The sequence below is a fragment of the Ignavibacteriota bacterium genome, from assembly GCA_016713565.1.
Taxonomy (GTDB): domain Bacteria; phylum Bacteroidota; class Ignavibacteria; order Ignavibacteriales; family Melioribacteraceae.
In genome coordinates this window covers 115,343-173,013 of record JADJOX010000008.1, presented here as the reverse complement: position 1 = coordinate 173,013, position 57,671 = coordinate 115,343, and the positions used below count along the sequence as shown (strand labels likewise).

The window sequence follows — 57,671 nt, the reverse complement described above, 5'->3', positions numbered from 1 at the left end:
ATTCCAAGAAAATTAATTCCGTTTGATTACAGATTTCAATACAATTTCGCTAACTTCTATTTATTGGCGGGAAGAAAAGATGAATTTGCAAAACAAGCAAAGGAAATTGAAGCAAAAGCCTTAGCAGATCTTGAGCAAAACGGATATATCCCAACAGGAGAATATAATCCTTACGTTATTTTAAAATCAATTTATGATAATTTAGGCGAGTATAATAAATTTTTAGATTTATTATATAAACTTAAAAACGCCATTCCAAATGATCCGTCTATCGATAGATTAATTGATCAATACAAGAAGTTGGCAAATCAAAACGAATCTAGTTTGGCGATTCCGCCGCAGAATAAATAATTTGATTAATTTTTAATGCCAATCCAAGATTCTTATTAAATAAGAATCTTGGATATTTTAATTATTTGGAATTAAAACTTTTTGAAATGATCTTCTCTGATCTTCTGTTAATCGGTGAGGTTTTTTTGTAGTAAGATTTATAAAAAGTCCCAATTGATTTCCAATTGCTGCTAATTCATTCTTACCATTAAAAAAATTAAAACTAATAACAGCCGAAGCGTTTTTTAATTCAGATACCCAAACTTCAATTTTAATTTTATCAGCTAAGTAAAGCGATTTTTTGTATTTAATTTCTGTTTCAGATAAAACCGGCGCAATATTTTCAGTTTCCATTTTTTCAAATGTCAAACCAATATATTCAAGTAATTTGGTTCTGCCGATTTCCATCCATTCGATATAAACAATATTGCTTAAATGCCCTACGTAATCTATTTGATAAGTATATATTTCCTGCTCAAACACAATTTTATTCATAATAAACTCTAATTTTTATTCAAATGAAAAATAATAAATTCAACTGCCTCTTCAACCGAATTGTAATGTTTAACTATTCCCGGTAATTTATTTTCGTAAACCAATCTTTCGTCAATTACGTCAATTATTTTTTTCCACATTTCTCCCAAACACACGACTGGTCTTTGCTCAATTATTTTTTTATTTACTAATTCCCAAACGACTGAAAGCTCCAGCAATGTTCCGGTTCCTCCAGGAAGAATTATAAATCCGTCTCCGTAATTAATAAGATTATCAATTCTTTCAAACAGCGTATCGCACTTTATTTCTGTCGTTAAATGTTCAGACGTAACAGAATTAAATAAATCTACTGTAACTCCAATTGCGTATTTACCTTCTTCCTTTGCGCCTTTAGATACCGCGTCCATTATACCCTGCGAGCCGCCAGTACAAACATTCAAACCATTTTTAGCTAAAAGTTTTCCGATGTTATAAGCGATTTCATATTCATTACTTCCGGGGAGAGGAATTGCGCTGCCGAAGACTGTAATAGTTTTTTCCATAAAAAGAAATTATTTCCCCATAATTTGAGTAATCACCTTTCTTGATCTGCTTCTATTATCAAAATCTATTAAAACTATTTGCTGCCAAACACCTAACAATAATTTTCCGTCAATAAAAGGAATTAAAAATGAAGCTCCCTGCAAAGAAGCTCTAACGTGTGAATGACCGTTTCCATCATGCCAAGCTTCATCATGATAATAATTTTTAACCGAAGGAATTATTCTTTCCATAAATTCGGGATAATCTTTAAGCAATCCTGGTTCAAATTCCATAGTTGTAATTCCGGCTGTAGCTCCGGCAACAAATACTAAAACATTGCCTTCCGAAAGCTTGCTTTCGGTCAAAATTTCTTGAACATTGGCGGTTATATCTAAAATTTGATTAAAACCCTTGGTTGAAATCAAAAAGGACTTTGTTAATATTTCCATAAATAAATTGATTTGTTACACTAAATATAATAGTGTAAAAATAATAAATGAATATGAAAATGAATATTTTCAATAAATTCTCGCATAAATTTAATATTTTTAAAAACTCATTTTAAACTTTGGAGATCTTTTTATGTTTTCTAATGATTTTATGGAGCTTGAAGATAAATTTGGCGCACATAATTATCATCCGCTTCCTGTAGTTTTGGCTAAAGGAGAAGGCGTATTTTTATGGGATGTAGAAGGAAAAAAATATTTCGACTTTTTATCTGCATATTCTGCCGTTAATCAAGGTCACTGTCACCCCAAAATTATTAATACTCTAATTGAACAGGCAAAAACGCTGACTTTAACTTCAAGGGCATTTTACAACAATGCGCTTGGACCATACGAAAAATATATAACCGAATATTTTGGATTTGATAAAGTTCTTCCCATGAATTCCGGCGCGGAAGCTGATGAAACGGCGCTAAAAATTTGCCGAAGATGGGCGTATGATAAAAAAGGAATACCTGAAAATGAAGCTAAAATTATTGTATGCGAAGGAAATTTTCATGGAAGAACGATTACTGTAATTTCAATGTCAACCGATCCTGATTCATACAAAGGATTTGGACCTTATACACCCGGATTTATTAAAATACCATATAATGATTTATCCGCATTGGAAAAAGCATTAGATGATAAAAATGTCGCCGGATTTTTAGTTGAACCAATTCAAGGCGAAGCCGGAGTTTTTGTTCCCGACGAAGGTTATTTGACGAAAGCTTACGAAATGTGTAAATCAAAAAATGTACTTTTTATTGCCGATGAAGTACAGACAGGAATTGCAAGAACCGGAAAACTTTTAGCTTGTGATCATGAAAACGTTAAACCGGATATTTTAATTTTAGGAAAAGCTCTATCAGGCGGAGTAATGCCGGTTTCCGCGGTTTTGGCAAATGATGAAATTATGCTGGTTATAAAACCGGGAGAACACGGGTCAACATTTGGCGGAAATCCGCTAGCTTGTAAAGTTGCCGTTACTGCTTTGGAAGTTGTAAAAGATGAAAAATTGGCGGAAAGAGCTGAAAAGCTGGGCAAAATTTTCCGTGAAGAAATATTGAAAGTAAAATCGGATATGATTGAATTGGTACGCGGAAAAGGTTTGTTAAATGCGATAATTATTAAACCTAAAAATGGCAAAGAAGCTTGGGATGTATGTGTTAAAATGAAAGAAAACGGTCTTCTTGCCAAACCGACACATCAGCATATAATTAGATTTGCTCCTCCTTTGGTAATAACAGAAGAACAAATTTTAGAATCAGTTGAAATTATTAAAAAGTCTTTAGAAGAAATTTAATTTTATTTGAATATAATTTAACATGCTGAGTTTATTTCAGCATGTATTTTTATTAAAAATTTTATTATAAGATAATACAAATCGAATTATTTAGAAAAGTCTAAACTTTATTTTTATTTTACAGCAGATTTATTAAGCCATTGGTCAATTGTCATTTTAAGAAATGTAATATTAATTGGTTTTGAAATGTAATCATTCATACCGGCTAACAGGCATTTTTCTCTATCCTTCATACTTGAATGCGCGGTTACGGCAACGATTGGAATCTTACTTACCGGTTCAGAAAGTGACCTGATTTTTTTAGTCGTTTCCAAACCATTCAAATCTTTCAGTTCAATATCCATTAAAACTAAATTATAGTTTGCCGATTTAACTTTTTCAATTGCTTCTAAACCATTATCAACACAATCAACATAATAACCTGCATCTTCTAATAACTTTTTCTCTACTTTTCTGCTAATTGGATTATCCTCAACAAGCAAAAGTATTGGTTTATTGCCTATAAACTTATTAAAATTATTTTCATTTCTGCTAACATCATTCGCATTTTTATTTATATTCAAATCTTTCAAATACAGGCCGAATCCGAATTTGCTTCCTTTTCCAATTTCGGATTTTGCGTATAGTTTGCCTTCCATCAATTTTAGTAATTCTTTACAAATAATAATATTAAGTACATTGGTAGTGATTTTTGATTTAAATATTCCGTTGGTTAAATCGACATTCATCAATTCGTCTAATTTGTTTTTTTCCATTCCATTGCTTGTATCTTCAACAGTTGTAATTAATTCAAATTTTTTATCTGTACTTATACGTGAACTTACCAAAATTTTAATATTTCCACCTTCGGATGAACTAATGGCATTTGTTACAAGGTTCATCAGAACCTGATTATACTTTATTGGATCTAAAGTAATTCTTTCAGAAATGTTCTCACTTATGTTATATGTTAAAGATAAATTCTTTTCTTTTAAATAGGGGCCAAAGTTTGTTATTACTTTTTCAATTTCTTTTTTAATGTCGAATTCGGATTCAATGATATCAATTTCATCATTTTCAATTTTAGAAAGTTCTACAACATTATTTAACATATTCATCAATGATTGTGCTGATAATTTTGCACTTCTTGAAAATTCTTTCAATTCGTTTTCCGATTCAAAAAGTCCGTTTTCAATTAAAGTTAAAAATCCCAAAACGGAGTTCATCGGAGTTCTTAGTTCATGTCCCAATTTTGCAACAAGATTTGACTTCTTGTTTTTTTCCGATGATAAATTTGGAATTACTTTTGAATTAGCATTTTTTAAATCTTTTATTGATTCTTTAAGTATTTCTCTTTCCTTAGTAATTTGTACTGTTACATTCTTAATTGTGCCTTCAAAAAATTGATTGTCTTTTGAGCTTGAATCAAGTTTGCAGTCCATCAAATAAATTTCTTCATTTCCGTCTTTGCCGGTATTCGTCAATCTGTAATTTTCTATTCTGCCTTTACCTTCAAGCTTTTTAAGGATATGAGATTTAATCTTTTCATTATTAATAAAATTTTCAAAAAAATTGTAGGACTTAAAATCCGGCTCCTGCAGATTTCCAATTATTTCATTAAATGCTTGATTTGCATATTTAATTGTTCCGTCCAAATTCAATTGAAATAGAGGAACTAACGATCTTTGAAAATAACTGCTATATTCATTTTCAGATTCATTAGTATTATTATTCTCCGCAGTTGAAATGATTTGAGGTAATTTAACTTTGTTATTTGATGTATTTTTGAGTGAATTTGATAAAATAGAAACTCCAAGTAATGCTGCTACACCACTTCCAAAAACCCACGAATTAATATCATTTAATAAAAAAATGTTAGATAATATTGCCGCGGTTAAAAATGAAGCGATAAAATAAAAAGCAACTAAGATCTGATTTCGAATTTTCCAAATTGTAAAATGGGACATAACCAAAATTAAAAGTAAAGCGCCCATTAAATTGTATGAGAAGTTTTGCGGAACTTTATATGCAAAAAAACTTATTGAAATTATCATTGAAACAAGATAAAAATGCAATAATCCTACTTGATGTTTTTTACCTAACTTTGAGTTTATAGCAATTAAGGTTATAAAAGAAAAAACAGTCGGAAATAATCTTGCTAAGTATAATTCATATGAAAATTGGAAATATAATTTGATCTCTAAAATTAATGAAACCACACCAAGGAGTGCCGTAATTGTCGCGGAATATTGAATAGGTTTATAAACTACAGAATTTATTTTGGAAGAGCTGAGATTTGATTTATTCAACTCTTTATTTTCATCAGCATCAAATTGAATAATTTTTAGGGCTTGGCTCATCTTAATAAAAAATAATTAATGGAAATATTTACAAATACTATCGCTAAACATTTTACTATATTAAGAGATATAAAATTTAACTTTGATTTAAATCACAAATATAGTTTTATAAAGAACATGATAGATTTTCTTTACTCAATAGATGTTGCGATTTTTAATTTTATAAATCATACAATTTCTAATCCTATTTTCGATAAATTTTTTCCATTTATTACCCAAGTTAAAAATTGGATAATAACTTATGTTATTTTGTGGTTTGTACTTTTTTTAAAAGGCGGGAAAAAAGGTAAAATAGCCGCATTTACTGTAATATTTTTGATTATAGTTTCTGATCAAATATCCAGCAATTTATTAAAAAATTTTTTTGAAAGAGTAAGACCTTGTAATACTTTAGATAATGTAAATCTGCTTGTTGGGAAATTGAAATCTTTTTCATTTCCATCTTCTCATGCTGTAAATAATTTTGCGGTAGCAACATTTTTCTATAAATTATACCCAAGATATAAATGGATATTATTTACAATTGCGTCTTTAATGGCAATTTCAAGACCTTATGTCGGGGTTCATTATCCATCAGATATTTTTGCGGGCGCAATTATCGGCATCATAATTGGATGGTTATTTTCATTATTAGTGAAATTTATCGAAAAAAAATTATTAAAAATTAAATCATGAAAACAAAATTAGAAATTGCAAAAAATTGGCTGCCTCGTTACACTGGAACAAAATTAGAAGATTTTGGCGATTATTTTCTACTGACAAATTTTAATAATTATGTTTTAAAATTTGCCGAGCAATTTAATTGCGACATAAACGGAGAAGGCAGAGCAATGCCGTGCGCAATAAATTCTGCCGGATTATCCATAATAAATTTTGGCATGGGTTCGGCTAATGCGGCTACAATAATGGATCTTTTAATTGCAAAAGCTCCAAAAGGAATTTTATTTTTGGGAAAATGCGGCGGATTAAAAAAATCTACAGAGCTTGGACATTTTATTTTGCCGACAGCGGCAATTAGAGGAGACGGAACAAGTAACGAGTATATGCCTCCGGAAGTTCCGGCTTTACCATCTTTTAAACTTCACAAATTTGTTTCTGATAAAATTGTTGAAAGAAATTTGGAATATAGAACCGGCGTTGTCTATACATCCAACAGAAGAGTTTGGGAATGGGATAACGATTTCAAAGAATATTTAAGAAAAATTGGAACAATTGGAATTGACATGGAAACCGCTACAATTTTTGTGGCAGGTTATACAAACCAAATTGCAAGAGGCGCGCTTCTTTTAGTCTCTGATTTGCCAATGATTCCTGAAGGAGTAAAAACCGAGGAATCTGATTTATTGGTTACAAAGAATTTTGTGGATCTTCATCTTCAGATCGGGATTGAGGCAATGACCGATCTTGAAGCAAAAGGTGAAACAATAAAGCACTTTACATATTAGAAACTTTTGAAATATTTTAATTGTAAAATTAGAATAAAATTAGGAGATGCCGTGAAAAGTTATTTTACAATAATATTAATTGCTGTTATATTTTTAATAAATTTAGGGAATTCAGTTTACGCACAAGTTTCAGAAGCTGATGCAAAGACAGTACTTAATTCTATTTTTGACGCAAGTTCAAAAGAAGATTACAACAAAGCCTCTAGTTTACTTATGTTTGAAAAAGTTCTGGATAAGCGAGCTTATAACAATTCGGACGCGGCAGAACAAAAATCCGTAAAAAGAATTTGTAAAAAAATTAAAGCATATATTGACTTGAGTGATTCTTATGAAGTAAGCGGAAGTAAATCAGTTAACATGCAAGGATTGAATGGAACTGTTTTGGATGTTGTTTTTAAAAGCGGCGACCAAAAATTAAATATTGCGTTCACATTTTTAAACGTATCGGGAAAAATACTTCTATCTGATTTTAAATAAAATTATTTGGCGTATTTACTCAAATAATCTATTCCTTTTTGTGCTATTTCCCATTTTTTGTGTGATGATTCATGCACCAATAAACCTTCATCAACCATAGTTGCGGTTTCAAAATACATATTTGTTAGCCATCTTTCTTTATCATAACCTTCCGGTATTTCAAAATCAGCTTTTGTCAATTTTGTTTTCAAATCTTTTTTCACAAATTCGATTACGTCGTTTTCTTCAGAACTTCCGCCTAAAAAGATAAGCGACTTAAGTATTGGAATTCTAAAGTTATTTTGTGATGTAACATCATTATTCTGCTTGGAATTTTCTTCGTTATCAATAACTTCTTCAAAATCTTCTTCAGAACCGTCATTATAAATTTCTTCGGTTTCTTCTTGAACATGTTTTTTATTTTCATTTTTTACTTCAGGTTGTATTTCAATATCGTAAAATGACTGACGGGCAATTTTCAATTTTTCATAAAAATTTTGATAAGGAATTATTTTTGAAAGAAGCTTTTGAGCTTCTGTTATACTTCCATTTAAAATTTCTTCTGAACTTTTTAATTTTAAATCGGTTATAAAATTATCAACATTTTCAAACAGAATATTAAAATTTTTCTTTATTTCACTGTGATTCATTTACTCCTCAAATCGAATTTTATACACTAATTGTATTTGTATAATCGAATAAAAAATGTTAGAATTAATATAAGTATTAGTTAACAATTGTTTTCTATAAAAATATTAATTAAAAAGAGGTAAAGTATGAATAAAAATGTCGGCGGTATGGATAAAAACATTCGCTTAGTTGCAGGAATAATTTTGCTTGTTGTTGGATTATTTACATCCTTGTGGTGGTTAGATTTAATAGGTGTAATTTTAGTCGGCACAGCTTTAATGAATTTTTGTCCGTTTTATATACCATTAAAAATTGATACAAATAAAAAAAGTGCAAGCAAATAAAATCAAAATTAAATTTGATTTAACTTTAATAAGTTAAAAGTTATTAAAAAGGGAGATTAATGTTCTCCCTTTTTGTTAAGTATAATTATTCCAACTTTAATTTATTTTCTTTTTTCAAGTTCTTCTTTACTATATTTTCTTAAAATAAATTTTTCCATTTTATCAATTGGATATATATCATCCATGAAAATATAGTGCATTTGCATCCCATCCATTATTGCTCCAAATTGATAAGCCTCACTTATTGGATCTTTAACTCCGGCAGCTTTGAATATTTCTGCAAATTCCATAAAAAAATTCTGAAATAATTTAGGTGAAAACACTTGTTCAAAAGCTACTGGCACAGGTTGCAGCATAAATCCTAAATATAATTTCCAAATATCTTTATTTTTTTTGGTATAATTAATTGTCTCGGTTAAAATTGATTGAAGTTTTTCTGATGGGTCTGAAATTGTTTTTATCGGTTCAAAAAATTGCATAAATTCACTTAACAATTTTTTATAAATTGATTCGGCAATTGCTGCTTTGCTTTCAAAATAATTATAAATCAATCCTTTTGAAATATTCGCATCTTCTGCAATATCGCTAATAGAAGTTCCATTAAAACCTTTTTCCGCAAAAAGTTTAAGAGAGGAATTTAAAATCTGAGTCTTTGTTTTTTCTCTAATTTCGTGAAATTGTTCTTCAGTTCTTGGCATTTTTAATTGAACAAATGTTTAATCATAAATGTAATTTAATGCTTATTATTTGTCAAGTAAGGAGAAAATTAAATTTATTGACATGAAAATAATTTTTTATTATGTTTTGACTGAACGTTTAGTCAATTAAAGGTTTATAAATTGAAAACTATAAAAATTATCTCACTTTTACTACTATTCACTTCTCTACAATATTCGCAAAATGCAAAAGAGATTATTCAAAAGGCAAATGATTTGACCATGGGAAAAACTTCAGAAGGTGAAAACACAATGATTTTAGTGCGCCCTGATTGGAAACGTGAAGTTTCAATGAAAATTTGGTCAAGAGGAGTTGATTTTTATATGATTTTAATTACTGCACCGGCAAGAGAAAAAGGTCAAGTTTTTATGAAAAGAAATAACGAGATGTGGAATTGGGTTCCAACCATAAATAAAATGATCAAAATTCCGCCTTCAATGATGTCGCAATCTTGGATGGGATCTGATTTTACAAATGATGATTTATTGAAACAATTTTCTATCGTTGATGATTACAATCATTCAATAATTGGATCTGACTCCGTTGAAGGATTTGATTGTTACAAAATTAAACTACAACCCAAACCGGAAGCCGCGGTGGTTTGGGGAAAAATAATAATGTGGATATCAAAGAAAGATTATTATGAATTAAAAGCAGAATACTATGATGAGTTCGGCGAACTGGTTAACAAACAATTCGGTTCTGAGATAAAAGATTTCGGCGATAGGAAACTTCCTTCAAAATTTGTTATGATCCCAACCGACAATGAAGGAAATCAAACAATATTGCAAACAGACAAAATGAATTTTAATATAGATATTCCTGAAAGTTTTTTCTCCCAGCAAAATATGAAAAAGGTTAGATAAAAATGAAAACTTATTTTAAAATGGCTTGGAGAAATATTTGGAGAAATAAAAAGAGAACTCTCCTTACAATTTTTTCAATTTTTATGGCTGTTTTTCTTTCTCTTTTTACACGCTCAATGCAGATTGGTGTTTATACAAATATGATTACAAATGCTGTAAAGTTTTCGTCCGGTCATATTCAAATTCATGAAAAAGGGTATTGGAATGATAAGTCAATAAGTACAACATTTGTAGAATCACAAAAAATAGATAGTGTAATTTCACAAAATAAAAATATTATTTTTTCAATTCCACGAATTGAATCTTATTCATTAGCGTCATCCGGCAAGCATACAAAAGGATCAATAATTATCGGTACCGATCCCAAAAAAGAAAATGAATTAAATAAATATTCTCAAAAAATTATTAAGGGAAAATATCTGGAAGAAAATGATAAAGCTGTTCTAGTTGCGTCTAAACTTGCTGAATATCTAAACGTTGGAATAAACGATACAATTATTTTACTTGGACAAGGTTACCATGGAATAACTGCAGCTGGTCAATTTCCAATTAAAGGAATTATTAATTATCCCATTCCTCAATTGAATAATCAGCTTGTTGTAATGCCGCTTGCAGAAGCAAAGTTTTATTACGCAACAGAAAATAGAATTACTTCTCTTTCGTTAATGTTAGATGATGCCGATAATATTAGTGAAACTGTAACTGAATTAAAAAAGAGTTTATCTGATCAGTATGAAATTATGCCTTGGCAGGAAATGAATACTGAACTAGTGCAGGCAATTCAAAGCGACAGTATCGGAGGAATTATTATGTTGGCAATTCTCTATATTGTTATTGGATTTGGAGTTTTCGGTACAATAATGATGATGACAATGGAACGTAAAAAAGAATTTGCGGTGATGGTTTCAATTGGAATGCAGAAAACAAATATTCTTTTAGTTGTGGTATTAGAAACTTTATTTATAGGAATTGTTGCAATTGTGATTGGAATAATCGCAAGTTATCCTTTAATAGCTTATCTACATAATCACCCAATTCCACTTTCCGGCGATATGGCTTCGGCATATGAAATGTTTGGAATTGAACCCATTATTCCCTTCTCAACTAAACCTGGCATTTTTATAAATCAAGTTTTATCAGTTATTGGAATTACTGCCATAGCTGTAGTTTATCCGCTTTCAATGATTCTAAAATTTAATATTATGAAAGTATTGAGGAGCTAAGTGATTTAATAATAAATTATAAATTAAACTAAATGACAAAAACACAACCATATAAACCATTTTATGATCTTGAAGATAGAACTTATAAGTTTGCCAAAGACTGCAGACTCTTTGTAAAAACATTACAAAAATCAAATGCAAATATTGAAGATACTAAACAATCGTTTAGATCGTCTTGTTTGGTTGGAGCAAATTACCGTGTAGCAAATAAAGCTTTAAGTAAATATGTTCTCTTAATGAAAATAAAAATATCAAGAAAAAAATTTAAAGAAAGTGAATACTGGTTTGGTCTTATTAATGAAACAAATGATTTTAAAGACGAGATTTCAGAAAATTTAATAAAGGAGCCAATTGAATTAAAGAAAATTTTTTCTTCAATAATGAAAAATCAAAATGAGTTCATTTTTGAAAATTAAAATTTCTTTTGGTGAATTTATTTGGTAATTGTTTATTGAATTTTGAGATTTATATAAATACCCGGTTCACAATTTTAATGGGTTATTAGTTAATGAAAACAATTATAGAAATTGCATGGAAAAATGTTTGGCGAAATAAAATTCGCAGCATTATTGTTATCAATTCAATTACAGTCGGATTAATTGGTGGAATTTTTTATTTAGCTTTTTCAAATGGAATGGTTCAGTCGCAAGTTGCTTCATCAATTAAAACTGAAATCTCTAATATTGAAATACATAATCGGAAATATTTAGTAAATGATGAGACAAAATACAGCATTAAAAATACTGAGCAGATTGTTATTCAATTAAAAAATGTTAAGGGAATTGCAAGTGTTTCAACGCGTTTAAAATCTATGGGAATGATTAGTTCGGCAACGACCGGAGCCGGTATAATTCTAAATGGGATAGATATAAATAATGAAATTAAAACTACCGATGTTTTTGAAAAAATTATAGATGGAAATTATTTCAAAAAAGAAATCAGAAATCCAATTGTTATCAGCAAAAAACTTGCGGATAAATTAAAAGTTAAAGTTGGATCAAAAATTGTAGTAACACTGCAAAATATGAATGATGAAATAACTTACGGCGCATTAAGAATTATTGGAATTTACAAAACAGATAATGCAAATTTTGATATTTACAACGCCTTTGTTGTTAAAAAAGATTTAGCAAGATTAATCAGCTATCAAGGTACTGAAGCAACTGAAATTGCAATATTGCTTAAACATAATGAATTAACAGATTCAGTTACCGCAAAGCTCAACAATATTTTTACTGAGCAGATTTCAAACAAGGAAGTTGTAATTCAATCTTGGAAACAAATTCAGCCAATATTAGAAATGATGAATAACATGACAATTCAATTCACTTTGATTTTTGTAATTATAATTTTAATTGCATTAAGCTTTGGAATTATAAATACAATGCTTATGGCAATTATGGAAAGAATAAGAGAAATTGGAATGTTGATGGCAATCGGTATGAGTAAAGTCAAAGTTTTTATAATGATTATGATGGAAACCGTTTTTCTATCATTTACCGGCGGATTGCTTGGAATAATAATAAGTTGGGTTTTGGTTAAGATTACATTTCAAACCGGAATTGATCTTTCAGTTTTTGGTGAAGGATTAAATTCATGGGGTTACAGTTCGTTTATTCGTCCAAATATTAACACTATTTATTATTTCATTGTCACTTTGTTGGTAATAATTACGGCAATGTTTGCTTCTATTTTGCCTGCAAGAAAAGCACTAAAATTAATTCCATCTGAAGCAATTAGACAAGATGTTTAAACTAAATAAATGGCAAAGGTTAAATAACAAAATACAAATAGCAAATAACAAAAGAAAATTACCAAGACAAATAGCAAATGATAAAAACAAAAATCAAAAAAAATGACAAAACATCTAAAAACAAACTATTTCTATTATTCAATTCTGGGAATTTGAATTTTCTTTATTCAATGAATTCGAGTTGTTTTGATTAAGTCTTTTTACTGTTTTAAATAGGAAATTGAAAATGAGCATTATTCAAACATCACTTCTTAATAAAATATACAACCAAACATCTGTTCCGGTTCATGCATTAAAAGATGTTTCACTTGAATTTGAACCTGGCGAATTTACCGCAATTATTGGCACTTCAGGTTGCGGGAAAACTACTTTGCTGAATTTAATCGGCGGTTTGGATTCACCGACCAGCGGTAATGTAATTATTGAAGGAACAAATATAACTGGACTTAAACCAAGAGAAATAATTGATTTCAGACTGAAAAATATTGGATTCGTTTTCCAAGCATATAATTTAGTTCCGGTTTTAACCGCCAAAGAAAATGTCGAATTTATTTTGCAGCTTCAGGGTGCTGATACAAATAAAATTGAAGAAAGAGTAAAAATGTTATTTGCTCAAATTGGTCTTGAAGATAGAATGAATGATCGTCCAAGCAAAATGTCCGGCGGTCAGCAGCAAAGAGTTGCCGTTGCTAGAGCATTGGCATCAAAACCTAAATTTGTTTTGGCAGATGAACCAACCGCAAATCTCGATTCAAAATCAACAAATAATTTACTTGATATTATGCTCAAGTTAAATGAAACAGAAGAAACAACTTTTATTTTTTCTACACATGATTCAAGAGTAATAAAAAGAGCAAGAAGGTTAATAACCTTAGATGATGGAAAAGTTATTAAAGACGAAATAATTAAATAAATTTAAAAAAATGAATTATATAATTGAGACTGAAAATCTAACAAAAAAATTCGGTGATTTTTCTGCAGTTGATTCTGTATCACTAAATGTACGAAAAGGTGAAATTTATGGATTCCTCGGCCTTAATGGTGCAGGAAAAACTACTACAATTAGAATGATTTTAGGATTAATTTCTCCTTCTAACGGAACTATAAAAGTTTTAAATGAAACTATAAAATCCGGAGGAAAAGGTCCTTGGTCAAAAGTTGGAACTATTGTTGAAGTCCCATTTTCATATCCTGAGTTATCTGTAATTGAAAATTTAGAAATTATTAGCAAACTAAGAAATCTTAAAAATAAATCTTCAGAAACTGTTATTAAAAAATTAAAACTGACTAAATATGAAAAAGTAAAATCAAAAAAATTTATCTTTAGGAAATCTTCAGCGTTTAGGTTTGGCAAAAGCACTAATTCACAATCCAGAATTGCTGATTCTTGACGAACCTTCAAATGGATTGGATCCAGAAGGAATTGTGGAAATAAGAGAATTGCTTTTGGATCTTTCAAAAAATAAATGTACGACAATTTTTATTTCAAGTCACATTCTTTCAGAAATTTCAAAAATTGCCGATCGAATTGGAATTATCCACAATGGAAAATTAATAAAGGAAATTTCATCTCAAGAATTTGATAATATTAATAAAAAAAGTCTTTTAATTAATACAAGAAATAATGAGTTAGCAATGCGCATTCTTAAAGAGAAAAATCTTTATCCGATTAAAACGGAATTGGGTGAAATAAAATTAACAGATTCATATTCCTTAAATAATTCTGATAAAATTGCTTCAGAGCTTGTACTAAAAGGAGCTCCTCTGCTTTCTCAAACTTTTTATGAAGAAGATTTGGAGAAATATTTTTTAAATATTATTCATAATCCGGATGGGTTAAATTGAAAAGTTTTCTTTATTGTTTATATGCAGAATATTTGAAAATTAGAAAATCGAAAGTCTTAATAGGATCAATTTTAGCTTTTTCATTAGGACCAATTATGGGCGCAGTTTTTATAGTTGTTTTGCGAAATCAAGAATTAAGCGATGCTAATTCAGCTATTAGATCAAAAGCTCTGTTAACAGGATTTTCAACTGATTGGGGTTCTTACCTAAATCTTATTGCACAGGTTATGGGAGTTGGCGGAATAATAATTATTGGTTTTATAGCAGCTTGGATTTTCGGCAGAGAATATTCAGACGGAACTTTAAAGGATTTATTTGTTCTTCCCATCTCACGCATAAAAATTATTTTAAGTAAGATGACTGCTATTTTTATTTGGGGATTTTTTTTAGCAATTGCGATTCTAATTTTAGCACTAATTTTAGGAACTTTGTTGCAGCTTCCGGGGTTTTCTGGACAAATATTTTTTAACTCAATTGTTAAAATTTCAATCGTAACATTTTTGGTTTTACCGCTTTCAACGCCAGTTACATTTATTGCAAGCATTGGCAAAGGATATCTTGCGCCGTTAACTTTTGTAATTTTAGCTATAGTTATTGCGCAAATAATTGGAGCACTGGGTTTTGCATCATATTTTCCCTGGGCAGTTCCGGGAATTTATAGCCAAATTATTGGCTCAAATAACATTCTAAATTTTTATAGTTACTTAATTTTATACATTACAAGTTTCATAGGTTTATCTGCAACAATTCTCTGGTGGAATTATGCGGATCAAACAAAATAAACTTTTGATTTAAGTAAAATGATTAAGTATAATGAAAAAAATATTTTTTATAATTTTATTAACCACAAGCCATTTATTTCCTCAATCCAAATTTGTTTTTGACGGATATTTGGAAAACTTCCAAACTGTTTGGGCTCCCAAACAAACTAGCGAGTGGATTTTTTCTAACTCAATAGGCAACAGACTGAATTTCCATTACTACCCAACTACTGAATTTATGTTTAGTTTAGGTTTAAGAAATATTTTTGATTTTGGACAATTTGTTTTTCTTGTTCCTGGTTATGATAAAATTGCGACTAATGATAACGGCTATCTAAATCTTTCAAAAAAAATTGCTTCAAACAAATCTGCAATACTTTACAGTAACATTGATAGATTAAATTTCTTTTACTCTGCAAATAATTGGGAAATACAAATTGGCAGACAAAGAATTAATCTGGGAATAAATTACGTATGGACTCCGAATGATATTTTTAATTCATCTTCATTTCTAAATTTTGATTACATAGAAAAACCAGGCAGCGATGCAATTAGAATTCAATATTATTTAGATTTTGCATCTTCAATTCAGATTATTGCCAAGGAAGATAAATACAAAAATTTAACTATGGCTGGAGTTTATAAATTCAATATAATTGATTATGATTTTCAAAGTTTAGCAAGCTTTACTAAAGATGATTTTATTTTTGGCGGCGGATGGGCAGGAAATATTTCAGGTGCCGGTTTTACCGGAGAAGCAACATATTTTAAAAGTAGAAAGAACTTGGAGAATGTTTTTGTCTCGTCAATCGGCGCAAATTGCACTTTTTCCAATAGTTTATTTTTAAGCGGAGAATTTCTTTTTAACAGTAATGGAATTACCGATAAAGCAAAATCCTTAAATAATATTTTTAATATAGATTATTCAGCAAAAAATTTGTCGCCATCTAAATTTTCTATTTTTATTAGTACCCAATATCCTATTACTTCGTTAATTAATTTATCTATCGCTTCGATAATAAATCCAACTGATGGATCTTACTTTTTTAATCCATCAATTGAATTTTCATTAAATGATGACATTTATTTTCTGATATCGGGTCAAATTTTCTTTGGTGATAATTTAACTGAATGGGGCGATTTTGGTCAGTTTTATTATATGCGACTAAAATTTAATTTTTAACTAAAGTAAAATTGCGTTTATAAAATACTTAAATTAACATAAAATAAATTTTATCCTTGATTTTATAGTATTTTATCTATAATTATGTAAAGTAAAGTTTGAATTTATTTTGATAAATAATTAAAACTAAGTAAAATAAAAATGCATCAACAAGAACTAAATATTTCATCTGTCCAAAAAAATTTGCCTAAAATAATGGATTTGGTTATTCACGGGGATGAAATTATTATTACAAAATCTGATATTCCTATTGCAAAAATTTCCCCTATTGAAGAACAAAAGATCAGTTATGCCAGCAGTTTTATAAGGACAAAAACGGTTGAGACGAAAAGAAGTCTGCACCATGATTCTCCTGAAAATTGGTTCGGTTAATAGAAATTTTAATTATTGAATTTATAATATTAGATTTTCTTAACTTCTTTTAAGTTTCCAAATTGGACTAAAGCCACACCGGAAAATATTATCATTGTTCCGAGAATAATAGTTATGTCAATTTTTTCATCAAGATAAAACCAACCGAGAAACAAAGCTATAATTGGATTTATATAGGAATATGTAGAAACAAATGTAACAGGAAGAATTGAAATCGCATAAATATAAGCAGCATAACCTAAAAATGATCCGAAAATTACCAAATAAATAATCGCCCAAAATCCATTTGAATCCATAGAAAAATTATTAAACTCTCCTAAAAACAAAGCAATTACAAGCTGAAGAATTCCGGCGGAAATCATTTGAATTGCGGCTCTCATAAAAGGAGAAGAATTAAACTTCTTATATTTTGCGTAAATGCTGCCTGTTGCCCAAACGATTATTGTTAACAAGATGAAAAATATACCCCAAAAATATCCGGGCTTTACTAAGTTTTCGAAATCACCGATAAAAATTATTGAAACTCCTATAAATCCAATTATCAATCCAGCAAAAATATTTTTATTGAATTTTGGACCATTGGGTAAAATTGATTCAATTCCAACAACCCAAAACGGCATTGTTGTAATTAATAAACTTGCGAGTCCGCTTGGAATCCACTGTTCTGCAATAACCAAAAATCCATTTGAAAAACCTATCAGCATTATTCCGATAAGTATTAAGTGTTTTATTTCACTTTTGGGAGGCAATTTTATTTTAAGTAAGAGTAAAATTAAAAGTAAAATTGGTCCGGCAATAATCCATCTTAATCCGGCGAAAATCATCGGAGGAACGGATTCAATTCCAATTTTAATTGCAATGTATGTTGTTCCCCAAACTATACATATTGAAACCCAAGCTAGGTATGCTTTTAATTCAGATTTATCCAATGTTAAGCTCTTAAATTTGAGGACAAAATATAGCGAAGAAATTTTCTAAATATCAGTTTAGTTGGCTTATGTTAAATAACTTTTCTAACTTGAAATAAAAAAAATTGAAAATATGGAAAACTTCAAAATTAAATTTGCCAAAATAAATGATGTTCCGGTCATTTTGGATTTTATTAAGAAATTGGCGGAATATGAAAAATTATCGTATCAAGTAGAAGCCACGGAAGAAGATTTAAAAAAAACATTGTTCGATGAAAAAAGCAATGCCGAAGTTATTTTGGGATATTATTATGATAAACCCGTTGCCTTTGCGCTTTTCTTTCATAATTACTCAACATTTTTGGCAAAGAAAGGGATTTACCTTGAAGATCTTTATGTTCTTGAGGAATTTAGAAGAAACGGTTTTGGGAAAAAAATGTTAAAATTCTTGGCTGAACTTGCAATAGAAAGAAATTGCGGAAGATTCGAATGGTCGGTTTTAGATTGGAATACTCCTGCAATAGAATTTTATAAAAAGATTGGAGCTGAATTAAAAACAGAATGGATTTTAACAAGAATGACCGGTAATTCACTTTTAAATTTTGCAAAGAGTAATTAGTATAAGTCAATTAACATTATGAATTATAAAAATATCTTTCTGCTAATGTTTTTGCTTTTTGCCGAAATAAATGCTCAATACAATAATATTGGAGCCGGTATTGGTATTGGTTCATTTATGGGAAATTTCCCATCTCAAACTGTGTTTGGCGGAAAATTATATTACGAATTTCAATCGCCGTTTACATATTTTGACAAACTTCAGTTTCATCTTTCAGCTGCTCAAAAATTAGAAAGGTTTCTTCCTGGAAATACAAGAATAGAATATTTTTCATATTTTTATTCCGCTGGAACATCAATTATCTTGGTTCAAAATCCAAATGAAAATTTTTATGTGAATGAAGGTCTTGGTTTAATTTACTTGAATGACAGATCCTTCAGTGATATAAATACTTGGAATTTAGGATTACTTCTCAGTTTAAATTTTGCCTATCAAATAGATTTGCATTCAAAAATAGGATTTAATTTTGATTACGGTTTAACATTTACAAATACAAATTCAAGCTACAGCTTATTTTTGATAAACTATACTTACATTTTATAGTAATTGATTACTTTATAAATTATCAGATTGGGTAAAATAGAAAAACATAAAGATACAATCTTTACAAAGACCGTATCTTTAATTTTCATTTAATTATTTCAAGTCGTGCAGTTCTTTCATTAAATTACCGTATTGCTCAAATGTAAGTGATTGTTCACCATCACTTAAAGCTTTATCGGGATCAGGATGAAATTCAATCATAATTCCGTGAGCACCAACTACCTTAGCGGCTTTTGCCAAAGGAGCAACTTTATCTCTTACGCCAATTGCATGCGATGGATCAACAATGATAGGCAAATGGGTCATTTCTTTTAAGAATGGAATTGCGCCTAAGTCCAATGTATTTCTTGACGCTGTTTCAAAGGTTCTAATTCCCCTTTCGCAAAGAATTACCTGTCTGTTTCCATGAGCTAAAATATATTCAGCTGCGTTTAATAATTCATCTAATGATGACATCATTCCTCTTTTCAACATTACAGGTCTGTGAATTCTGCCTACTTCTTTAAGTAAAGCAAAATTCTGCATATTTCTTGCGCCTATTTGAACTATGTCTGACTGAAGGGCGACTTCGGCAACTTGTTCAGAAGAAAGGACTTCGGTAATAATCGGCATATCAAATTTTTTACCTGCACCATTTAATTCGCTTAAGCCTTCAAAACCAATTCCTTGAAAACTATAGGGTGAAGTTCTTGGTTTAAAACATCCGCCTCTTAAAATTTGAGTTCCGTGTTCTCTGGCAAATTTTGCGCATTCAAAAATCTGTTCATGAGATTCAACTGAACATGGTCCGCCAATTACAACAAAATTATTTCCTCCGATTTCAACATCGTTAACTTTAATTATTGTATCATCAGATTTATAATCCCTGCTTGCCAATTTATAACTTTTTGGTTTTGAAGTTTTTTTAGGATTTTCGGTAACAATTTGAGGTTCGGCTTTTTTCAGTTCTTCATTTTTTCCTGAAGTTGCCGCAAGAAAATCTAGAGATGCTTTACCAATTTCTTTTGTTGGATAGCAGCCCAAAATTTTTAAAAACCTTGTATGAATTCCTAAATCATCAAAAAGCAGTTTTATTTTTTCATCATGAATATTTCCTTCAAAATCCAAATAAAACATTTCTTCCCATGGATTTCCAATTATTGGTCTTGATTCAAGTTTTTCTATATTGACTTCAAATTTTCCAAAAACGGCAAGTGCTTTTAAAAGTGAACCGGCTGTATGAGCAGTTGCCATTACCAAAGATGTTTTAGCGGGAATTCTTAAATCAACTTTTTGAGGTCTTCTCGAGCAAACTAAGAATCTGGTAAAATTTTCCGGCTGATTTGCGATTTCTCTCTGTAAAATTTTCAGCTTGAAAAATTTTGCCGCTTCTTCACTGGCAATTGCCCCGTACTCAACTTTTCCTTCATCTTTTATCTTTTTGGCGGAAAGAGCTGTATCAGCAAAATATTCAAGTCTCACGTTGGGAATAGTAGCAAGAAATTTATTGCATTGGGCCGCTGCTTGGTAATGAGCAAAAATTAGTTCGAGTTTGCCTAATGTAGAATTTTCGGACCCAACCAAACAATGCTTTACTTGAAATTTTTCCTCGCCGATAATTGAAAGTTTTGTATGAAGTAGCAAATCATATACTTCATTTATTCCGCCGGAAGTCGTATTTTCTATTGGAAGCATTGCAAAATCCGCTCTGCCCTCTTCCACTTCCAAAGCAACTTCATCAAATCTTTCTTTACTTATGAAAATAATTTCTTTGTTGAACTGAGCAAAAAACTTTTTTGCAGCCATTGAACTGTAAGATCCATCAATTCCTTGTATTGCAATTCTAATTACATCCGAATCATTTTCAAATATCGATTTTTGGAAATGGTTTTGCTGCAGGCGAACCGAATCGTCTATTATATCATAGAATATTTTTGACACATAATGTGAATCCAATCCCATTTTTTTACCGGAATTTATTATTCTAGATAAAAGTTCGGTTTCTCTATCCAAATCTCTAATGGGTTGTTCAGTCTCAATTTTTGATTCAACAACTTCATTACTTAATTTTCTTCTTTCAGAAAGTAATTTCAGCAGATCATTATCGAGGTTATTTATTTTTTCTCTTAGATTATCCAATTTTTTAATGTCTTCCATTTTTCTCACAAAATTAAAATTTTAGTTAGTGAAAGTACAAAAATTATTCAATCTAATAAAGTTTGTAGATGTGATTTACAAAACAATAATAAAAGCTCTTTTTGTCTTATTATATTATTTTTATATATTTACATTAAAAACATTCAAAGAAAATTGATGGCATGAAAAAAAACGAATATTACGAATTATCAAAATACATGAATAAATAAGATATGGAAATCAATTTTAGAAATAAATTAAGGTATAACTTATGCCGCATAACAGAAGAGATTTTTTAAAGACAATTGCTGCAATAGGAGCCGGTGGAACTGCGCTTTCATCTATTACTCCAAAGACGAGCAAAGCAGCTCCGGAAAATATTCTCAGCAATGAAAGAAATGGAGTGTTAGTAGATTCAACTGTTTGTATTGGCTGCAGAAAATGTGAATGGGCTTGCAAAGGAGCTCATAATATTGAGCAAGGTAGTTTTGAGGATTATCAAAATGACGATACTTTTGAAAATGAAAGAAGACCATCGGCAAAAAGTCTTACAGTTGTAAATAAATATTTTAAGGATGAAGATCCTGCCACGGTTAAATTACAATGCATGCACTGCGATCATCCGGCTTGTGTTTCAGCTTGCATAGTCGGCGCTTTCTCCAAAAAAGAAAATGGCTCGGTGGTTTGGGACACGGATAAATGTATTGGCTGCCGTTACTGCATGGTTGCATGTCCTTTCCAAATTCCTTCATTCGAATATGAAAAAGCTTTAAATCCCAAAATTGCTAAATGCGATTTTTGTTACGAAAGAACAAAAGAAGGCAAACTTCCCGCTTGTGTAGAAATGTGTCCTGTTGAAGCTCTAACATTTGGCAAGAGAGAAGATTTGATATTAGAAGCAAGACGCAGAATAAAAAATTATCCTGATAGATATTTCAATCATATTTTCGGTGAATATGAAGTTGGCGGAACAGCTTGGTTATATTTGGCACACAAAGATTTAGCAGGCACGGTTTTACCTAAATTGGGAAACAATCCTGCACCCGGCGTTTCAGAGTCAATACAGCATGGCTTATTTGCCTACTTCGTTCCTCCAATTGCGGTTTACGCTTTACTTGGCGGAATTATGTGGCTGTCAAAAGATAGAGAAACAAAGAAGGAGAATAAATAATGAGCCATTCACATATTCCAACTCCTATGAATAAAAAATATTTTACTCCCGGAGTAATAGTTTTATGTCTAATTGCACTCAACGGAATAATATTCCTACTTGGCAGATTTTTCTTCGGCATTGGTTCTGTTACGAATTTAAATGATCAATATCCTTGGGGCATTTGGATTGGATTAGACGTTGCGGCTGGTGTCGCTTTGGCCGCAGGCGGGTTTACAACCGCAGCACTTGGTCATATAATGCACAGAGATAAATATGAAACAATTATTCGTCCTGCCTTATTAACAGCAATGCTTGGATATACTTTTGTAGCGATGGGTGTTTTTGTTGATATTGGAAGATGGTATTTCATTTGGCATCCGCTAGTAATGTGGAACGGCAATTCCGCATTATTTGAAGTCGGTATTTGCGTTATGCTTTATGTAAGCGTATTATATATTGAATTTCTTCCAATTGTTACTGAAAGATTTATTGGAAGAGTAAACCTTCCGGGTTTCTTAAGCAGATTCAATAAAATAATTGACAAGTTTTTAAGAATTCTTGACAGTACTCTGGAAAAATTCATGTTCATATTTATTATTGCCGGCGTTGTACTTTCTTGTCTTCACCAATCATCATTAGGAACTTTAATGATAATTGCGGGACCCAAAATGCATCCGCTTTGGCAGACACCAATTCTTCCATTATTATTTTTATTGAGCGCGTTTTCGGTTGGATTTCCTATGGTAATAGCAGAATCTTTGAGCGCGTCAAGATCTTTTGGATTAAAACCTGAGACCGAAGTTCTTTCAAGTTTATCAAAATTTATTGCTCCATTATTAGGCGTTTATTTGATAGGTAAAATTGGTGATATGGTAATTAGAGAAACATTTGTTTATTTAACAGAAGTAAATACTATCAGCATATTATTTGCAATAGAAATTATTGTTGGAGTTGTTGTTCCTCTTAGAATGTTTTTATCACCCGAAGTGAGGAAATCTCCAACAGGATTATTTATCGGTTCCATACTTGTAATATTCGGAATTTTGATGAACAGATTCAATAATTTCGTCACCGCTTATCATCCTCCCTATTCTATTGAGGCATATTTTCCATCCATTGGTGAAATCTCTGTAACACTTGGTTTCGTTGCAATCGAAATTTTAATTTACAGATTATTTGTAATAATATTCCCGGTTATAAGTATTCCTTCATCAAAAACCGGACTGAAAACAAAGTATGCTATTCGTGGGGTTGTAAAATGAGAACAAAAAAATTATTCGTTGTTGTATTTGCGTTCTTTTGTTCATCAATTTATGGACAAATAAATAATCTTAAAACGCATGCTCAGATGGATGTTGACTGCAAAAAATGTCACATTTGCGATACACCAACAAAAGCAAATCCGTGTTTAATTGCATGCCCAAGAAATAAATCAGAAGTTATTAGGCATTCACCTGAAGAAGGACCGAATGAAATAATTTTAACAAAATCCGAAGTTGAAAATGATCTTTATCAGCCGGTAAAATTTTCACATAAATTACATTCTGAAATGTCTTTAATGTCCGGCGGATGTATTTCTTGTCATCATTTTAATCCACCGGGAAAAATTGTAAAATGCGCAACTTGTCATGAAAACAAACGCGTAAGAGAAGATTTAAGCACGCCGGATTTAAAGGGCGCATACCACAGACTCTGCATCGGCTGTCATCAAACTTGGGAAAAGAAAACTGACTGCAACAGCTGCCATGCTTTAAACTCTGATAAATCATCAAAATCGAAAATGATAAAGACTCCAGAAAAAGTTCATCCTAAAATTACAATACCGGTTAAAATAGTTTACCAAACAAAATCAAAGGAAGGGAAATTCGTTACATATTTTCATAATGATCATTCTTCCCTATTTGGTTTGGACTGCAGCGCATGTCATACACAAGTAAGCTGTGTAAACTGTCATAACAAAAAGGAAAAACCCGTTTCAAATAAAAAAGTTGACAAGCACACAAGATGTTCAAGCTGCCACAATACAGAAAAGAACTGCAAGCAATGCCACAAGAATGAAGAAGCAAAACCATTTGATCATAAATTAAAGACCGGATTTGCTTTAGAAAACTTCCATAATATAAATGATTGCAGTCAATGCCATAAAGAAAAAAATAAATTTACAGGATTAAAACAGGATTGTGTTTATTGCCATAAAGACAGTAACGGAATTTTCGATCACACTATTACCGGAATAAAATTTGACGAAACGCATATAGAATTCGAATGTGAAAATTGTCATGCCAAAAATAACTATAATGTAAAACCAACCTGCGTTGAATGTCACGATGATAAAAGTTATCCAAATGACATTCCAGGAGAAAAAGTTAAATGAAAGTATTTCTATTTAATAAAATCGGAATGCGATTAATTCTTGCGGTATCAATAACTGTAATTCTTATACTGGCAACGTTTGCCTACTTTAGCATAAAATCACAATCGGATAGTTTAACATCCGAAGTTGAACGGCATGCAAATCAGCTTAGTGAAACAATACGTTACAGCACAAAATTTGATATGCTTTCAAACAGAAGAGATCACATCCATAATATTATTAATAGAATTGGTGAAGAAAAAAGCATTAGAAATATTAGAATACTTAATAAAGAAGGCGAAATAATTTATTCAACACAGGAAAAAGAAATTGGAGACCTAGTAGATAAAAACGCCGAGAGCTGTTATGTTTGCCATGCTAAAGATCAGCCGATGCAAAGATTATCTATTAAAGAACGTACAAGAATATTCAAAATTAATCCTGACTCTTCAAGAATTTTAGGAATTATTAATCCAATTTATAATGAGAAAAGCTGTTGGGAAGCCGATTGCCACGCGCATCCTGAAGATAAAACTGTTTTAGGCGTTTTGGATATTTCTGTTTCACTTTATGATGTTGATCATTTAACAGAGCAAAGTACATACAACGTTATTTTATTTGCTTTAATAGCAACTTTAATTTTAGCAACCGTTGTAAGATTTTTGGTAAAAAATTTAATTCAAAAACCAGTAAGAAGTTTAGTAGACGCGACTAATTATGTTGCCGTAGGAAATTTTAATTACAGAATTGCTTCAAAAAGAAAAGATGAATTAGGAAGACTCGCAAATTCATTTGATAATATGACCAAAAAGATTTCCGAAATGAGAACTCAGCTTTTTCAATCGGATAAAATGGCATCCATTGGAAAACTTGCGGCCGGAGTTGCCCATGAAATTAATAACCCACTGACCGGTGTTCTAACATACAGCAGTTTTCTTCTTAATAGAGTAAAAGATAATCCTGAAATGAAAGCTGATCTTGAAGTGATTGTCCGCGAAACAAAAAGAAGCAGAGAAATTGTAAAAGGATTGCTTGACTTTTCTCGACAGTCAACTCCTAAAAGAGGTAAGGTTGAAATAAACACAGTGATAGATAATGCATTATCTATTGTTGTTAATCAATTGAAAATCAATCATATTGATTTAAAGAAAGATTTCAACCCTAACATTCCTGAAATTTCGGGAGACGCAAATCAAATTCAGCAGGTAATTTTAAATTTAGTCGTTAACTCAATAGATGCAATCGGAAGTAAAGGCGGAACGATTTCAATTAAAACAGATTTGACAAAACTCTCTCCTTACGGTATAACACAAATTCGGAAAGCAATTTGTCCTAAAGGACACAATCTAATTGATGAAGATCATAAAATTAATGGAAGAGCATCTATAAAGTTGAAAGCAAAATCAGGAAATAATGAAGGCTTTGTTCATCTTGACCCTATTTACGGAAATCATAACCATCATTACGGTATTCATTTAAGCAAAAATGAAAATGTCCAATTGTCTTGCCCTGAATGCAATATTTCTCTTTTAGATGAAAATGAGTTAAGTCCGAATTGCAACGCACCTGTATATAAAATTACAATTCCCGAACAAGGCACCTTGAAAGGATGCTCAAGATTTGGATGCAGTTGGCAGAAATGGGATTTTATGGATGAAAGCGGGGATCATAATTATGTTGAAATTTTGATATCAGATACCGGCTGCGGAATTGACAAGAATGATATGGATAAAATTTTTGATCCTTTCTTTTCTACAAAAGGACAAAAAGGTACCGGTCTTGGTTTATCAGTAATTTGGGGAATTGTAGATAATCATAGAGGTAAAATTACTGTTGACAGCGAAGTTGGAAAAGGAACCATGTTTAGAATTCATTTACCGGAAGCATAATGGAATATAACAAAGACATATTAATCATAGATGACGAAAGCGTTATATTAGACGCAATTCAAAAAATAGTAAGTTTGGAAAACCTTACTTCAGATGCTTGTCTTGATGTTGATGAAGCATTAGAAAAACTAGAAACCAAATCTTACCGTTTGATTATCAGCGATATAATGATGCCGGGTAAAGATGGATTTCAACTTCTACAAATTTTAAATCAAAAACGAATACCAACACCAGTAATTATTACAACCGGTTATTCAACTTTGGAAAACGCCGTAAAAGTTTTATACGACGGCGCGATTGGTTTTATTCCCAAACCGTTTACTCTAGAAGAACTTATCAGCTTAGTTACACGAGGTTTGGTTTATCAAAAATTATTTAAAGATAAATTCAATTTATCTAAAATATCTAATGATGAATTGCTAGCTTTTGTTCCTTGCCCAACTAAATATTATAGATTAGGTCACGATAGCTGGCTAAGTTATTCCGCAGAAGGCACCATTTTAATTGGCGTTACCGATCTTTTTCTTAAGTCAATAAATTCGGTTAAAACTATTGAACTTATGAGGCGTGACGAAACATTATATCAAGGTGGCGTATGCGCAAAAATTACAGACAGCAAAGAACTTATACATCAGCTTCTATCACCGATAAGCGGAAAAATAATTGAAATAAATAATCAAATATTTGAAACAAAAAATCTGCTGGAAAAAGACCCTTACTTTGAAGGATGGATATATAGAATTATACCAAATAATATAGACAGCGAACTTACAAATTTAATACCATGTAGTTCGGACTATTAAGAATTAAATATTAATCAGGAGATAAATATGGCACTTTTTATTTTAGCTGTAATCATTTTCGTAGTTGCAGATATTTTAATACGTTTTATAATTAAACGCGTACAGGAAAAGAAAATAAGAACTGAAAGAGAAAAAGTTCTTCAAGTTAGTTTAAATTTGGATTTTTCCAAAGAAGCCAAAACATTGAAAAGAGCAGAAGTTGAAAATCCAAAAGCAAAGATTCTTTGCGTTGATGATGAAGAAATTATTCTTTCAAGTTTCAGAAAAATTCTTGTCCTTGACGGTTATGCAGTTGACACAGTTGAAACTGGTCAAGAAGCGCTGCATTTGATACAAATGAATCATTATGATTTTTTATTCACAGATCTAAAAATGCCATCAATGGATGGAGTTGACGTTGCTAAAAGTGTAAAACACCTAAGACCTGATATAGACGTTATAATAATTACCGGATATGCCACGGTAGAAAGCGCTGTTGAAGTAATGAAATTCGGTGCCATGGACTATGTTCAAAAACCTTTTACAGAAGATGAACTTTTGGAATTTGTCAGAAAATCTTTAATTAAAAGACAGGATAGAATAAAGAAAACACTTAAACCACAAGTTCACATTTCACATTTAACGGGAAGTGAATATTTTAATTCCGGTGAGTTTGCAATTCCCGGCGGAGTATTCATTTCTAAAAATCATTGTTGGCTTGCAATTGATCAAGATGGTAAAGCAAAAATAGGAATTGATGATTTCGCAAAAAAAATTATAGGGAAAATTGATGATATAGATTTTCCTAATCTTGGAATGAAAATTAAGCAAAATCAACCTTTATTTAGTATAAAACAAGGCAGCAGAAAAGTAATCTTTAATTCTCCAATTACAGGTAATGTTACTCAAGTAAATAACAATTTAAAAGAGAATCAAGAATCGCTCGATATTTCACCTTATGAAAATAATTGGATTTGCGCAATTGACGCGGATAGTTTGGATAATGAAATTAGAAATTTAAGTATTGGAAAATCCGCTGTTGCATTTTATCAAGCCGATATTGAAAAATATATGGAAGAAATTTCAAAACTGAAAAAATCGGACGATAATAACAAAGAGTCTATTTTTAAAGGCGAAATTGAAGAATTAAACGACCTTGATTATGAAAAAATAGTTGCGAAATTCTTTTCCCATTAAAATAGTATTAGTTGACAAATTAAAATTTTCTTAATAGCTTTTAAAGGATAACAGAATCTTTTAATATTACTTTATATCCAATTTAAGCCGGAAATATTAGTGAGATTATTAACATTAGTACTCTTATTTACGTGTAAGTTTTTTGCTCAAACTTCGGATGTCTGTTTAGATTGTCATGAAGATAAAAGTCTTACATTAGAAAGACATAACAAAACTGTTTCTCTGTTTGTTGATCAAGACAAATTCAAACATTCGGTTCACGCCGATTTGGAATGCGTTGACTGTCATCAAAATTTTGATCCTGAAAATATTCCTCATAAAGATGGAGAGAATATTGCTAAAGTTGATTGCTCATCTTGTCATGATACAGAAAAATTTTCTTCGAGTATACATTCAGGTAAAATTGAGTGCTTTAACTGTCACTCTAAACATAATATTCAGCAAGCTTCTGAAATAAAGAAAAATGAATTGAAAATTTGTTTGGACTGTCATACCAATTCTCAAGTTTCAATTTACAAAAGCAGCGTTCATTACGAAGATTACCAAAACGGCAATGAAAAATTATCGTGTACCGGTTGTCATGGCGGAACAGCTCATGAAGTAAAGAAAGCAAAATTATCGGAAGATCAATTACACGAAGTCTGCGGAAAATGTCATACTCAAATTGTATCGCAGTATGAAAAAAGTCTTCACGGAATTGCGCTTTCCAAAGGAAAGTATTTAGCGCCAAATTGCATTACATGCCATACAAAACACAATATTTTGAGTAACAAAAATCCAAAATCTAAAACTTATAAAATGAATGTTCCTCAACTTTGCGGCGATTGCCATAAGGATGGAACGAAAGTTTCTGAACTAAAAAATATAGATCAAAAGCATATTTTGGAAAATTATGCTGAATCAATACACGGCGACGGTTTATTTAAAAGAGGATTAATAGTTACGGCGGTTTGCAGTGATTGCCATGATTCACATAATATTTTACCGCATCAAGATCCGAACTCTTCAATCAATAGAAATAATATTGCTAATACATGCAGAAAATGCCATGCTCAAATTGAAAAAGTTCACGTAAAAGTAATTGAAGGCAAATTATGGGAAAAGGAACCTAATAAAATTCCGGCTTGTGTTGATTGTCATCAGCCGCATTCTGTAAGACGCGTTATATATGATGAAAAATATACAGATAATTATTGTATGTCATGTCATGTAAAAGGCGACCTTAAAAAGATTGTAAACGGAAAAGCTGTTTCGCTTACTGTTAATTATGACAAATTCAAAAATTCGGCTCATAAAGATAATTCATGTATTAAATGTCATACAAATATCAATATCTCAAATAATCCAGTCTGCTTAAACAGCGGACCAGTTGACTGTTCTTCATGCCATGCGGCGCAAGTAAATGATTACAAGATTAGTTATCATGGCAAATTACATTCAGAAAAAAATACGGACGCGCCATATTGTACTGATTGCCATGAGAAACACGAAACTCGTCCAAAATCTGATCCGGAATCAATGACATTTAGAAAAAATATTCCAACATTATGCGCATCTTGCCATAGAGAAGGTGAAAAAGCCGCTGTTAGATACAAAGGCGATCAGAAGAAAATTGTAGAAAGTTATATTGAAAGTATTCACGGCAAAGGACTTCAAAAGAGCGGTTTGATAGTAACTGCAATTTGTGTTGATTGTCATACAAGTCACAAAGAACTTCCTGCAAGCAATCCCCTTTCATCTATTAATGAAAATAATATTGCAAAAACGTGTTCGCAATGTCATTATGGAATTTATGAATTGTTTCAAAAAAGCGTTCATAGCAAATCTGTAACAAAGACGGATAAAAAACTTCCTACTTGTTATGACTGTCATAAATCCCATTCAATAGAAAGAGTTGAACGAAGCGACTTTAGGCAGGGAATAATTGAACAATGCGGAAAATGCCATGAAGAAGTAACGGAAACTTACTTTGACACATTTCACGGAAAAGTTTCAAAACTTGGCAACGTTGCAGCGGCTAAATGTTATGATTGTCACGGTTCACATAATATATTAAAACCTGAAGATCCAAACTCAACTTTAAGCAGAGCAAATGTTGTTGAAACGTGTAAAAAATGTCATCCAAATTCCAATCATAAATTTGTCGGTTATTTAACTCATGCTACACATCATGACAATAACAAATATCCATATTTGTTCTATACTTTTTGGGCAATGACATTATTATTAGTCGGCACCTTTGCGTTCTTCGGTTTGCATACGCTGCTGTGGTTTCCTAGAGCTCTTAAAGAAAAAAGAAGAATGATGAAAAATAAATCAAACGAAAACAAATAATTTTTAACAGATAATTGGAATTTAATGAAACTAGATAATGAAAATTCAAAGCAGAGCCAAAAGCATTATCAGCGATTCGAACCTTTTTTAAGATTTACGCATTTATTAATCATTATAAGCTTTTTATCATTAGCCGTTACGGGAATGACAATTAAATTTGCGGACGTAAGCATTTTCCAAAATTTATCCAAATTTTTGGGAGGGTATCAAGTAACAGGGTTTGTTCACCGAGTTGGAGCAATTATAACTTTTATTTATTTCGGAATGCATATTTATTATCTGCATAAAAAGAGAAAAGAAAAATCAGCCAAATATTTATTTACCGGTGATAATTCCATGATGTTCAATAAAAGAGATTTAACCGAATTTATTGGAACAATGAAATGGTTTTTGGGAAAAGGACCTCGACCGGAATACGGCAGATGGACATATTGGGAAAAGTTCGATTACTTTGCTGTATTTTGGGGCATTGCTGTTATCGGAATAAGCGGATTAGTTTTATGGTTCCCCGAATTTTTTACTTTTTTAGGATTACCTGGATGGTTTATTAATGTTGCAACTATAATCCACAGCGATGAAGCACTTCTTGCAGTTGGATTTATTTTTACGGTTCACTTTTTTAATACACATTTTCGTCCGGATAAATTTCCAATCGATTTAACAATTTTTACGGGAAGTTTAACAGTTGAAGAATTAAAGGAAGATAGACCTCGCCAATATAAAATTTTAACAGAGACAGACGAATTGGACGAAAGTCTTGTTGAACCACCTCCAATTTGGTTGGTTAAAGCCGCAAAAGTTTTTGGTTTTACAGCTTTGGCAATTGGAATTACTATAATAATAATGATTATCTATTCAATGATTTTCTTATATAGGTAATTTCGATTTTTGCTAAAATTTTTCAACAAGTTAATTTAATTCTGCGTTTGATTATAAAAATTATTCTAAATATTTTAGAAAAAGATATAATAATCCTTTAATTTGCTATTAACATTTAACGTTCATTAAAATTAAAAAAAAATATGAAATATAAATTGTTCATTTTATATGTTCTTTTATTACAAATCAACATAACTTATTCTCAAAGTAATTCTGATTGTTTTGACTGTCATTCAGATGAAACATTGAATTATGAGAGAAACGGTAAAGAAGTTTCATTATTTGTTGCCGAAAATTTGTTTAATAATTCAGCTCACAATAAAGTCGCTTGTGTTGATTGTCATACCGGTTTTGATGCGTCGGATATTCCACATAAAGATGGCGAAAATATTTACAAAGTAAATTGCGCAAATTGTCATAATAAAATTGGCGAACAGCAAAAATCAGATATTCACCATAGATTAAAATCAAAAAATCCTGACAAGAAATTTCCTGATTGTTTAACGTGCCATTCTTATCACAATGCTAAGCCCCTAAAATCGATACCGGATAAGGCAAAATATTTCTGTTCAAGCTGCCATAAGGAAAGTAAAAATCCGTCAGGTTTTCATAAAAATATATTTGTCAGCAATGCCAAATGTGCCGAATGTCATGACGATGTTGAAAGTTTTAATACCGAATTAGCTAAATCTGTTCATAGTAAACTTGCTTGTGCCGATTGCCATACATTTGCTTCAACCAATTTGGAGACTCATGATTCTAATGAAGAAATGGCAAAAAGTTCAAATTGCGAATCGTGTCACAAAACAATATTTGATGAACATAAGCAAAGTATTCATGGACTTAAATTGGCTGAAGGCGTAAAAGAAGCCGCAAATTGTTACAGTTGCCATGGTTCGCATGATATATTAAATGTTAAAGATGAAAAAAGTAAAGTGCATCCAAAAAATTTAGCAAAGACTTGCGGTAACTGCCACGATGATCCGACATTTGAAGAAAAATTTGAAATGAGTGTCGTACGACCCGGTAGAATGTATTCGCAATCGGTTCATGGAAAACACGTTTCTGCAGGCGACAAAGAAGCGGCAAATTGCTCTACATGTCATGGAGTTCATGATATTAAAAACAGAGTTATGGATGGCTCCAAAATTTCTCCTTTAAATATCCCAAACACTTGCGAAAAATGTCATGAGAAAGAAGTTGCGGAATATAAAAACTCAATTCACTGGATGAGAGTTTCAAGAGGAATTAAAGATGCTCCGGTTTGTAATGACTGTCATAATGAACATAGCATTGAAGAAATTAAAGATTTAGGCAGAGAAGCAAACCGAATGAAAATGCAGCAGGAAACTTGTATCGGATGTCATGAAAATTCGCGAATTGCAAAAAAATACGGCAAAGAAGGAAATCAAGTTGAAGAATATTTGAGCAGTTATCATGGACTTGCAGCATTGCGCGGAGATAAAGATGCAGCATTATGTATAGATTGCCACAACGTGCACAGCATTTTGCCAAGCAGAAATCCTAAAGCTTCTACAAATTCTGAGAATGTGACAAAAACATGCCAAAAATGTCATAAGGATGCTACCGAAATTTTCAGCAAAAGTTATTCACACAAAACCGAATCGGAAAGCGCGAGATCCATTGAAAGTTTGGTGAGCAGTATTTATTTCTGGCTAATAATTGCTGTAATCGGCGGAATGTTCGCACATAATTTACTTATCTTTTTATATGAAACGAGAAAGAAAAGGAAAAAAGAAAAAAATGCAATCAGAATGCCGCGATTTACTAAAAATGAAGTCGTTCAGCATATACTCCTTGCAGTTTCATTTATTGTTCTAGCAATAACCGGTTTTGCTTTGAAATATCCAAACAGCTTTTGGGCAGAAGGGTTATTGAATTTAGGTATGTCGGAAACTATTAGACAATACACACATAGAGTTTCTGCGGTATTAATGATTGTTTTAAGTTTATACCATGTATTTTATTTAGCTTTTACCGCAAGAGGAAGAGATGTTCTAAAAGAACTTCTTCCTACATTTAAGGATATAACCGATCTAAGAGAAAACATTACTTATTATTTACGATTGTCAAAAAAACATCCTGAATTTGAAAGATATGACTATGCTGAAAAAGCTGAATATTGGGCGCTAATTTGGGGAACCTTTGTTATGGCATTGACAGGCTTGATACTTTGGTTTCCAACAATGGTTGGCGACTGGGCTCCGGTTTGGCTTATAAAAGTAAGTGAAATTGTTCATTTTATGGAAGCAATTCTTGCATCATTGGCAATTCTTATTTGGCATTGGTTCTTTGTTATTTACAGACCTTCCGAATATCCGATGAACTTTACTTGGGTTGACGGAAAAATGACTCTTGAACATTATCGACATCATCATGAAAGACATTTCAAAAGAATTATTCTTGAATGGTATGAATATAATTTAGAAGGACATCCTAGAAAGAAATTATCCAATTACACTAAGCTATTTAAAAATGTTCTTGAAAAGAATGGCTATGATTTGGAGAATGTAATCCAAGGTGAACTAAATAAGGATCTTGAATTAAGAATGTGGTATGAAGAAGAAATCGAAAAAATTAATAATAATTTAGCTTAGTTTTTATTTTCAAGGTCAAATAATTTTTCAGTTGGTTTTAACCTACTAAAATCAATTGAGCTTTCTTTCCTTTACATTAGGAGTAATTTATATGAAAATTAAACTCCCGACCTCGGCATACAACTGGATTTCTTTAACCGGCGCTGTTATTTCAATAATTAGTCTTTTTATGATCGTTTTTCTTTTTGCCATTTCTTATTTCTACGATAAAGGCGGATCATATCTCGGATTGGTAATTTATATAATTTTACCGGCGTTTTTAATAGGCGGTTTAATTTTAATTCCCATTGGTATGTTAAAAAATTTTAACAAGAATAAAACCATAGAAAGAAAATTACCTTTTATTGATTTGAACAGAAAAGATCACAGAAATGCATTTCTAATTTTTGCAGCAGGCACTACAATATTTTTGTTTATTTCAGCGCTCGGAAGTTACGAAGCTTTCCATTATACTGAATCAACGGAATTCTGCGGAACACTGTGTCATTCGGTAATGAATCCGGAATACACGGCTTACCAAAATTCAGCACATGCAAAAGTAAGATGTGTAGAATGTCACGTTGGCACAGGCGCGGATTGGTATGTAAAATCTAAATTATCGGGACTTTATCAAGTTTACGCGGTAATTGCCAATGTATATCCAAAACCTATTCCCACACCAATAAAAAATTTAAGACCAGCACGCGAAACTTGTGAAGAATGTCATTGGCCTCAAAAATTCTACTCCAGACAATTAAGAACTGAAAAACATTTTCTCACTGATGAAAAAAACAGCGAATGGGATATTTCGTTAATAATGAAAATTGGACCTTCGGATAATGCAAAAGGTTTAGAATCAGGAATTCATTGGCATATAAATCCAAATGTTAAAATTGAATTTGTATCTTTAGATGATAAGGAGCAACAGATTCCTTGGGTAAAATACACAGATAAAAAAACCGGTAAAGAAAAAATATTTATTAATTCCGATTTGAATTTTAGTCCTAAAATGCTTGATTCCTTAAAAGTAAGAACAATGGATTGTATCGACTGCCATAACAGACCATCTCATATTTATAAACCGCCGACATTGTTCGTTAACGAAGCTATAAGCAGAGGAAACATTCCGAAAGAACTTCCCGAGATTAAAAATTTATGCATGGAAATTTGTGATGAAAAATTTTCGACAACTGATTCGGCGATGTCTAATATTAAAAATAAAATTGAGCAATTTTACGGCGAAAACTATCCGGAAATAATGAACGGAAACAAACCGCTTATTGAAAAAGCAGTTTCGGGTTTACAGAACATTTATAAAAAAAATATTTTTCCGGAAATGAACGTTAGATGGGAAGCTTATCCAAATAACATCGGACATATGGAATTCCCCGGATGTTTCAGGTGCCACTCAGATTCTCATGAATCCGAATCTGGGGAAATAATTTCTAAAAACTGCAATTTGTGTCATATAATTAGCGCACAAGGAGAGCCTGAAAATTTAGAAGTCGCAAATTATAATTCGTTTTTGGAATTTAAGCATCCGGACGATATCGGCGATGATTGGAAAGAAGGAATTTGCGTTGATTGTCATACAGGATTGAATCCATAAACGCTGGAACTTTTTAAAAATGTTAATTTATAATATCATTATATAAATTTGCTTAAACAAAATTTTATTAGTATTTTATAAAAAGATGTTCGTATCAATTTATTTGTAAATAATGGAGGTAAAAGTGCAAAAAATCTCAATTTTCTTAATATTTTTACTTGCGTTTACTTTTTCGGTAAATGCTCAGAAAAAATATGTCGGCGTAAAATCATGCGGAATGTGTCATAAAAAAGCTGAACAAGGCGAACAGTTAAAAGTATGGGAAGGAAGTTCGCACGCAAAAGCTTACGAAACTCTTAAAGGCGAAAAAGCAAATAAAATTGCTGCCGATAAAGGTTTTAAAACTTCGGCAGTTGAAACTCCTGAATGCCTAGCTTGCCATACATTAGGAAGCAAAGTAGACGCTTCTCTTCTTGATAAAAATTTCAAAATTGAAGATGGCGTACAATGTGAAACTTGTCATGGTGCCGGTTCTGAATACAAATCTAAAAAGGTTATGGAAGATCATGCTGCTTCTGTTGCTGCCGGCATGACAGAATACGCTAATGAAGCCGCTATTGAAAAACAATGTTTAACCTGCCATAATGATAAAAGTCCTACTTTCAAGGAATTCAAGTTCAAGGAAATGTGGGATAAAATCAAACATTCGGTTCCTGAGAAAAAGGTTAATTTCAAATTATCTTTTACAAAAAAAAGGATATCAATTAGATATCCTTTTTTATTTTAAATCACCAAAATTTCATTTCAAAGCTCTAATCTAAAAATTCTAAAAAAAAAATATTTTTATAGGATAATTAAATCTTTTTTTCTTATATTTTCGATAGGATGTATTTTTTTATTATATAATTATAAATTAAATCTTAACAGTTATTAAAACTTTTAATTATATAAAATATCATAATTTATTTCACAAAATTTGTGGAGGTATTATGAGAAAACCGTTCTTTAAATATTTAATTTATACTCTAACTATGTTGCTTTTTTCAAATTTGAGAATATTTGCCGATGATCCGCCAATGTTTAATTATATCGGTGCCGAAGCTTGCGGAAAGTGTCACAAATCCGATAAACAAGGAAAACAGTATGAAATTTGGAAAGAAAGTATTCATGCAAATGCATACAAAACACTTTTAACCGATGAAGCAAAAAAAATTGCGGCGGAAAAAGGGTTTGAAAAACTTCCCAATGAGTTGGTTGAATGTTTGGTTTGCCATGCAAGCAGCTACGATGTAAGTGAAGAAAGAATTGAAAAAGGATTTAATATTGAAGACGGTGTGCAATGTGAAACTTGCCACGGTGCAGGATCAGAATATAAATCTATTAAAATAATGAAAGATAGAAAACTCGCCATTCAAAACGGCTTGTTAGATATATACGGAAAAACTGAGGAACATTGTACAGGTTGTCACAATCCTGACAGTCCAACATTTTCCGGTTTTGATTTTGAAACAATGTGGAAAAAAATAGAACACAATTTACCAGTAAAGAAAATAGAGAACTAAATGAAATTAAGAATATTAATCTATTTTGCTTTTTCAATGCTCACTTTTAATCAATTATTAGCGCAAAATATTAACGGAAGAATAACTTCATCCTTATATGCATTTGAAAGAGCACAGTCAATTGATAATAGTGATATGTTTCTTAGAGCGTATGAAACTCTTACTCTAAATGTAAACGAAGGCAATTATTCACTTAAATCAAGACTCAATTTCGAAACAAATTTCAGCAATGCTCTTGACAATGATCCAAGATTAAGAGTTTATAATCTTTTCTTTGAAGCAAGAAAAGTATTTAATGTTGCTACAGTAAAATTAGGTCGACAGCCGATTTTTAATCAGGTTGCCGGCGGTCTATTTGACGGCGCAAACGTTAAATTAAATTATTCTGATTTTGCGGTAGAAGGATATTTCGGCGGAGCTGTACCGGCTTACCAAGAATTAAAATTTACCGATGATCTTAAAAACAATAACATTTTCGGCGGTGAAGTTTCATATTCGGGTTTAAGTAATACAAAACTTTCGCTTTCTTATGTTGATAAAAGTTTTAAACCTATTTCGTACAATGCCCAAAGATTGGACGCAAATTTAAACCCAATTACAATCTTAATAGAAAATAATTCCACGCAATACAGCTATGGTTCTTTAGGAGCTTCATATTTTGGAGTTGTTGATGCAGATGCCAGAATTAATTTTGATTTTAATTTTATGAAGGTTTCAAGAGTAGAATTAAACGGACGTTACGCAGCGACAGAAAAATTAGGTATTGATTTGTACTACAATTATAGAGCTCCTCAAATCAGATACAATTCAATTTTTGCGGTATTTGATTTCGGCAATACAAATGAAATTGAAGCCGGTCTTGATTATAAGATAAACAATGATTTTTCTGTATTTGGTAAATTTGGAGATGTTGAATATAAAGACGAAAATTCTCAAAGATTTACAATTGGAGTTAATTCAATTTACGGCGGTTTAAGTTATAGACAAACATTAGGATACGCCGGCGAATTAAGCTCAATTACCGCATCTACCGGAAAATCGTTTATGAACGGATTACTTACTCCTTCCATTGGTTTAGCATATACAAATTATAAACTATCCGCCGATGAAGAAGCTAACGATATTATTTCAGCATTAGCCGGTTTAAATATTCGTCCGTGGAGAACACTTTCCTTTGATTTACAAGGTCAATTTTCAGATAATAAAATATATAAAAACGATCTCAGATTGTTTTTCAAAATCAACTATTGGTTCAATACAAACTTAGACTTGCTATGAAAATAAAACATGTTTATTCTCTAATTGGATTGGCAACAATCCTATATTTTGGTTTCACAAATTTGGAAACTTCCAAATTGCAGACCAACAGAAACCAAACTTTAATTAAATTTTCGCACAAAGCACACAATGAAATTGCTGTATGTTCGGATTGCCATAATACAGCAGCAGAAAGTACATCATTAGGCGTATCGCTTCTGCCCAAAATGGAAAATTGTTCTCAATGCCATGATATTAAAGACGAGGATAATTGCGAGCAGTGCCATTATAAAGATGTGTATGAAGAATTAATTCCGCGTTCATCCGAATTGATTTTTAATCACAAATTCCATATTGAGAAAAATAAAATGGCATGCGCTGATTGCCATTCCGGAATTATGGAAGTTGATTACAGTTTCGAATCCGCAAACGCTTTTCCTTCTATGAAACAATGCAACACATGTCATAACGATGTTAGTGTAGCTTCAAATAATTGTGAACAATGCCATATTTCTACTGTAAATTTAATGCCTGAAGATCATAAGAAAGTAGGGTTTTTCAAAAATCATAAGTTTAATAATGACAATTGCGAAATGTGCCATAACAAAGAAACATTTTGCGAAGATTGCCATGTATCAACAACCGGAATTGTAGAAAGTAATACCGGCAAAGATTTTTATACTCCGTATTCACCTCATAATTATATTGATGGAACTAAACAGCAAGTTATTACAAGAGTTCACGATTTGAATTTTGTTTACACACATGGAATTGAAGCAAAAGGAAAATCACAAAATTGCCAAACTTGTCATCAGACAGAAACATTCTGTGCAGAATGCCATAATTCTGAAAATGGTGATTTTTCTTTAGGCGGAGTCGCACCGTTATCACATACTGATGCAAATTTTGTTTTAGGCCGCACAATTGGAATGGGTGGAAATCATGCAATTTTGGCTCGTCGCGATATTGAAAGCTGTCAAAGCTGTCATGATGTACAAGGCGCTGATCCAAGTTGTATTATGTGCCATACTGATTTAACCCCAGGAAAAGGAAACGACGCCAAAACTCATCCTTCGGGCTTTATGAGAGACGTTCATGGTGATTGGCATAATGACGGAGCTTCAATTTGTTTCGACTGTCATAGCAGTACAAATACAGCTGGAGTAGGTTTCTGTGGTTATTGCCACGGAGCAAACGGAGATTAAATAATTTCAAACTATTGGTAAAGATATGAGACAGAAAATTTTATCATTATTATTTATTGGTATTTTATCAATTACATTTTTTAATTGCAGTGATGTTCAAGATGATATTACGCAAACACCTGTCCTTGAAGGCGTTCATCCAGAAGGATTTGGGAAATTAGGTTCTAGTAATTTTCATAGCGCAACACTGCAGGCATCCAATTGGGATATGGTTCAATGCCAAAAATGTCATGCTGCTGACTATTCGGGCGGAACCGCCGATGTAAGCTGTTTAGGATGTCATTCAAACAGCGAAGGTCCTGAAGCATGCAACACTTGTCATGGTGATTTTTCCAATCCTTCGAAAATTGCGCCTCCAACAGATCTCGGAAATAATATCGCTACTACTTACAAAGGAGTTGGAGCTCATTCATCTCACGTTTATGAAAGCGAATTAAGCAATGGATATTCATGTTTTACATGCCATCCTTCAAATGTTGGAAGTGGGAAATTTGTTAAAGCACATATCGACGGTTTACCGGCAGAAATGAGTATCTCAGGATATAGTTTTACAAATTACACATGCGAGAATAATTACTGCCATGGTAAATTTGAATTTAAGAAAACAGATGTCGACCCGGAATACGCTTTTATTTATAAAGCCGAAGCTATAACCGGAGAAAATTATACTCCTAATTGGACAAAAGTTGATGGGACACAGGCGCCTTGCGGCTCTTGCCATCTTCTTCCGCCAAGAGGTCATATATTTGAAGGAACCGATCCTGAAGCTGAAACATGCGCAAGTAATAATTGCCATCCTTCGGCATTTAACGCAGACGGAACTTTGAATACATTGACTCATGCAAACGGTGAAAAAGACTTAAATTAACGCTTTGGTAAATAATTGATTTTAAGGCATTCTTTTGAATGCCTTTTTTTTTGTAATTTTAGGATTTTTATTAAAAAAGGAATTAATTTTTGGCAGATATTATTCCCAATAATTAAGTAATTTTACTGGATTAAATTTGTCAGTTTTTATTCTAAGATTCTTAAAAAATATATGCTCGATACAGTACATTTATTAAACATATTATTACCATTTTTTTATTTTCTTACATTTTCAATATATCTTTATGATTTTGTTAAAGACGAAAGTAAAGTTTATAATGCAAAAAGAATTTTCCTATTTATAACATTATCTTTTCACTTACTGTATTTAATCCTTCGAACCGTTGAATTTAATCATCCCCCAATTACAAATAAATTTGAAATTTTTACCGTACTTGCGTTTTGTCTTGGTTTCTCTTATTTCTTGTTGGAATTGCTTACCGACATTAGAGGAACCGGAGCATTTATAATTTTCTTTTCAGTCATTTTTCAACTTATTTCTTCAATTTTTATTCAAGATTTAATTGAAGTCAAAGAAGTTTTAAGAAATAAATTACTTGGTATTCATGTTGTTAGCGCTTTAGGTGGTTATGCCGGATTTACAATTGCAGCTGTTCACGGTTTGCTATTTTATCTTCTCTATAAAGAAATTAAAATAAATAGATATGGATTAATTTTTAAAAGACTTCCTAGTTTGGAAATTTTAGAAAAATTAAATTTTTATTCCGTTCTCATTGGATTTATTCTACTCACAATTTCTATTTTAATTGGTTTTATTTGGCTGCCGATTGCATTTCCGAATATTAGTTATCTTGACCCAAAATTAATTTCAGTCAGTATTGTTTGGATAATTTTTGGAGTTGGAATTCTTGTAAAGCTTATGGCTAAATGGTATGGTAAAAAAGTAATATTATTTTCATTGGTTGGATTTGTAATTGCAATTTTATCACTATTAGTTTCAAACTTTATTTCTAATAGTTTTCATTCGTTTTATTAAAATTTATTCTTTAGTTAGGTATGAATTTAATTGGAATTTCTATAAATCATAGAACTTCTTCTATTGAACAAAGAGAATCGCTACATTTAAGTTTGGATGAACAACGAGAGTTCATCACTAAAATTAAAAACGATTGTTTAAAAGAAGGGTTTGTCGTTTCAACGTGTAATAGAACTGAGATATTTGGAATACCTAAAACATCTCATGTTAATAATAATTTTCTTTTAAATGAATTATTAAGTTTCAAAAACGTTAATAATATTTCACAAGAAAATATTGAAACATTTGAAGCCGAAAACGCACTTAGACATATTGCCCAAGTAGCGTCAGGACTCGATTCACTAATCATTGGCGATAGCCAGATTTTAAGTCAATGCAAAGAAAGTTTCCGTTTATCAGTCGATGAGAATTTTTCCGAAGCAACAACAAGAAAAATATTCGATATCGCGATTAGAATTGGCAAAAGAGCAATAAAGGAAACTCTCATTTCACAAGGCGCGGTTACCGTCAGTTATGCCGCGATTCAAGTAATTGAAAAAATATTTGCTAATCTTGAAAAGAAAGAAGCTCTAATTATTGGAGCCGGAGAAACAAGTGAATTAGCCGCAATTCATTTGAACAGCAGAAATATCGGAAAAATAACAATTACAAATAGAACAGAAGAAAAAGCCGGAAAATTGGCAAAAAAGGTTTCGGGTTCAACTGTTAAATTCGATGAGTTTAAAAAACATTTACACAAATTTGATATTATTATTAGCGCGACAAGCTCCAAAGATTATTTGGTTTCTTACGAAGATATTAAATCTGCCATTAATCTTCGTAAAGGAACTCCAATCTTTATAATGGATATAGCAATTCCAAGAGACGTTGATCCTAAAGTAAGAAAAATTGACAACGTATTTTATAATGATATCGATTCTTTAAATATTATCGTAGAGCAAAATCTCCAAAAAAGAAAACACGAAATTCCGAAAGTACACCAAATTATAGATGAGGAAATAGAAAACTTTTACAGTTGGTTCAATACATTGGATATTATTCCAACAATTAAATCACTTCGCTCGTTTTTTGAATCAATTGAACATGACGAATTAAATAAAATTAGAAACAAAGTTTCTGATGAAGATTTTCTTAAACTGGAAGAAATGACAAAGAGATTGGTTGGCAGAATACTTCATAATCCTACAATTAAATTAAGAGAACTTGCCGAAAACAATGAGGATCTTGATAAAACAAACATTCATACAAGTGTTTTAAAATTTTTATTCGATTTGGAAAATAAACCCTTAAACGGAAAAAAGGAAAATTAAAATTTGGAAAAACAGAAATTGATTCTTGGTACGCGCGGAAGCGAATTGGCATTGTGGCAAGCTAAATTTGTTAAAGGTGAATTAGAGAAAAATAATAAAAATCTTCAAGTTGAGATAAAAGTAATTAACACCAAAGGTGATAAAATTCTTGACGTTGCGCTTTCTAAAATCGGTGATAAAGGATTGTTCACAAAAGAACTGGAAATTAAATTACTAAATAATGAAATTGATATTGCTGTACATAGTCTTAAAGATTTGCAGACTGAAATTCCAAAAGGATTAAAACTTGCCGCGGTTACCAAAAGACATAATGTTGAAGATGTATTAATCTCAAAAAAGAAAAAAGAAACTATATTTTCATTGAAGGAAAATGCTACTGTAGCGACCGGCTCATTAAGAAGAAGAAGTCAGCTAAAACATTTAAGACCGGATATAAATGTAGTTGAATTACGCGGGAATGTTCCAACAAGAATTAAAAAATTCACTGAAAATAATTGGGACGCAATTATTTTAGCGAGAGCCGGAGTTGAACGGCTTAAACTGCAAAAATATATTTCTTCAATTATTCCAATTGACCAAATTTTACCCGCGGTTGGACAAGGCGCGCTTGGAATTGAAATTAATTCAAAAAATATATTTGCCGAAAAAATCGTTAAGTCAATTCATGATGAAAATACTTATTGTGCCGTAATTGCCGAAAGAGCATTGCTTAAAAAATTAGAAGGCGGCTGTCAAGTTCCAATAGGAGCATTCGCGGAAGTAAAAAGCAACGGTCTTTATTTGGAAGGTTTGGTCGCGTCTTTGGATGGATCAATTTCATTCAAAGGAAAAATAAAGGGGAAAAAATCGGATGCGGAAAAACTTGGAGTTAATTTGGCAAATGAGCTGTTAAAATCCGGCGCGAAAAAAATATTAAAAGAAATTAATGAAATTAGATAATTGAGTTTACCATTAGAAAATATAAAGATTGTTATTACTCGTTCGGAGTCTCAAACACGTAATGATAATGAAGAATTGGAAAAACTTGGAGCAAGAATTTACAATTTCCCAACAATTAAAATTACTAAGCTTGATGACTATACTGAAACAGATGAAATACTAATTCAAATAAATAATTTTAATTATATGATTTTTACTTCTTCAAATTCTGTAAAATATTTTTTTGAAAGAATTGTCGAGTTAAAAATTCAAATAAATTTAGATAAAGTAAAAATAATTGCGATCGGAAAAGGAACTGAAAATTCGCTAAAAAAAATTAATATGCCAATATATATTACGGCATCTAAATTCAGCGCGGAAAATTTATTAAAAGAAATTTCAACTTTAGATATTGCGGATAAAAAAATTCTAATCCCCGGTTCTGAAATAATGAGAAATGAATTATACGACGGACTGAATAAATTTGGAGCAATTTCTGAAAAGTGTTCAGTTTATCAAAATAAAATTCCCGACATAAATAAAGTTAACATCGACGAACTGATAAACTTTAATGCTGATTTATTTATTTTTACAAGTCCTTCTACGTTTGTAAACTTTATAGATATTTTGGAAATTGAAAAACCAATTGATTTTTTCAAAGAGAAAAAAATTGCGGTAATTGGTCCAACAACAAAACAAGCATTAATGAAAAAAGGAATTGTTCCAAACATTATTCCCAATAATTATGATATGAAAAACTTAGTAGAAGAAATTAAAAATTACTACAAAAACCAAAGGATTTAATTTGACAAAATTAGTGAATGATATATTTTTGAAAGCCTGCAGAAAAGAAAACATTGAAAGAACACCAATTTGGATAATGCGTCAAGCAGGAAGATATTTACCGGAATATAGATCAGTAAGAGCCAAAGCCGATTTTTTAACAATGTGCAGAACCCCGGAAATAGCTGCGGAAGTTACAATTCAACCAATAGATATTTTAGGTGTTGATGCTGCAATTATTTTTTCAGATATTTTGGTAATACCCGAAGCAATGGGAATGGAATTAATTATGCATGAAGGAAAAGGACCTATATTCCCTTCTCCGATTCAAACCGAAAATGATTTTGAAAAATTAAAATTGATTGATCCCGCCTTAGAATTAAAATATGTTTTAGACGCTGTTTCACTCACCAAAAAAGAATTAAATGGTAGAGTTCCATTAATTGGTTTCAGCGGTTCACCATGGACTTTGCTAACATACATGGTTGAAGGCGGAGGTTCTAAATCATTTTCAAAGATCAAAAAATTAATTTATTCAAATCCGAAACTGGCGCATAAATTATTGGATAAGCTTTCAATTGTTATCGCGGAATATTTATCCGCTAAAATTGAAGCTGGTGCAGACGCGGTTCAAATTTTTGATACTTGGGCGGGGATTTTATCTCAATCGGATTTTAATGAATTTGTTCTGCCTTATATAACTAAAATTATTTCAAACATTAAAAAAACTAATGAACCGATAATTTACTTTCCAAAAGGAGTTCATTATAATTTAGAAAGTTTAGCAGGCTGCGGCGCAGATGTTTTAGGTTTCGATTGGACGATGAATTTGGGCGAGATACGAGAAAAAGTAAATGATAAAGTTGCGCTTCAAGGCAATATGGATCCAACTGTTTTATATGCCGAAGAAGAAAAAATAAGATTGGAAGCTGTAAAAGTATTGCGATCTTTTGGTAAAGGAAACGGGCATATTTTCAATTTAGGTCACGGAATTCTTCCGGATATTTCTCCGGAAAATGCTAAAAAATTAGTTCAGATAGTTAAGGAAGAAAGCGTAAAATTTCACGAATAAAAGGCAATTATGTTTGATATAAATTTAGACTTAGTAAAAAAATATGATAGACCCGGTCCAAGATACACAAGTTATCCGACCGCGCCGCAATTTCATGAAAATTTCACTCATAAAGAATATTTAAATGAGTTGATACGAACGAACAATACAGAAGATCCAAATGATATTTCTCTTTATTTTCATATTCCTTATTGCGATACACTTTGTTATTTCTGCGGCTGCAATATGATTATATCCAGAAACAGAGAAAGAATAAATAAATATATAAGTTATCTTAAAAATGAAATTGATTTGCTTCGCACTTATATTAAACCAGGAAGAAAAGTCGCCCAAATCCATTGGGGCGGCGGAACACCGACTCACCTTTTGCCGGATGAAATTACTGATTTAATTTCTTATATAAACGGTAATTTTAATTTTGTTGAAAATCCCGAAAATGGATGCGAAATCGATCCCCGGGAATTAACTTATGAACATCTTTCGGCTTTGCGGAAAGGCGGATTTAACAGAATCAGTATGGGTGTGCAAGACTTTAATCCAAAAGTTCAAAAAGCGGTTAATAGAATTCAGCCCGAAGAATTAACGAGGAAAGTTGTTGACTGGGTAAGAGAACTGAAATTTAAAAGCATAAATTTAGATTTGATTTATGGACTTCCCTTTCAATCTGTTCCAGAGTTTGAAAAAACAATTGAAAGTATAATTGATATTTCTCCGGATAGAATTGCGCTGTTTAATTATGCTCACGTTCCATGGATGAAAAAACATATGGAATTAATTAAACCAGAAGATTTACCTTCTCCCGAAGAAAAATTGCAGATCTTAAAAATGTCGGCCGCCAAACTATCACAAGCCGGTTATGTGTTTATTGGGATGGACCATTTTGCTAAACCTGACGATGAACTTTCTGCAGCATTGACCGAAAAAAAATTATATAGAAATTTTCAAGGATACAGCACAAATGCCGGAACCGATTTGTATGCTTTGGGAATTACAAGCATCAGTCAATTTGGTAATATATACTCACAAAACTTAAAGACCGAAAAAGAATATTTTTCAGCTTTGGATGAAGGAATTTTTCCGGTTGCGAAGGGTTATTCCATGAATCAAGATGATATTATACGCAAAGAAGTTATAATGAAAATTATGTGCGATTTTGAATTGGACTTTGCTCAAATTGAAAATAAATTCGGAATTAATTTTGATGAATACTTTAAATTTGGTTTGTCGAATTTATCCGAATTGGTTGAAGATAATTTAATAAAATTAGAAAATAGAAAAATAATAGTATCGGAAATGGGAAGATTATTGGTAAGAAATATTGCCATAAATTTTGACGGATTTATTGAAAGAAAAACCGATACTGCTAAATATTCTCGAACAGTTTAATAATTGAAAGAAGTTAAAATGAAAATTGCTGTTGTACTTTTTAATTTAGGCGGACCGGATTCATTGGATGCTGTTGAGCCATTTTTATTTAATTTATTTTCGGATAAAGATATTTTCAAATTGCCTTTCGGACAAAAACTTTTCGCAAAAATAATTTCAAGTAAAAGAGCTCCAAAAGTTCAAAAGGAATATGAGCTAATCGGCGGTAAATCTCCAATAAATGAGTGGACAGAAATTCAAAGAAAAATGTTGGAACTAAAACTGCGAAATGATTTCAAAGATATTTCAGTATTTACCGCAATGCGTTACTGGAATCCCATAACGGCTGATGTCGCAAAAAAAATTAAAGAACAAAATTTCGATAAAATAATTTTACTTCCGCTTTATCCGCATTATTCTATATCAACAACCGGTTCATCATTTAATGAATGGGATAGATGTTTTAGTCCTGTTAAAGAAAAAGTTTTTCGCGTAAAAAATTATCAGACAAATCCATTTTATATTTCGGCAATAAATGAAAGAATTGACCAAACAATTTTAAGATTTCCGGAAAATGTCAGAAACAACATTCAATTGGTATTCAGCGCGCACGGAACTCCAATCAGTATGGTAAAAAGCGGTGATCCGTATTCACATCATATTAAAGAAACAATTGAAAAAGTTATGGAAGGAAGAAATTATTCACACAAACATCATATTTGTTTTCAAAGTAAAGTAGGTCCGGTAAAATGGCTTACTCCGGCAACAGACGCTATGATTGAAGAATTAGCCGCTGATAAGAAAAATAATTTATTAATTATTCCAATCAGTTTTGTTTCGGATCATGTAGAAACATCATTTGAATTGAATATTGAGTATCGTCATGTAGCCGATAAAGTTGGAATTAAAAACTACATAGTAATGGAAGGATTAAATAATTCCGAATTGTTTATTGACGCACTAAAAGATGAAATAATAAAAATTTTACATACTGAAAATTCATGAAAGATAAAAAAGTTACAATACTTGGCGCCGGAATATCCGGTTTGGCAACCGCTCATTGGTTAGAAAAAGATGGATACGACGTTACTATTCTTGAACAGAATTCAGAAGCAGGCGGCGCAATGCAGACAAAAGTTGTTGATGATTTCCTTATCGATTTTGGTCCGAACAGCGGATTGGAAACTACGCCGAAAATTAGGGAAATAGTAAATGAAATAGGGTTGGCAAATGAAATGATCTATGCTAACGAAGAAGGAAATATAAGATACATTTTAAAGAACAATAAACTTTTGGCATTGCCTACTTCCCCGATTAAATTTTTGCGGACAAAATTATTTTCAGTTCAGGCAAAGTTAAGAATTTTGAAAGAGCCGTTTATTGGAAAATCTCAAGATGGCTATTACCAAAGTATAGCAGAGTTTGTTGAACGAAGACTGGGAAAAGAATTTTTAGATAATGCTATTGATCCATTTGTATCCGGAGTATTTGCCGGCGACCCTACAAAATTAAGCGTCAAATCCGCGTTTCCAAAACTTTATAGATTGGAAGAAGTATATGGCGGTTTAATAAAAGGAATGTTCAAAGGAGCCAAGGAAAGAAAAAGAAGTAATGAAGAATCAAAACAAAGCGCGAAAATGTTTTCATTCAAATACGGAATGCAAAGCTTTCCAAAAGCAATTGCCAAAAACATAAAGGGACGTATTTTTTATAATTGCATAATAGAAAATATTGTAAAAAATAATAACAAAGTTATTGTTGAACTTGAGCAAAACGGCATAAAAGGTAAAATAACAAGTGACGCTTTAATTTCAACTATTCCCTCACATAGATTAGTGAAAATTTCTCACATGTTTGATTCGGAACTTACCAAACATTTGAATGAAATTTACTATCCGCCGGTTTTGGTTTTGTTTTTGGGATATGAAATAAAATCAATTACACAAAAATTAGATGGTTTTGGATTTTTAATTCCATCAAAAGAAAATAAAAAATTTTTGGGCGCCATCTGGAGTTCTACAATTTTTAAAAATAGAGCCCCGAAAGATAAAGCGGCTTTTACAATATTCGTTGGCGGAGCGAGAAATCCGGAGTTTAAAGTGTCGGATGTTGATGAGAAAATTACGGAAGTCTTAAAAGAATTTCACGAAATTATGGGAATAAAGACTCAGCCAATTTTATTGCAATGGAAATTCTGGAACAAGGCAATTCCCCAATATAATTTGGGTTATGTAGAGCATGAAAATTATTTTGATCAATTTGAGAAAAATAATCCCGGTATATTTTTAAGCGGAAATTTCAGAGGAGGTATTTCGGTTGGCGATTGTATAAAAAGTTCTTACGCCAATTTTGAAAAAGTTAATGATTATTTGGATAAGATTTAACAACTTTTCTGTTCCTGAATTTATTTTTAGAATAATAAAAGTAGTTATAAAAAGATTTTTTCAATTGCGTTTTAGCAAATGAATTATTTTATAAGTTTAATGTCAAAAAATGTTTAAGAGGTTTTTATGGCAAATTATCCGGAAAAAAGATTAAGAAGATTAAGATATAATCCAATTGTCAGAGATTTAATCCGTGAAACATCATTAACAAAAAATGACTTGATTTACCCGTTATTTGTCGCGCCCGGAGAAAATATCAAGAAAGAAATTTCTTCTATGCCGAATGTATATCAGCAGTCAATTGATAATATAGTAAAAGAATGTGAAGAATTGGTTGCATTAGGAGTTAAAGCAATAATCCTCTTCGGTATTCCTGAACATAAAGATGAAGTTGGTTCTGAGGCTTATTCCGAAAATGGAATTATTCAAAAAGCAATTCGAGCAATAAAATCAAAGGTAAAAAGTATTTTAGTGATAACAGATGTTTGCCTTTGCGAATATACTTCGCATGGTCATTGCGGAATAATAAAAGGTGAAGAAATTGTAAATGACGAAACAGTTTCACTTTTGGTTAAAGAAGCAGTTTCACACGCACAAGCCGGAGCTGATATGATCGCTCCTTCCGATATGATGGATGGTAGAATATTGGAAATACGCAAAGGCTTAGACGAAAACGGATTTCAAAATATTCCAATTATGAGCTATGCGGTTAAATATGCCTCCGGTTATTACGGACCATTTCGCGAAGCCGCTGAATCAACTCCCGCTTTCGGTGATAGAAAATCGCATCAAATGGATGTAGCAAATACTTTAGAAGCTCTTCGTGAAGCTGAAAGCGATATATTAGAAGGAGCAGATATAATTATGGTAAAACCTGCCGGCGCTTATTTGGATATTATTAAATCGGTTAAAGATAAATTCCAAATGCCAACTGCCGCGTATCAAGTAAGCGGCGAATACTCTATGATAAAAGCCGCGGGAAAACTTGGTTGGATTGATGAGGAGCGTGTTATGTTAGAATCGCTTATTGCAATTAAACGAGCCGGCGCCGATATTATTTTAACTTATTTTGCCAAAGATGTTGCCAAATATTTGAATAAAATTAATTAGAATTTAAGGTAAATGTATGAATATTTCTCAAAGTGAAAAATTATTTGAAGAAGCAAAAAGATATATTCCCGGAGGAGTTAATTCTCCAGTCCGCGCATTTAAATCCGTAGGCGGAACTCCATTATTTATTAAGGAAGGAATTGGTTCACATTTTGTTGATGTTGATGGAAATGATTACATAGATTATATAGGAAGCTGGGGACCGCATTTATTCGGACACAATCCCGAATTCATTATTTCAGCATTAAGTAATGCAATTAAAAAAGGAACAAGTTTCGGCGCGCCGACAGAAATTGAAATTAAAATGGCGGAATTAATTACTGAGCTTGTGCCCTCTGTTGAAAAAATTAGAATGGTAAACAGCGGAACAGAAGCGACAATGTCCGCAATTCGTGCAGCGAGAGGATTTACAAATAAAGATAAATTTATAAAATTTGAAGGCTGTTATCACGGTCATGCAGATTATTTTTTAATCAAAGCCGGCTCCGGCGCTTTAACTCTTGGCGTTCCTACAAGTCCGGGTGTAACAGTTGGAAATGCCGCCGATACCTTGGTCGCTGAATTTAATAATATCAATTCGATAAAAGATTTAATTTCAAAAAATAAAAATGAAATAGCCGCTGTAATTATTGAAGCAATAGCCGGAAATATGGGAGTTGTAAAATCTGATGATAATTTTATAAAAGAATTGCGCGCTATTTGTGATGAGGAAAAGATTGTATTAATATTTGATGAAGTAATGACCGGCTTTAGGGTTGCCAGAGGAGGAGCTCAAGAAGTTTTTGGTATTACTCCCGATCTTTCAACATTCGGTAAAATAATAGGCGGAGGTTTACCGGTCGGCGCATTTGGCGGAAAAGCTGAAATAATGAATAAAATTGCTCCATCTGGACCAATATATCAAGCCGGAACATTAAGCGGAAATCCGCTTGCCATGAACGCGGGATTTGCCGCTTTATCATATATAAAAGAAAATCCAAATATTTACAATTTACTTGAAGAGAAATCGGCTTATTTGGAAACAGGCTTTAAAGAAAATCTAAATAAATTAGGTAAAAATTATGCGATGAACAGAGTTGGTTCAATGATGTGCATGTTTTTTACCGAAGGAAAAGTTAATGATTTTAATTCTGCCGTAAAATCCGATACTCAGCTTTACGGAAAGTATTTTCATAAAATGCTGGAAAACGGAGTTTATTTGGCTCCGGCTCAGTTTGAAGCTTTATTTGTTTCAACGGTTCATACAAAAGAAGATTTAGACAAAACTATTTCTGCACATTTTAATTCTTTATTTGATATTATAAACAAGAATTCATAAGTTTTAATCAATATTGAAATAATTTGTTTCACCAATGAAACATTTTGACTTATGCTTGATTATGAAATTAATAACGAAGATATTTTAGACAGTTTAGGTGAAGGTGTTTTTACTGTCGATAAAAATTTTAAAATTAATTTTTTCAATAAAGCAGCCGAAAGAATTACCGGACACAAAAAAGAAAACGTGATCGGTCAATTTTGTAAAAATGTATTCAAATCTAAAGTTTGTTTTTCCGACTGCCCCATCGCGTTAGTATTAAACTCTAAAAAAAATATTTATGATTTCGAATCTAAAATACGAATAGCCGATAATTCAGTAAAACCAATAAAATTAAATGCCGCGGTTTTACACAATAAAGATGAAAAACCTATTGGCGGCGTTATTTCATTTAGAGAAATTTCTGAATTGGAAAGAATAAGTCATGATTTATCTAAAGATGGAAATTTTCACGGCATAATTGGTAAAAGTAAACAAATGAAAGAAATTTTTGAATTGATACGTGAAATTTCCGATTCAGATGCACCAGTTTTTATTCAAGGAGAATCTGGCACCGGTAAAGAAATGATCGCTAATGCAATTCAGCAAACAAGCAGCAGAAAAGATAAAATTTTTATTAAAATTAATTGTGCGGTTTTTCCTCCTCATTTGTTGGCGAGTGAACTTTTCGGACATGTAAAAGGCGCTTTTACTGACGCGGTTAAAGATCGTCCGGGAAGATTTGAAATAGCTGATGGCGGAACAATTTTTTTGGACGAAGTTGCAGAAATGCCTTTGCAGATGCAGCTTCAGCTTTTGCGTGTATTGCAAGAAGGAACCTTTGAAAGAATTGGAGAATCCATTACCAGAAGAGTTGATGTTCGAGTTATAGCCGCGACAAATATTAAAATTGAAGAAGCACTGCAATCAGGTAAATTCCGCGAAGATTTATATTACAGATTGAATGTTATACCAATAGAAGTTCCTTCACTAAGCAAACGCCAAGTTGATTTAATGCCGCTGATTAAACATTTTCTTAAAAAATTCTCGCTCATTTATAAAAAAGAAATCAATGAAATAGATGATGAAGCTTTGGAACTGATTACAAATTTTGAATGGCGCGGAAATGTAAGAGAATTGGAAAACGTAATTGAGTATTCTTTTGTACGAACAAATAATTCAAATATTATTTCTGCAGCCAAACTCCCGCCAAATGTAAGATTAACACAAACAAAAAGGATTGTCCCGACAAATATTTATTTTGATAATGATTCTTTTGAAAGAAACCAATTGCTTGATTTACTCGAAAAAAACAGATGGAGTAAATCAAAAACGGCAAAAGAAATGACAATTGGCAGAACAACTCTCTGGCGAAAAATGAAGCAATTCGGTATAATCGATAAAGAAAATTAGTTTCACGTTTCAAAATTGAAACATATTGTTTTATTCTCCTTATCAAATTATTCTATAACAACTTACAGTCAATTTTAATTTCCACTTTATTACATTGAAACAATCTGTTCCAATCTCAAATGCGATAATCATCTCTTTTAATATATTTTAATTGGCATTTATTTTGCCTTATAATTTAGAATTAATAAAAAGGAAAAAAATGAAGGAAATTACAAAGTGTTTATTTATTCTCTTATCCTTTGTATTTATTGTTGTTTCATGTAATGATGAGGAAAAAGAATTACCTATAACACCTGGTGCAAATGGTGAACTTTCCAAAAATACTTGTGAAGGTTGTCATACCGATTATGATCTGCTGAAGAAAGTATATTCACCAGATCCGCCTTCAACCGGAGGACATGGGTGCGGAGGTGAAGCACCTCATTATGAACCTTATGACAGAGTTATTTTAAGAGGTGATGGATATACTCAATTCAAAAACAGCGTACACGGAAAATTGGGTTGTGTTGTTTGCCATAATGGAATTGAAAGCGTTGATAACAGCGATTACAAAGTTGTAAAAGAAAAAGCTCACTCTGGTAATTTTATCGCCAGCCCTTCTCAGCATGCCACAGAAAAATGCGCGACATGCCATCCTGATATTGTTTCCAGAACTCATAACAGCACACATGAGCAAGGTTGGGGACAAAAAAGTATGGTTACAATTCGCTACGGATTAGGAACAGGTAAAGAAAAATTTGAGCAATTACCGCAAGAATTAAAAGAAGCTTATAAATCAAATTGTTCAAGCTGTCACGGTACATGCGCCGAATGCCATGTAACTCGTCCTGCTGCCGGCGGCGGCGGTTTAATAAACGGACATAATTTTAATAAAACTCCGGATATGAGAAACAATTGTACAACTTGTCATGTAAGCCGAGGCGGACACGCATATTTTGGTGAAGGAATAGGAACCGTTCCGGATGTACATTTAACAAAAGCCGGTTTTACATGCATGAGCTGTCACACGCAAAATGAAGTCCACGGCGACGGAAACTATTATGATCAGCGCTACAAAAATAAACTTAAACCCGAATGTGAAGACTGTCATTCAGGATTAGAAAACGCAAATGATTATCATAGTATGCACATAAATGATTTCAATTGCCAAACATGTCACTCTCAAGATTATAATAATTGCGGCAGCTGTCACGTTGGAACCGATGAAGGCGCAAGAGTTGCGTCTCATCAAAAATTTAAAATTGGAATGAATCCGATACCGGATATCAAACCATATAAAATGGCTACGCTTCGTCAATCTTTAATGGCTCCTGATAGCTGGGATCATTATGGAATTTCTAATCTTAATAATTTTAATGAAAAACCGACATATAAATATACAACACCGCATAATATAATAAGATGGACCGCAAGAACCGATACATCCAAAATTACTTTAGATGAAAACGTTGAACAGCCCTTATGCGCACAAGCTTGTCATATTTATAAAGATTCTGAAGGTAATATTAAAAATAAACAATACTATTTGTTTGAATCGGATTTAATTGAATCTTGGGAAAAATCTGCGACAAGCAAATATACGGTTGATGGAAAACTTCCCTTATGGTGGGAAATAAATTAGTATAAATTAAACACTCAAATTATAAAGGAGATACAATGAACCAATTAAGAAAACTTTTTTACTTGCTGTTAATAATACCAATTCTATTCCTCAATACAGCTTGTGATGATGATAGTACGGATCCAAAAGAAGAAGTTAATGAAGCCGAAGTTTTGGCAACTTATTTAGAAGCAAATGGTGATTTTATTAATACTTCCGCACCTGCAACAAAAAAAGCAGAAGAGGTATACGCAGCAATTTTAGCAAATGACGCTACATGGGCAATTTTAGATATTCGTGCCACGGCAGATTATGCAGCCGGTCATATAAAAGGTTCGGTTAATGTTCCTTTAAAAGATATCGTTACTTATTATGAATCAAATAATCTTGCGTCAAAAGCAACCGTTGTTCTGGCTTGCTATTCAGGTCAAACAGCAGGATATGCGACTTGTCTTTTAAGATTACTTGGTTATTCAAATACTTATGATCTTTTCTTAGGCATGTGCAGCTGGAATGATGCAACAGCTTCTGGTTGGAAAAACGCAATCAGCAATGCAAGAGCAGCAGAATTAGTTACAACAGCGGCAAATAAAAATACCGCAGGTGAATTGCCGGTACTTTCAACGGGAAAAACAACAGGAGCGGAAATTTTAAAAGTGAGAGTTACAGCTTTGTTAAGTTCAGCTGATCCTTTCGGAGATATTAAATTATCAAACTCAACTTTATTCGCAAATTTATCCAATTACTATATTGTTAATTATTGGTCTGCAACTGATTACGCTTGGGGTCATATTAATGGAGCAATTCAATATACACCAAAAGCAGATTTGAAACTTGCGGCTAGTCTTAAAACATTGCCAACAAATAAACCGGTTGTCATTTATTGCTATACCGGAACAACTTCATCTTTTGTTTCGACTTATTTAAAAGTTTTAGGATACGACGCAAAAACTTTATTATACGGTATGAACGCGTTAGCACATGATGCAATGCCGGGCACAAAATTTGATGCCGCCGCTCATGTACATAATTATGAATTAGTCCAATAAAATTTTTATTTTATAGAGCCTCTTAATTGAGGCTCTTATAATAAATTGGTTTATAAAATGAATGAAATGTTAGGCAATCAATATTTTATGGCAAGAAATTATTTAGGCGCCGCAGAAGCCTTTCAAATTGTTTTAAAAGATGAACCTAAAAATTTAAATGCTGCAAAAAAATTAATTATTTCATTAACTCAAATTGGAAAATATTCTAAAGCTTTTGATCTGTTTGCCAACTTTATAAACGAAAATATTGATTTTATATTAAATACTGATCCAATTAAAGATGACTGCCCTTGCGCAGAATTAGTTACAAATTTAGAAACGAAAAATAAATTTGGTAATGAAAGTATAACTTCACTTGAAACACTTGGTATTCTTTGGCTTTACTGTAATATTCAAAACTCAATTCAATATTTTGAAAAAGCTTTTGTATTAAATCCCAACGACCCAAAGTTGAATTCTGTAATTACAATCCTAAGAAAAAAACTTCGAGAAATTTCTAATTCTAATTAGATGCTTTTTCTTTAATCGGTTGATACGCAAAAAATTCATCATAAAATCTTTTAGTATAATTACCTATTAACTCCGAGATTTTATCATAACTTTCTGAGACAACAACTAATCCCGCATGATATTTTTTATTAAGCCGCCATGCAATTTCCTTATCATTGAAAGAACTCAAATCAGGAAACTCTTGTTTAGCTAGAGAAATTAATATTGCGCCGTAATTTTTCTTAAATTCCGGTAAAACATATTTTTCTTCATCTTTCAAATTTTCAATTACCGCCCACTCATTCCACAAATTTATTCCTGAAGATTCTTCAATCAAATTTGATAAATTGGCTCCACCAACTCTTGCGGAAGTTTCAAGAAAATAAAATTTGCCGTCTTTCGATTTTATATATTCACTGTGCGAAATGCCTTTTTTAAGCCCAAGTGATTTTATAACCTGTTTATTTAATTTCAATAATTCTTTTTCATCTTTGCTGCCAAACTTTACGGTTCTAGAGCAAAAAACTCTGCCTTCGTGAGCAACTTCAAAAGGAGGTAACGCATATTGGTGCGCTAATGTAAATTGCAATTTATAATTGAAAATAATTGAATCTACGTGATAAATATTCCCTTCAATAAACTGTTCAAGCAAGTAATATGACTGCTCATCACCCAAATTATTAATTGTTTCCCACGCTTCTTCTTTCGAAAAAAGTTTTTTTAACCCAATTGCTCCGGCTTGTGATCTAGGTTTTAAAATATACGGAGGTTGATTTGTATCAAAGAAATTATTTATTTCATCATGATTTAAAACGTGAACAAAATCGGGAATATTTATTTTATCTTCCTTAGCTTTTTTACGCATTGAAAGCTTATCTCTAAAGTATCTTGCGGTTGTTTCACCCATTCCCGGAATTCTTAAATGTTCTCTAAGTTTTGCGGCTTTCTCAACATCAAAATCATCAAGCGCTATTATTCTATCAATTTTCTCTGTACGCGCTAA

At 31.7% G+C, this 57,671-nt stretch carries 54 protein-coding genes and 1 pseudogene (2 of these 55 running past the window's edge); 46 read left to right on the top strand and 9 right to left on the bottom strand.

The window, feature by feature from the left end:
• On the top strand, window positions 1–351 hold the 3' portion of the coding sequence (locus IPK06_15390; GenBank protein MBK7981358.1) for a DUF2723 domain-containing protein. Its footprint begins 2,541 nt before the window's first position; 351 of the gene's 2,892 nt are visible here — the last part of the coding sequence; its start codon lies off the left edge, out of view; the stop codon is at window positions 349–351.
• A 57-nt stretch (window positions 352–408) separates the two neighbouring features.
• Here IPK06_15390 and IPK06_15385 read toward each other — a convergent pair whose 3' ends face one another.
• From IPK06_15385 to IPK06_15375, 3 genes are read right to left on the bottom strand one after another with little or no spacing between them, the layout of a single operon-like run.
• The gene (locus IPK06_15385) at window positions 409–825 is read right to left on the bottom strand and encodes an acyl-CoA thioesterase (protein MBK7981357.1); all 417 of its coding nucleotides are present in this window, start codon (window positions 823–825) and stop codon (window positions 409–411) included.
• A gap of 8 nt (window positions 826–833) precedes the next feature.
• Window positions 834–1,367, bottom strand: a complete 534-nt coding sequence (locus IPK06_15380) for an LOG family protein (GenBank protein ID MBK7981356.1) — start codon at window positions 1,365–1,367, stop codon at window positions 834–836.
• Window positions 1,368–1,376: 9 nt separating this feature from the next.
• The gene (locus tag IPK06_15375; GenBank protein MBK7981355.1) at window positions 1,377–1,796 is read right to left on the bottom strand and encodes a YjbQ family protein; all 420 of its coding nucleotides are present in this window, start codon (window positions 1,794–1,796) and stop codon (window positions 1,377–1,379) included.
• 133 nt (window positions 1,797–1,929) lie between these two features.
• On the opposite strand from IPK06_15375, the gene rocD reads away from it, so the two are divergent.
• A complete protein-coding gene (rocD, locus tag IPK06_15370; protein ID MBK7981354.1) occupies window positions 1,930–3,138 on the top strand; it encodes an ornithine--oxo-acid transaminase in 1,209 nt (402 codons plus the stop codon).
• 113 nt (window positions 3,139–3,251) lie between these two features.
• Here rocD and IPK06_15365 read toward each other — a convergent pair whose 3' ends face one another.
• A complete protein-coding gene (locus tag IPK06_15365; protein ID MBK7981353.1) occupies window positions 3,252–5,477 on the bottom strand; it encodes a response regulator in 2,226 nt (741 codons plus the stop codon).
• Window positions 5,478–5,594: 117 nt separating this feature from the next.
• On the opposite strand from IPK06_15365, the gene IPK06_15360 reads away from it, so the two are divergent.
• Genes IPK06_15360 through IPK06_15350 form a run of 3 tightly spaced genes read left to right on the top strand, consistent with a single transcriptional unit; the run spans window position 5,595 to window position 7,399 of the window.
• The gene (locus IPK06_15360; GenBank protein ID MBK7981352.1) at window positions 5,595–6,152 is read left to right on the top strand and encodes a phosphatase PAP2 family protein; all 558 of its coding nucleotides are present in this window, start codon (window positions 5,595–5,597) and stop codon (window positions 6,150–6,152) included.
• Entirely contained in the window at window positions 6,149–6,922 is a 774-nt protein-coding gene (locus IPK06_15355) for an AMP nucleosidase (protein ID MBK7981351.1), read from the top strand. The genes IPK06_15360 and IPK06_15355 overlap by 4 nt, the downstream gene beginning before the upstream one ends.
• A 51-nt stretch (window positions 6,923–6,973) precedes the next feature.
• Window positions 6,974–7,399, top strand: coding sequence for a hypothetical protein (locus IPK06_15350; protein ID MBK7981350.1), 426 nt, complete (start codon window positions 6,974–6,976; stop codon window positions 7,397–7,399).
• Window positions 7,400–7,401: 2 nt separating this feature from the next.
• Here the strand turns inward: IPK06_15350 and IPK06_15345 are convergent, their stop codons facing one another.
• Window positions 7,402–8,028 (bottom strand): hypothetical protein, encoded by a 627-nt coding sequence (locus tag IPK06_15345; GenBank protein ID MBK7981349.1) that lies wholly within the window; start codon window positions 8,026–8,028, stop codon window positions 7,402–7,404.
• 126 nt (window positions 8,029–8,154) lie between these two features.
• Between IPK06_15345 and IPK06_15340 the strand changes: the two genes are divergently transcribed.
• Window positions 8,155–8,352, top strand: coding sequence for a DUF2892 domain-containing protein (locus IPK06_15340; protein ID MBK7981348.1), 198 nt, complete (start codon window positions 8,155–8,157; stop codon window positions 8,350–8,352).
• 101 nt (window positions 8,353–8,453) lie between these two features.
• Here the strand turns inward: IPK06_15340 and IPK06_15335 are convergent, their stop codons facing one another.
• Window positions 8,454–9,050: a TetR/AcrR family transcriptional regulator gene (locus tag IPK06_15335; GenBank protein ID MBK7981347.1), complete on the bottom strand. Its 597-nt coding sequence runs from the start codon at window positions 9,048–9,050 to the stop codon at window positions 8,454–8,456.
• Window positions 9,051–9,290: 240 nt separating this feature from the next.
• Here IPK06_15335 and IPK06_15330 point away from each other — a divergent pair, with 240 nt between their 5' ends.
• The 9 genes and pseudogenes from IPK06_15330 to IPK06_15290 all read left to right on the top strand — a co-directional run bounded on the left by IPK06_15330 (window position 9,291) and on the right by IPK06_15290 (window position 17,072).
• Window positions 9,291–9,935, top strand: a complete 645-nt coding sequence (locus IPK06_15330) for an outer membrane lipoprotein-sorting protein (protein MBK7981346.1) — start codon at window positions 9,291–9,293, stop codon at window positions 9,933–9,935.
• Window positions 9,936–9,937: 2 nt separating this feature from the next.
• On the top strand, window positions 9,938–11,158 hold the full coding sequence (locus IPK06_15325) for an ABC transporter permease (protein ID MBK7981345.1): 1,221 nt from the start codon (window positions 9,938–9,940) through the stop codon (window positions 11,156–11,158).
• Window positions 11,159–11,190: 32 nt separating this feature from the next.
• Window positions 11,191–11,574 carry a four helix bundle protein gene (locus IPK06_15320; GenBank protein MBK7981344.1) on the top strand — a complete coding sequence of 128 codons (384 nt, stop codon included), beginning with the start codon at window positions 11,191–11,193 and terminating at the stop codon, window positions 11,572–11,574.
• Between the two features lie 92 nt (window positions 11,575–11,666).
• Window positions 11,667–12,911 (top strand): ABC transporter permease, encoded by a 1,245-nt coding sequence (locus IPK06_15315; protein ID MBK7981343.1) that lies wholly within the window; start codon window positions 11,667–11,669, stop codon window positions 12,909–12,911.
• A 226-nt stretch (window positions 12,912–13,137) separates the two neighbouring features.
• Window positions 13,138–13,824, top strand: a complete 687-nt coding sequence (locus IPK06_15310) for an ABC transporter ATP-binding protein (GenBank protein ID MBK7981342.1) — start codon at window positions 13,138–13,140, stop codon at window positions 13,822–13,824.
• A gap of 10 nt (window positions 13,825–13,834) precedes the next feature.
• Window positions 13,835–14,756: pseudogene (locus tag IPK06_15305) on the top strand (ATP-binding cassette domain-containing protein).
• Complete coding sequence (locus IPK06_15300) at window positions 14,753–15,538, top strand: ABC transporter permease (GenBank protein ID MBK7981341.1); 786 nt, start codon at window positions 14,753–14,755, stop codon at window positions 15,536–15,538. The pseudogene IPK06_15305 and the gene IPK06_15300 overlap by 4 nt, the downstream one beginning before the upstream one ends.
• Before the next feature lie 31 nt (window positions 15,539–15,569).
• Window positions 15,570–16,700 (top strand): hypothetical protein, encoded by a 1,131-nt coding sequence (locus IPK06_15295; protein MBK7981340.1) that lies wholly within the window; start codon window positions 15,570–15,572, stop codon window positions 16,698–16,700.
• Between the two features lie 141 nt (window positions 16,701–16,841).
• Window positions 16,842–17,072 (top strand): hypothetical protein, encoded by a 231-nt coding sequence (locus IPK06_15290; protein MBK7981339.1) that lies wholly within the window; start codon window positions 16,842–16,844, stop codon window positions 17,070–17,072.
• Window positions 17,073–17,101: 29 nt separating this feature from the next.
• Here the strand turns inward: IPK06_15290 and IPK06_15285 are convergent, their stop codons facing one another.
• Window positions 17,102–18,001 carry an EamA family transporter gene (locus IPK06_15285; protein ID MBK7981338.1) on the bottom strand — a complete coding sequence of 300 codons (900 nt, stop codon included), beginning with the start codon at window positions 17,999–18,001 and terminating at the stop codon, window positions 17,102–17,104.
• A 112-nt stretch (window positions 18,002–18,113) separates the two neighbouring features.
• On the opposite strand from IPK06_15285, the gene IPK06_15280 reads away from it, so the two are divergent.
• Window positions 18,114–18,599 carry a GNAT family N-acetyltransferase gene (locus IPK06_15280; GenBank protein ID MBK7981337.1) on the top strand — a complete coding sequence of 162 codons (486 nt, stop codon included), beginning with the start codon at window positions 18,114–18,116 and terminating at the stop codon, window positions 18,597–18,599.
• Between the two features lie 45 nt (window positions 18,600–18,644).
• Window positions 18,645–19,142 carry a hypothetical protein gene (locus IPK06_15275; protein ID MBK7981336.1) on the top strand — a complete coding sequence of 166 codons (498 nt, stop codon included), beginning with the start codon at window positions 18,645–18,647 and terminating at the stop codon, window positions 19,140–19,142.
• Window positions 19,143–19,235: 93 nt separating this feature from the next.
• On the opposite strand, the gene IPK06_15270 is transcribed toward IPK06_15275, so the two are convergent.
• Window positions 19,236–21,278 (bottom strand): bifunctional 3-deoxy-7-phosphoheptulonate synthase/chorismate mutase, encoded by a 2,043-nt coding sequence (locus IPK06_15270; GenBank protein ID MBK7981335.1) that lies wholly within the window; start codon window positions 21,276–21,278, stop codon window positions 19,236–19,238.
• A gap of 250 nt (window positions 21,279–21,528) precedes the next feature.
• Between IPK06_15270 and IPK06_15265 the strand changes: the two genes are divergently transcribed.
• From IPK06_15265 to IPK06_15125, 29 genes are all read left to right on the top strand, one after another.
• Window positions 21,529–22,428 (top strand): 4Fe-4S dicluster domain-containing protein, encoded by a 900-nt coding sequence (locus tag IPK06_15265; protein ID MBK7981334.1) that lies wholly within the window; start codon window positions 21,529–21,531, stop codon window positions 22,426–22,428.
• A complete protein-coding gene (hybB, locus tag IPK06_15260; protein ID MBK7981333.1) occupies window positions 22,428–23,672 on the top strand; it encodes a Ni/Fe-hydrogenase cytochrome b subunit in 1,245 nt (414 codons plus the stop codon). The genes IPK06_15265 and hybB overlap by 1 nt, the downstream gene beginning before the upstream one ends.
• A complete protein-coding gene (locus IPK06_15255; GenBank protein MBK7981332.1) occupies window positions 23,669–24,784 on the top strand; it encodes a hypothetical protein in 1,116 nt (371 codons plus the stop codon). Before hybB ends, IPK06_15255 begins: the two co-directional genes overlap by 4 nt.
• A 26-nt stretch (window positions 24,785–24,810) precedes the next feature.
• Window positions 24,811–26,652 carry a HAMP domain-containing protein gene (locus IPK06_15250; protein ID MBK7981331.1) on the top strand — a complete coding sequence of 614 codons (1,842 nt, stop codon included), beginning with the start codon at window positions 24,811–24,813 and terminating at the stop codon, window positions 26,650–26,652.
• The gene (locus IPK06_15245; protein ID MBK7981330.1) at window positions 26,652–27,455 is read left to right on the top strand and encodes a response regulator; all 804 of its coding nucleotides are present in this window, start codon (window positions 26,652–26,654) and stop codon (window positions 27,453–27,455) included. The genes IPK06_15250 and IPK06_15245 overlap by 1 nt, the downstream gene beginning before the upstream one ends.
• 27 nt (window positions 27,456–27,482) lie before the next feature.
• On the top strand, window positions 27,483–28,631 hold the full coding sequence (locus tag IPK06_15240) for a response regulator (GenBank protein ID MBK7981329.1): 1,149 nt from the start codon (window positions 27,483–27,485) through the stop codon (window positions 28,629–28,631).
• A 99-nt stretch (window positions 28,632–28,730) separates the two neighbouring features.
• Window positions 28,731–30,965: a hypothetical protein gene (locus tag IPK06_15235; GenBank protein MBK7981328.1), complete on the top strand. Its 2,235-nt coding sequence runs from the start codon at window positions 28,731–28,733 to the stop codon at window positions 30,963–30,965.
• Window positions 30,966–30,989: 24 nt separating this feature from the next.
• Window positions 30,990–31,844 carry a hypothetical protein gene (locus IPK06_15230; GenBank protein ID MBK7981327.1) on the top strand — a complete coding sequence of 285 codons (855 nt, stop codon included), beginning with the start codon at window positions 30,990–30,992 and terminating at the stop codon, window positions 31,842–31,844.
• Window positions 31,845–31,987: 143 nt separating this feature from the next.
• A complete protein-coding gene (locus IPK06_15225; protein ID MBK7981326.1) occupies window positions 31,988–34,462 on the top strand; it encodes a cytochrome b/b6 domain-containing protein in 2,475 nt (824 codons plus the stop codon).
• Between the two features lie 91 nt (window positions 34,463–34,553).
• The gene (locus IPK06_15220) at window positions 34,554–36,050 is read left to right on the top strand and encodes a NapC/NirT family cytochrome c (protein ID MBK7981325.1); all 1,497 of its coding nucleotides are present in this window, start codon (window positions 34,554–34,556) and stop codon (window positions 36,048–36,050) included.
• Window positions 36,051–36,162: 112 nt separating this feature from the next.
• Window positions 36,163–36,777 carry a cytochrome C554 gene (locus IPK06_15215; GenBank protein ID MBK7981324.1) on the top strand — a complete coding sequence of 205 codons (615 nt, stop codon included), beginning with the start codon at window positions 36,163–36,165 and terminating at the stop codon, window positions 36,775–36,777.
• Between the two features lie 289 nt (window positions 36,778–37,066).
• Window positions 37,067–37,552 (top strand): cytochrome c family protein, encoded by a 486-nt coding sequence (locus IPK06_15210; protein MBK7981323.1) that lies wholly within the window; start codon window positions 37,067–37,069, stop codon window positions 37,550–37,552.
• The gene (locus IPK06_15205) at window positions 37,553–38,830 is read left to right on the top strand and encodes a hypothetical protein (protein ID MBK7981322.1); all 1,278 of its coding nucleotides are present in this window, start codon (window positions 37,553–37,555) and stop codon (window positions 38,828–38,830) included.
• On the top strand, window positions 38,827–40,014 hold the full coding sequence (locus IPK06_15200; GenBank protein MBK7981321.1) for a cytochrome C: 1,188 nt from the start codon (window positions 38,827–38,829) through the stop codon (window positions 40,012–40,014). The genes IPK06_15205 and IPK06_15200 overlap by 4 nt, the downstream gene beginning before the upstream one ends.
• A gap of 25 nt (window positions 40,015–40,039) precedes the next feature.
• The gene (locus IPK06_15195) at window positions 40,040–40,882 is read left to right on the top strand and encodes a hypothetical protein (protein MBK7981320.1); all 843 of its coding nucleotides are present in this window, start codon (window positions 40,040–40,042) and stop codon (window positions 40,880–40,882) included.
• Window positions 40,883–41,053: 171 nt separating this feature from the next.
• Window positions 41,054–41,878: a cytochrome c biogenesis protein CcsA gene (ccsA, locus tag IPK06_15190; GenBank protein MBK7981319.1), complete on the top strand. Its 825-nt coding sequence runs from the start codon at window positions 41,054–41,056 to the stop codon at window positions 41,876–41,878.
• A 20-nt stretch (window positions 41,879–41,898) separates the two neighbouring features.
• Window positions 41,899–43,188: a glutamyl-tRNA reductase gene (locus IPK06_15185; GenBank protein MBK7981318.1), complete on the top strand. Its 1,290-nt coding sequence runs from the start codon at window positions 41,899–41,901 to the stop codon at window positions 43,186–43,188.
• Window positions 43,189–43,191: 3 nt separating this feature from the next.
• On the top strand, window positions 43,192–44,127 hold the full coding sequence (gene hemC / locus IPK06_15180; protein ID MBK7981317.1) for a hydroxymethylbilane synthase: 936 nt from the start codon (window positions 43,192–43,194) through the stop codon (window positions 44,125–44,127).
• Window positions 44,128–44,910: a uroporphyrinogen-III synthase gene (locus tag IPK06_15175; GenBank protein ID MBK7981316.1), complete on the top strand. Its 783-nt coding sequence runs from the start codon at window positions 44,128–44,130 to the stop codon at window positions 44,908–44,910.
• 1 nt (window position 44,911) lies between these two features.
• On the top strand, window positions 44,912–45,961 hold the full coding sequence (locus IPK06_15170; protein MBK7981315.1) for a uroporphyrinogen decarboxylase: 1,050 nt from the start codon (window positions 44,912–44,914) through the stop codon (window positions 45,959–45,961).
• 9 nt (window positions 45,962–45,970) lie between these two features.
• Entirely contained in the window at window positions 45,971–47,347 is a 1,377-nt protein-coding gene (gene hemN, locus IPK06_15165; GenBank protein MBK7981314.1) for an oxygen-independent coproporphyrinogen III oxidase, read from the top strand.
• Between the two features lie 18 nt (window positions 47,348–47,365).
• Window positions 47,366–48,331, top strand: coding sequence for a ferrochelatase (gene hemH, locus IPK06_15160; protein ID MBK7981313.1), 966 nt, complete (start codon window positions 47,366–47,368; stop codon window positions 48,329–48,331).
• The gene (gene hemG, locus IPK06_15155) at window positions 48,328–49,710 is read left to right on the top strand and encodes a protoporphyrinogen oxidase (GenBank protein MBK7981312.1); all 1,383 of its coding nucleotides are present in this window, start codon (window positions 48,328–48,330) and stop codon (window positions 49,708–49,710) included. Before hemH ends, hemG begins: the two co-directional genes overlap by 4 nt.
• Window positions 49,711–49,836: 126 nt before the next feature.
• Window positions 49,837–50,820, top strand: a complete 984-nt coding sequence (gene hemB, locus IPK06_15150; protein ID MBK7981311.1) for a porphobilinogen synthase — start codon at window positions 49,837–49,839, stop codon at window positions 50,818–50,820.
• Between the two features lie 16 nt (window positions 50,821–50,836).
• The gene (gene hemL / locus IPK06_15145) at window positions 50,837–52,138 is read left to right on the top strand and encodes a glutamate-1-semialdehyde 2,1-aminomutase (protein ID MBK7981310.1); all 1,302 of its coding nucleotides are present in this window, start codon (window positions 50,837–50,839) and stop codon (window positions 52,136–52,138) included.
• A gap of 51 nt (window positions 52,139–52,189) precedes the next feature.
• On the top strand, window positions 52,190–53,530 hold the full coding sequence (locus tag IPK06_15140; GenBank protein ID MBK7981309.1) for a sigma 54-interacting transcriptional regulator: 1,341 nt from the start codon (window positions 52,190–52,192) through the stop codon (window positions 53,528–53,530).
• 199 nt (window positions 53,531–53,729) lie between these two features.
• A complete protein-coding gene (locus IPK06_15135) occupies window positions 53,730–55,151 on the top strand; it encodes a hypothetical protein (protein ID MBK7981308.1) in 1,422 nt (473 codons plus the stop codon).
• Between the two features lie 35 nt (window positions 55,152–55,186).
• Entirely contained in the window at window positions 55,187–56,179 is a 993-nt protein-coding gene (locus IPK06_15130) for a rhodanese-like domain-containing protein (GenBank protein MBK7981307.1), read from the top strand.
• Between the two features lie 57 nt (window positions 56,180–56,236).
• Entirely contained in the window at window positions 56,237–56,689 is a 453-nt protein-coding gene (locus IPK06_15125) for a hypothetical protein (GenBank protein MBK7981306.1), read from the top strand.
• Here the strand turns inward: IPK06_15125 and IPK06_15120 are convergent.
• On the bottom strand, window positions 56,682–57,671 hold the 3' portion of the coding sequence (locus IPK06_15120) for an ATP-grasp domain-containing protein (GenBank protein MBK7981305.1). Its footprint extends 222 nt past the window's final position; 990 of the gene's 1,212 nt are visible here — the last part of the coding sequence; the start codon falls outside the window, past its right edge; it ends in the stop codon at window positions 56,682–56,684. The genes IPK06_15125 and IPK06_15120 overlap by 8 nt on opposite strands.

Excerpts from the sequence above, each read along its gene's own strand:
- IPK06_15385 (MBK7981357.1), bottom strand. The coding sequence starts at position 825 with ATGAATAAAATTGTGTTTGAGCAGGAAATATATACTTATCAAATAGAT.
- IPK06_15380 (MBK7981356.1), bottom strand. The coding sequence starts at position 1,367 with ATGGAAAAAACTATTACAGTCTTCGGCAGCGCAATTCCTCTCCCCGGA.
- IPK06_15375 (MBK7981355.1), bottom strand. The coding sequence starts at position 1,796 with ATGGAAATATTAACAAAGTCCTTTTTGATTTCAACCAAGGGTTTTAAT.
- rocD (MBK7981354.1), top strand. The coding sequence starts at position 1,930 with ATGTTTTCTAATGATTTTATGGAGCTTGAAGATAAATTTGGCGCACAT.
- IPK06_15365 (MBK7981353.1), bottom strand. The coding sequence starts at position 5,477 with ATGAGCCAAGCCCTAAAAATTATTCAATTTGATGCTGATGAAAATAAA.
- IPK06_15360 (MBK7981352.1), top strand. The coding sequence starts at position 5,595 with ATGATAGATTTTCTTTACTCAATAGATGTTGCGATTTTTAATTTTATA.
- IPK06_15355 (MBK7981351.1), top strand. The coding sequence starts at position 6,149 with ATGAAAACAAAATTAGAAATTGCAAAAAATTGGCTGCCTCGTTACACT.
- IPK06_15345 (MBK7981349.1), bottom strand. The coding sequence starts at position 8,028 with ATGAATCACAGTGAAATAAAGAAAAATTTTAATATTCTGTTTGAAAAT.
- IPK06_15340 (MBK7981348.1), top strand. The coding sequence starts at position 8,155 with ATGAATAAAAATGTCGGCGGTATGGATAAAAACATTCGCTTAGTTGCA.
- IPK06_15335 (MBK7981347.1), bottom strand. The coding sequence starts at position 9,050 with ATGCCAAGAACTGAAGAACAATTTCACGAAATTAGAGAAAAAACAAAG.
- IPK06_15330 (MBK7981346.1), top strand. The coding sequence starts at position 9,291 with ATGGGAAAAACTTCAGAAGGTGAAAACACAATGATTTTAGTGCGCCCT.
- IPK06_15325 (MBK7981345.1), top strand. The coding sequence starts at position 9,938 with ATGAAAACTTATTTTAAAATGGCTTGGAGAAATATTTGGAGAAATAAA.
- IPK06_15320 (MBK7981344.1), top strand. The coding sequence starts at position 11,191 with ATGACAAAAACACAACCATATAAACCATTTTATGATCTTGAAGATAGA.
- IPK06_15315 (MBK7981343.1), top strand. The coding sequence starts at position 11,667 with ATGAAAACAATTATAGAAATTGCATGGAAAAATGTTTGGCGAAATAAA.
- IPK06_15310 (MBK7981342.1), top strand. The coding sequence starts at position 13,138 with ATGAGCATTATTCAAACATCACTTCTTAATAAAATATACAACCAAACA.
- IPK06_15295 (MBK7981340.1), top strand. The coding sequence starts at position 15,570 with ATGAAAAAAATATTTTTTATAATTTTATTAACCACAAGCCATTTATTT.
- IPK06_15290 (MBK7981339.1), top strand. The coding sequence starts at position 16,842 with ATGCATCAACAAGAACTAAATATTTCATCTGTCCAAAAAAATTTGCCT.
- IPK06_15280 (MBK7981337.1), top strand. The coding sequence starts at position 18,114 with ATGGAAAACTTCAAAATTAAATTTGCCAAAATAAATGATGTTCCGGTC.
- IPK06_15275 (MBK7981336.1), top strand. The coding sequence starts at position 18,645 with ATGTTTTTGCTTTTTGCCGAAATAAATGCTCAATACAATAATATTGGA.
- IPK06_15270 (MBK7981335.1), bottom strand. The coding sequence starts at position 21,278 with ATGGAAGACATTAAAAAATTGGATAATCTAAGAGAAAAAATAAATAAC.
- IPK06_15265 (MBK7981334.1), top strand. The coding sequence starts at position 21,529 with ATGCCGCATAACAGAAGAGATTTTTTAAAGACAATTGCTGCAATAGGA.
- hybB (MBK7981333.1), top strand. The coding sequence starts at position 22,428 with ATGAGCCATTCACATATTCCAACTCCTATGAATAAAAAATATTTTACT.
- IPK06_15255 (MBK7981332.1), top strand. The coding sequence starts at position 23,669 with ATGAGAACAAAAAAATTATTCGTTGTTGTATTTGCGTTCTTTTGTTCA.
- IPK06_15250 (MBK7981331.1), top strand. The coding sequence starts at position 24,811 with ATGCGATTAATTCTTGCGGTATCAATAACTGTAATTCTTATACTGGCA.
- IPK06_15245 (MBK7981330.1), top strand. The coding sequence starts at position 26,652 with ATGGAATATAACAAAGACATATTAATCATAGATGACGAAAGCGTTATA.
- IPK06_15240 (MBK7981329.1), top strand. The coding sequence starts at position 27,483 with ATGGCACTTTTTATTTTAGCTGTAATCATTTTCGTAGTTGCAGATATT.
- IPK06_15230 (MBK7981327.1), top strand. The coding sequence starts at position 30,990 with ATGAAACTAGATAATGAAAATTCAAAGCAGAGCCAAAAGCATTATCAG.
- IPK06_15225 (MBK7981326.1), top strand. The coding sequence starts at position 31,988 with ATGAAATATAAATTGTTCATTTTATATGTTCTTTTATTACAAATCAAC.
- IPK06_15220 (MBK7981325.1), top strand. The coding sequence starts at position 34,554 with ATGAAAATTAAACTCCCGACCTCGGCATACAACTGGATTTCTTTAACC.
- IPK06_15215 (MBK7981324.1), top strand. The coding sequence starts at position 36,163 with ATGGAGGTAAAAGTGCAAAAAATCTCAATTTTCTTAATATTTTTACTT.
- IPK06_15210 (MBK7981323.1), top strand. The coding sequence starts at position 37,067 with ATGTTTAATTATATCGGTGCCGAAGCTTGCGGAAAGTGTCACAAATCC.
- IPK06_15205 (MBK7981322.1), top strand. The coding sequence starts at position 37,553 with ATGAAATTAAGAATATTAATCTATTTTGCTTTTTCAATGCTCACTTTT.
- IPK06_15200 (MBK7981321.1), top strand. The coding sequence starts at position 38,827 with ATGAAAATAAAACATGTTTATTCTCTAATTGGATTGGCAACAATCCTA.
- IPK06_15195 (MBK7981320.1), top strand. The coding sequence starts at position 40,040 with ATGAGACAGAAAATTTTATCATTATTATTTATTGGTATTTTATCAATT.
- ccsA (MBK7981319.1), top strand. The coding sequence starts at position 41,054 with ATGCTCGATACAGTACATTTATTAAACATATTATTACCATTTTTTTAT.
- IPK06_15185 (MBK7981318.1), top strand. The coding sequence starts at position 41,899 with ATGAATTTAATTGGAATTTCTATAAATCATAGAACTTCTTCTATTGAA.
- hemN (MBK7981314.1), top strand. The coding sequence starts at position 45,971 with ATGTTTGATATAAATTTAGACTTAGTAAAAAAATATGATAGACCCGGT.
- hemH (MBK7981313.1), top strand. The coding sequence starts at position 47,366 with ATGAAAATTGCTGTTGTACTTTTTAATTTAGGCGGACCGGATTCATTG.
- hemG (MBK7981312.1), top strand. The coding sequence starts at position 48,328 with ATGAAAGATAAAAAAGTTACAATACTTGGCGCCGGAATATCCGGTTTG.
- hemB (MBK7981311.1), top strand. The coding sequence starts at position 49,837 with ATGGCAAATTATCCGGAAAAAAGATTAAGAAGATTAAGATATAATCCA.
- hemL (MBK7981310.1), top strand. The coding sequence starts at position 50,837 with ATGAATATTTCTCAAAGTGAAAAATTATTTGAAGAAGCAAAAAGATAT.
- IPK06_15140 (MBK7981309.1), top strand. The coding sequence starts at position 52,190 with ATGCTTGATTATGAAATTAATAACGAAGATATTTTAGACAGTTTAGGT.
- IPK06_15135 (MBK7981308.1), top strand. The coding sequence starts at position 53,730 with ATGAAGGAAATTACAAAGTGTTTATTTATTCTCTTATCCTTTGTATTT.
- IPK06_15130 (MBK7981307.1), top strand. The coding sequence starts at position 55,187 with ATGAACCAATTAAGAAAACTTTTTTACTTGCTGTTAATAATACCAATT.
- IPK06_15125 (MBK7981306.1), top strand. The coding sequence starts at position 56,237 with ATGAATGAAATGTTAGGCAATCAATATTTTATGGCAAGAAATTATTTA.